The following is a 57,671-nucleotide window of genomic DNA, read 5'->3' as shown; positions in this document are numbered from 1 at the left end:
CAAGAGATGGAAAAAGTTCGCGGTTTCTCGCATCAGCGCCTTCGCGTTCGAGGTATGGCTGATACCGATCCTATAGGCCCAAATGATACTGAAGCTGAGCGTTCACGTAACCGCCGTGTAGAAATAAGTATTATGCAAGGTGAACCGACATATAGTGATGAAGTTCAGTCAGTTCAATAGGTTACTCTGCTAAATCGGTAAAACCATAGACGAGCTGAAAGGCTCGTCTTTTTTATGGGCTTTTCTCTTGCTGAAAATCTCGTGTATAATCTTGCGCCCTTAGAGGTTCGCTCATTGCTATCGACTGAAAAAACAACAGTGAAGTGTGACGTTACCTACATTGCCCCATTATATTGCGAATAGAACTATGAAATTTATTGTTAAGCCCCATCCGGAAATTTTTGTTAAAAGTGAATCAGTACGTAAGCGCTTCACAAAGATTTTAGAGTCAAATATTCGCAATATCGTTAAGCGTCGTACAGAGTCTGTCGCGGTTTTTAACCGTCGTGATCATATCGAAGTGACGTCACAAAGTGACCAGTACTACCAAGAAGTACTGGAAATTTTGACTCAGACTCCGGGTATTCAGCAAATTCTTGAAGTCCAGCAATCTGAATTTAAGGACATGCACGATATCTACGAACAGGTACTAGAGTTGAGCCGTCATAACATTGAAGGTAAAACCTTTGTTGTGCGTGCTAAACGTCGCGGTAAGCATGACTTTACTTCGATTGATCTTGAGCGTTACGTTGGTGGTGGTCTAAATCAAGCGGTTGAAAGTGCAAAAGTTCAGTTGAAGAACCCTGATGTGACAATCAACATTGAAATTGCTGATGAATTGCTCAACCAAGTTATCGCTCGCTATAAAGGCTTAGGTGGTTTCCCTCTAGGCACTCAAGAAGATGTGCTGAGTTTGATTTCCGGTGGTTTTGATTCAGGTGTCTCTAGCTACTTACACATCAAACGTGGCTCAAAAGTGCATTACTGCTTCTTTAACTTAGGTGGTCCAGCGCATGAAATCGGCGTAAAGCAAGTCGCTCATTATCTGTGGAATAAATACGGTTCTTCTGCGAAAGTACGTTTTATCTCTGTCGATTTTGAACCAGTTGTGGCTGAAATTTTAGAGAAAGTTGATGACGGCCAAATGGGCGTGGTGTTGAAACGTATGTTTATGCGTGCCGCCGGTATGATTGCTGATAAGCTGAATATAGAAGCATTAGTAACCGGTGAGGCATTAGGACAGGTATCTAGCCAAACGCTGACCAACTTACGCCATATTGATGGTGTTACCGATACGTTGATTTTGCGCCCACTGATTAACTGGGACAAAGAAGACATTATCAAAGTGGCGCGTGACATTGGTACGGAAGATTTCGCGAAAACCATGCCAGAATATTGCGGTGTTATCTCTAAGAACCCAACAATAAAAGCGGTGAAAGGCAAACTGGAAGCGGAAGAAGCGAAGTTTGATTTTTCTATCCTTGAGCAAGTGGTTTACGACGCTCGTCAAATGGATATTCGTGATATTGAAAAAGAGAGCCAAGAGCAAGCACCTGAAGTCGAGCAAGTAACGGCGGTTGAAGGTAATGCGGTGGTTTTGGATATTCGTAGCCCTGATGAAGAAGATGATAAGCCATTAGTTATCGAAGGTGTGGAAGTTAAGCATCTACCTTTCTACAAATTGGCGACTCAGTTTGGCGACTTAGATCAATCACAAACTTATTTATTGTACTGCGCTCGTGGTGTGATGAGCCGTTTGCAAGCGTTGTACTTAAAAGAACAAGGTTTTGATAACGTAAAAGTGTATCGTCCATAGCCGATCCTTTACTACGCAACACTGTAAACCGCTGGCGTTCTCGTTAGCGGTTTTTTTATGGGCGTTTTTTACGGACTTAGTTTGCTAGATTTAGCACATAAAAAAACACCGCCTAAAGGCGGTGCTAAAAAATTTGACAGACAGGTCAAAAAATAAATACAGGAAGTATTTGTTTTGCAACAGGGGATATCTGTACAAAACAGGATGGTAGAAATCTACCTAACTCGAAATACGAGTTTGCAAACACAACATCGCAACAATAAGCCAATTGATTCTAGAGAGAACCAAGCCGTTCAGGCCTTGCTGCGGGGTGAAATATAGAATTTCTCTGGCCGCTAGGCAATGGACAATTTATAATGTTTCAGATTAAAAAAACTAATCTAATTTTCGAGTGTATCTATGTCTAGAAGATTGCCACCATTAAACTCGCTGAAAGTGTTTGAAGCGGCGGCTCGCCAATTGAGTTTTACTCGAGCAGCAGAAGAGTTATTTGTAACACAAGCCGCAGTAAGTCATCAAATCAAAGCGTTAGAAGAATTTTTAGGTTTGAAACTGTTTCGTCGTCGAAACCGCTCTTTGCTATTAACAGAGGAAGGGCAAAGTTACTTTCTGGATATAAAAGATATTTTCACAGCATTAGCTGAAGCAACAGATAAAGTATTAGAACGTAGCGAAAAGGGAGCGTTAACTATTAGCTTACCTCCTAGCTTTGCTATTCAGTGGTTGGTGCCTCGTTTAGCTGACTTTAACCAGCAAGAGCCGGATATTGATGTGCGAATTAAAGCGGTTGATATGGATGAAGGTTCATTAACCGATGACGTTGATGTGGCGATTTATTATGGGCGAGGAAACTGGCCAGGTTTACGTGCCGATAAGTTATATCAAGAATTTTTAATTCCGCTTTGTTCACCTTCGCTGCTACTTGGGCCTAAACCATTAGAAACACTGGCTGATCTTTCTCGTCATACATTGCTGCACGACACTTCGCGCAAAGATTGGAAGCAGTTTACCAAAGAAAACAACCTTGATAGCGTCAATGTTAATCATGGTCCGATCTTCAGTCACTCGACGATGGTACTGCAAGCGGCGGCGCATGGACAAGGTATCGCACTAGGTAATAACGTGTTAGCGCAGCCAGAGCTTGATGCTGGGCGTCTAATTGCTCCGTTTGATGAAGTCTTAATGACCAAGAATGCTTTCTATGTTGTGTGCCATGAAAAACAAGCAGACATGGGAAGGATTGCTACTTTCCGTGATTGGATGTTGAAAAAAGCACGACGAGAGCAAGAGGAACTGCTCGATGAATAACGTCTTGCTCAACGGCCAAGCGGGATCCGTGCGCTTTTTATTTGCACATGGTGCGGGCGCTGGAATGGAGCATGCTTTTATGGAGGCGGTCGCACAAGGTCTTGCTAGTAAGGGTATCGAAGTTGTGCGCTTTAATTTCCCTTATATGGCAACGCGTGCGATGGATGGTAAAAAACGCCCACCGGATCGTGCGCCTAAGCTTTTGGCGGCATTTGAAGAAGTGATTGCTCACTATGCCGATAAGCCGCTCGTGATTGGTGGGAAGTCGATGGGTGGACGAATGGCCAGTTTGCTTGCGGATCATGAACAGATAGCGGCGGTGGCGTGTTTGGGCTTTCCCTTTCATCCACCGGGAAAAGCGGAAAAGTATAAGGGCGAACATCTTGCCACACTGACTAAGCCTTGTTTAATTTTACAAGGTGAGCGCGATACTTTTGGCAAAAAAGATGAGTTCAGTGATTTTCCGTTGTCTCCATCCGTGCAAGTCACATTTTTACCCGATGGTGATCACAGCTTCAAGCCACGTAAACGTTCAGGTTTTACCGAGCAAGGAAATATTGATTTAGCGGTCGAGCATTTAAGCCAATTCATAATGGAGGCTACTTATGCGCAGTAAGTTATTACTCACTATGGCGGGTGTTTTCGCGGGAACTGGGGTCGCTTTAGGGGCATTTGCCGCGCATGGTTTGAAGTCTCTGCTAGCACCGTATTTGATGGAAGTATTTGAAACGGGTGTGCAATACCAGTTTATTCATGCGCTGGCGATTTTAGCATGTGGGGTGTTATTGCAGTTTTCGATGGGCGATAAAGCTCAAAAATATTTTTTCATTGCGGCGATTTGCTTTATTATCGGCGTCCTTTGTTTTAGCGGCAGTCTTTACGCACTAGCGTTAACTGGTATTAAATGGTTTGGTCCTGTGACTCCCATCGGTGGCCTATTCTTCATGGTGGGGTGGGGACTGTTTAGCTATGCAGCACTAAATATGAAAGAGGTGAACCAGTGAAACACGTAATGCTCTATTGTCGTGCCGGCTTTGAAAAAGAGTGTGCCGGAGAGATCCAAGATAAAGCGACAAAATTAGAGGTTTTTGGTTTTCCTCGCTTAAAAAGTAATACTGGCTACGTACTGTTTGAGTGCTACCAGTCTGGTGATGCAGACAAACTGATTAAAGAGTTGGATTTCCAATCCTTGATCTTTGCTCGCCAAATGTTTGCGGTGGCAGCCGAATTTAGTGATTTACCTAAAGATGACCGTATCTCCCCAATTTTATCTCAATTAGCCGAGCTTGAAGATTTTCCTCGTTGTGGTGATATTCGCATTGAAACACCAGATACCAACGAAGCCAAAGAGCTGCTTAAGTTTTGCCGTAAATTTACCGTGCCGCTGCGCCAAGCGCTGCGTGGTAAAGGCATCCTTTACGCTAAAGAGTCGAGCAAAAAACCGGTATTGCATGTTTGCTTTATTCAGCCTGGGCACTGTTTTGTTGGCTATTCATACACCAATAATAGCTCACCATTCTTTATGGGCATTCCTCGTTTGAAATTCCCAGCCGATGCGCCGAGTCGCTCGACATTGAAATTGGAAGAGGCTTTCCATGTGTTTATTCCACGTGAAGAGTGGGATGAGCGTTTGGCATCAGGCATGTGGGCGGTTGATTTGGGTGCGTGTCCTGGTGGTTGGACTTATCAATTAGTTAAACGTTCTATGTTCGTCCATGCAATCGACAATGGTTTAATGGCCGAAAGTTTGATGGAAACGGGTCAAGTGAAGCACCATGCAGAGGATGGTTTTAAGTTTGAGCCACCACGTAAAAATGTGACTTGGATTGTGTGTGACATGATTGAAAAGCCAGCTCGTGTTGCGCATTTGATGGGACAGTGGATCATTAAAGGTTGGGCCAAAGAGGCCATCTTTAACCTAAAGCTGCCTATGAAAGGTCGCTATGATGAAGTGCTGCAAGATATCGAAAACCTGAAAGTCTTTTTGATTGAAAATGGCGTTAAATTCCGTATGCAAGCTAAGCATTTGTACCATGACCGTGAAGAAATAACGGTGCATGTGCAATGTTTATCAAACATTTCACCGCATTAATCGTTGCTGATAATGCCGTGAATAGTAAAACGCTCCAAGCAAGGAGCGTTTTTTAATCGTGATGATTTATTTTTTATCAGTTTGATATTATTGAGCAAGCATCAACGGTTATTCGGTATAAAACGGATATCTTGCAAGTTAAAGCCAAGTTCAATATCGGTTTTTAAGGTCGCGACTTGTTTACAAATACGTGCCATCTCAATGTGTTCATCAAATTTTTTGCGATATTTTTTCGCCAATTCATCACTGGCGTAAGCTTGTTCTATATCATCAAATTGAGTCAGTATTTCTTTGGCTGCTTTTGGCCCCACCCCAGGAATGCCGGGCACTTGGCTCGAACTCATTCCCGTTAACCCCCAATAATTGGTTAGTTGTTGCGGTTTTACCCCAAACTCTTGCTCAATAAAAGGCGCATCAAGCCAACGATGTTGGAAATAATCTCGAATTTGTAGTGTTGGTGACAGTAATTGACAGTAGCCTTTATCGGTCGAAATAATGGTGACCTTTTCTCCGTGACTGGCGACTTTGGTTGCTAGAGTCGCGACCAGATCATCGGCCTCATCGCCGTCAGACAGTAATGAATCAATCCCCAATTCCCACCAAGCCTGCTGAATCGACTCTAAACCAAGTTGTAGAGGCTCAGGCATTGGTTTTCTAGCTTCTTTGTAACTGGGAAGAATCTCGGCTCTCCAGCCTCTATCTTGTAGGTGATGATCAAATACCGCAATAATATGTGTTGGTTGAGCTTCGTTAATGATGCGATGCAGAGTGCGTGATGTGGTCTCGATCGTTCTTACTATATCGTTAGGATCAGGCTGAGCTGAGTGGACTCGACGGATCAAGTTGAGCGCATCAATAATGACAAGGTGTAAGGACATAGCAACAACAAAATAAGGGCATTGAGAGCCCTTATTGTAATGATATCGCTAGAGATTACTACCTTATCTCTATTAGCCTTGCCAACCTTGCGAAGCGATATCCCTTCCTACTTGAAACTACAGCGGGGTTGGCGACGTCCGCTCACCCCAATCACATAGTTTATCTATGCTCATTGGGTATGAGCTCACGGCCACCTACCTGTAACTTCAAGTGGTATGGCTATTTGTTAGCAGCAATTTTATAGCAAGGCTCGTAAGCACTACCTCCCGGCAGCTTCATGCGGTGCTGAGCAACAAAGTCTTTGAGCAGCAGGTCCATTTTTTTCATTAATTTGGTATCACCATCAATAGTGAAGGGGCCATGACGTTCGATTTCACGAATGCCTTCTGCTTTTACGTTGCCCGCAACAATTCCGGAGAATGCGCGGCGCAAGTTGGCTGCCAACACTTCTGGCTTTTGGTTAAGGTGCAAATCTAAATTAGCCATGCTGTCATGTGTCGGCTCAAAAGGAAGTTGGAACTCGGGTTCTATTTTAAGTGACCAGTTGAAGCTATAAGCATCACCGTTATCTTTACGATGCTGACGGACTTCCGGCATTGCTTGGCTCATAATTTGAGCGACTTTTTCTGGGTCATCAATCACAATTTGGTAGTGCTTACGAGCTTCATCGCCTAAGGTTTCTGCAATGAACTTATCGATGGAACTGAAATAAGCTTCGCTCTCTTTTGGCCCGGTCAACACGATAGGCATTGGTTGGCTGGCATTTTCTGGATGCATCATGATACCTAGAATATACAGCAGCTCTTCTGCGGTTCCTGCGCCGCCAGGAAATATAATGATGCCATGTGCTATCCGCACGAAAGCTTCCAAGCGTTTTTCGATATCCGGCATGATCACCAATTCATTCACGATTGGGTTCGGTGGCTCTGCGGCAATGATTGAGGGTTCGGTTAGCCCTAGGTAGCGCTGTTCTTTGTAACGTTGCTTAGCGTGACCAATCGCTGCACCTTTCATCGGACCTTCCATTGCTCCTGGCCCACAGCCAGTACAAATATTGAGTTCTCGTAACCCTAACTCATGGCCGACTTCACGTGTGTATTGGTATTCGGTAGGGTTAATCGAGTGACCTCCCCAACATACAACAAGGTTGGGAAGTGCTCCCGGAATCAGTGCTCCGGCATTACGTAAAATGCCAAACACTAAGTTGGTGATATGGATAGCATTAGTCAGATTTAGGCGCTGGCTATCTGCGAGATGCATATTGACGTACACAATATCTCGCAGCACCGAGAACAAGTGCTCTTGGATACCTTTAATAATTTGGCCATCCACGAAAGCATGCTCTGGTGGGTTAGCTAATTCTAGTTTAATCCCGCGCTCACGGCGCATTACTGTTACATCAAAAGATTTGTGTTTATCGAGAAGTTCTTTTGAGTTATCAGTGTGGCTGCCCGAGTTCAAAACCGCCAAAGTACAGTTGCGATAAAGTTGATAAAGCTCACTTGAAGCGGTTTTTTTAAGACGCTCAACTTCCAGTTGAGATAGCAGATCCATACTGCCTGCTGGGCTGACATGAGTGATCATATTGGCCTCCTGTTATAAGGATAAATAAATGTCCATGCTACGGCTAAAGTAGGTTTTTATTCCTATTCTGTTATCTGAGAATATGGGGATTGTTCGTTTGCTTAACCCAGAGCGATAGGACGTCATAACTGATTGAAATTACAGTATCAATCTAGTTCTTTTCATTATCGTTAGGAAACGTTGCTGCTAGAGTAATGTGACTTGACGCATGATTTGTGTGCGAGTTGGTTAAATAACGACCATTTAAAGCCGCTATTTGCTTTATTTCCAAATGACTTGATTAGGCCCCAAACGTTTCGCTTCTAATAGTGAGCGGTGAAGACGTTCGAGTACTTCTTCTGGTGTATCTGAATCTTTAAAGGAAGTACTTGCGGCCGAAAGAGTAATGGTGATGTTCTTTTCACGAAATTTGAAAGGCAGTTTAGCCACGTGTTTTTGAATATTCTGTACTAACTTAAAACAGTGATTATCATCATGTTCTGGAAGCAGAATAACAAACTCTTCTCCTGAAAAACGGGCCACGGTATCGGTGTCTGCAGTTTCTTTGGCGATGGTTCTTGCGATGATCTTTAGCGCCTTATCACCAGCGGTGTAACCAAAACTATCATTGATCGATTTAAATTTATCAATATCGACAATGACTACCCTAAAAGGATGTTGAGAGCGAATCCAGCGGCGATATTCCAGTTCTAGGCGATCATTAAATGCGGTTCGGTTGTAGACTTTCGTTAATGGGTCAAGCAGCATTCGTTGTGATTGATCTTCCAATCGACGTCGATAATCTTGCGTGAGCTCAAATAACGCCTCCATCTGATTTTTTCCGTAGCTTAAGCGTTCTATTAACGCTTGTTCACGCTGTTCGGCGTGAGTTAGCCTTTCGGAAAGAGACTCCATTTCACTTAAAATCGGCGACATTGAATTTTTTAGATTATCGATTGAGCTAGAATCTTTGAGCAATGACTGGCTTTGATTAATCAGACCGCTCAATTCGTTGTTCATATCCTGACGATGTTCAAAATAGTGCTGGCTTTGCTCGACGTTATGTTTGCTGCTTTTTAAGTGTTTAGACAAAGACGTGTTAACTTGCTCTAAGAATTTTTCCGAGGTTTTACGCTCAAAATTCGTACCTTCAATCACTAGCTTAAGGATCTCAAGGGTAAGCTCTAAGAGCGTCGGAGTTGAAACGCCAATCAGCAGTTTTGCGCGTATATCGACCAACAGTTCGCCTGACTCACCTTCAAAATCCAGTTCGGTGATCAAATGTTGCAGTTCATCCGATAGGCTTAATAACAGCTCTTTATCGGCGGCATTGTGCAGTTCACTGATGGCGGTGCTTGGGTTAGCGGTAATTATTTTGATGGCGCGTTCATAAATTTCAAGCAAATGCATTGCTTGATCGGCTTTTGGTTTTGGTAGAGCGTCTGAGAAACTGAGTAGATCACGCAAATCGCGCTTAATTTTCGCGGGCAGCCCGACAACGCGCAGTAAGGTTTCTCCGCTGTGCTTTATCTGGGAGTCTAAATGCGTACTCTGTTTTTCCGTAGCCAAGGTTTGTTGCTTCAACATGCGCTCCAATACAGCTAAGCGAGGAATGAGAGTGCTGACATCTTTCTGTTGCTCTAAAGCAGCTCGAAGGTCAGATAAATTACGATTTAACTGACTATCATCACCCTGACATGCCACACTTAAAGATGCGACGATCCGTTTTAGGACGGCTTGTTCTCGTTTAAACTTGAACGAAGTATCCCTTTGTGTCAAACGAACTTGTTCCAACTGAATTTTTAGTTGGTGTAATTGTGTTTGAATATCCTGTTCGAGAGCGCCCATGTACAACAAACTAAACTGCGAGGATCAATAATGATCCTATTAATTGATTTATCGATAATAACAAATTAATTGACCACGTCACTGCTTTAACGCATTGAATGTTTAGTAATTACCCATCTTTTAAGAGTTTTTTGATGCTCTCCTCATTCTTATAAGAAGAATGCACCTTAATTAACCCTTGGTTGATCGCATGTTTACAAGATTTTCGAATATTGCTGGAAGCAAAGCTTGCTGCCGGAGCGTTATCAATGGCTTTTAGGTAGACCCACTGACTAACACCTTCTTTCATACTCAATTCTCGAGCAACACTGGTTGCCATTAACAGGATATCCAGTAATTCTTTATCATTAATAGCCGTATAAGCTCTAGGTAAGAATGGGTAATCTGCGATCCCCATTCGAATAATACGATTCAATCGACGTTCTGGTTGAAATTCATTAATCCAGCCTTGGAGCTGTTTAAACGCGTTTTCTGGTGGTGTATTGCGATCAATATTGGGTTCAATATACAAAAGATTAGCATCACAAAAGTGATAGATACGAGCAGGGTCGGCTACTTTTGATTTTAAAAACTCACCAAATTGATGTTCCAGCTCTAACCCAACCGAGTAACCATGTTGCAAATACATATTGCGTAGGAAGGGCACATCAACCATCACAAAGCGCAGACGATCATTGAGAGGTTCGTGGATCAACTCTCCGATATGCCACTGTTCGAAATTGCGGCTGCTTTTTTGCAGTGAAGAAGGCAGTTTGGCATTAAGCATTCGTAGGTTACGCAGTCGTGAACGTGAATGGGTAAATAAATTGCTATTTAATTCATCGATCTCTTCATCTTGACGTTGGATGATGTAGCCTCGGCGCAGTAAAAATAGAAATAGCACCACTGAGAGCATAAAGAGTACAAAGGCAATTTTTTGGAATTTTCTGTATTCTTCTTGAGTTTGTAGCAGTGCTTTTTCTTGACCGACCAAATGCAAAGTTTGTTCGATGAACTCTTTTTGTTGGCGAAAGGCTTCTTCACTGATTTGATTGAGCTTTTCTTGGCGGATTTTCGATAAGGTGTTACCGCGTTTGATATTTTCTAGTGCTTTCGTGTACTGACCATTTTGCTCATAACCGAGAGACAGTAGTTGATATGCTTTTTCTTGAATATCAGCATCTTTAATTTTATTGCCGATCTCTAATGCTTGTTGCGCATTAGATAGCACCAACGATGCTTGATTTTGATGAAAAGCTAAGCCGGCATGCAGTAGTAAGGTGTGAGCTTTTAGTCGTGGTACATCAGAAATCGTCAGTAACTGCTCAGCGCGCGATAGGTATTGTTCGGTCAACGTAAAGTTGTACAAATTCAAGTAAGTGGCAGCCAGACTTATACGGACTTCGATAATTTTTTCCATATCATTGCGGCTATTTTCATGATCGATAACGTTAAAATAGTGAACCAGCGCTAAATTATATTTACTTTGTTGGTAGTAGATATCTCCCATGCGCTGTAAAACATCAGCCAGAACCGGTGAGTCTTTATAGTTATCATAAAAATCAGCAGCTTGAGATAAGTATGTAATCGCTTTATCAAGCACTTTTCGCTCAAAAAATAGTTGGGCGAGTCGGGTATTGGTTTTGGCAAGTAATGCGCTGGAGTTGCTTTCAATTGCGCTCCAGTAAGAGATCAACAGCTCTGACAGCGCAAGATTATAAAAACCATGATCAAGGTAGTGCCCGCCGACCACTAGGTGATACTCGATAATTGGTTTTGGAGACTGCAAAGTATCGACATAAGGTTTTAAGTCAGCGAACAGTTTATTGGCAAGTTCAATATCATAGGCTTTGGAGGCGATTTCAGCTCTGAGTAGGGTGATTTTATAGTCAATGCCTTTAGCCAGCTGGTCTGCGTTTTTTATTGAATCATACTTTGCTGTAATGCTTCTAAGGGCTTCACGTGCGGCGCTAGCATCACCACTGTTTTGCCAAATAAGGCGGGTCTTTAATATTTCTACGTCCAATTCAAGATAAGACAATTGATATTGTCGAGTCAGCAACTCGGCTTGATTGAGTGTTTGTATTGCAGCATTGAAGTTGCGCAGGTTAAATTCTGCCTGAGCCAAAATTTGTAAAGCATCGACCGTGCTGCCAGGTGTTCTTATTCTACTGTCGGTTTCGTCTCTGGAAATCGTTGACGGATTTTTTTCTGTTTTATCGGCCAATTTGCGCTGGTTTAGATACTGAGTAGTAAGGCTTTTGGCTTGATTGGGTGAAATGTCAACCAATCCATTGGCTTCATTAAGTGTCGGCGATGTGTAAATCGTCGCCTGAGTAGCCAATGGGAACAGAGCTACAAGCAAACTGAGTAAAAACGTCCAGCGCACGTTGTTCATCCTAGTGTTAATCCTTTTATTGGCGAGCCATGCGTTGGTTGTGTGCTGGCTTATCGTGTTGTGTTGAGCGATATGGGTTGATATCCAAACCGCCACGACGAGTATACCTGGCATATACGGTTAAACGGCTTGGCTTGCAGTAGTGCATGATATCGCTAAAAATCCGTTCAACACACTGTTCGTGGAACTCATTATGTTCACGAAATGAGACGATATAGCGTAGCAGAGCTTCACGATTGATTTGTTGACCCTGATACTGGATCTCCACGCTACCCCAGTCTGGTTGGTTGGTAATCAAGCAATTAGATTTTAATAAATGGCTATGCAGTGACTCTTCAACGATGTCACCTTGAGCTGAATCTTCAAGCAAGCTCGCATCAAAATCATAACTGCTGATTTCAATATCTTGGTCATCAATGCAGTCACCTAGCATACTGACAATCGCTTGTTCAGTATAGCGTTGTACTGGGTGCAGTGTGACGCTTACCGGTTCACCTGCGCAGTTGGATAAATCGTCAATCAAACGCTGTTGCACTTCTTCCCAAGTGCCAATTTTGGTTTGATTATAGCTGTTGAGATATAGCTTGAATGACTTTGATTCAATCAAATTGGCGCTCGTTGCTGGTATAGCCACATCACCAATCGCTACTTGAGGTAGCCCTTTATCATTGAGCCAAGAGAGCTCATACAAGGTCCAGATATCACAACCTTTAAAGGGTAGCGTATCTCCTAAAGCGAGATCGTTTCGGTTTAGGCTACGTGGTACTGGTTGCAATAGGCTTGGATCATATTGGTTGGCGTATTCGGTTTTTTTTCCGAGAGTTAACCCTGCTAACTCTTTCGCGTCTGAATATTTGCTCATACTTTTAAAGTCAATTCGATTAGAATAAGCGGAATTTTACGCAATCCTATGGTTTCTGTCATTAAACAAGACTGTAGAGCTCTAATAATGGAGAATTTCATGGCTCAAACTGCCGATCAAGCCTTACTCTCGTTTACTCAGCGTTATCTTGAAACCTACCAAAGCAAACATGGTGAGTTACCTCGTAGTGAGGAGTTGGTTGATTTTGATTCCCCTTGTGTTGCGGTTAAGCATGCCGATAGTGTGGCGTGGAAAGCGATTGTACGTGAACATCAAGCCGATTTTAGTAATGTTGAAGCCGCGATAGAACTGGCATTGCATAATGATATTAAAGCATTTTATGGTGTACAGTTTTGTGCTGATATGCAGGCGGCATGGCAAGGCAATGAGCTTGCGTTACTGCAAGTGTGGAGTGAGGATGACTTTGTACGCTTACAGGAAAATATTCTCGGGCATTTAGTGACTCAGCGCCGTTTAAAGCTAAAACCAACGATATTTATTGCAGCGACAGATGCCGAATTGGATGTGATCTCGATCTGCAACTTATCGGGTAATGTAATTCTAGAGCGGTTAGGAACTGACAAGCGTGATGTACTTGCTGAAAATATTGCTGAGTTTTTAGCCAACCTTGAGCCAGTGGTGTAACCATGTACGTCGTCGAATTACAGTTTGAATGTTTTGATAACACCACGGTCTCTGCAGTGGATAAAGCCATTAATGGATTGATGGATGCGCTTCGCTACAATGGACAAGTACTTGGCCGTGAGTTTCCTATCGTAATGGGCGATGGCGAGTTTTTTGTACGAGTTGTCTGCCCAGAGGAAGACAGTCTGCACCCTAAGTATCATTCTGATTTTGTTAAGGTGTGCTTGAATCGTTTAGCTGATGCCAGTTTACTTTCCCCCAAGGCTCGCTTGTTAGGGCGAGACTTAAATTCTGAGCAGGCGGCAGAAGAGGAGTCGCCTAGCTGGCAAATTCTTTATACCACTTATGTACATACCTGCTCGCCATTACGCAGTGGTGAAACACTGTTGCCTATTCCGTTGTACCGTAACCCTCCAACCTTAAATGGTGATCACAAAGCGGTGATCAAGTGGCAAACCGAGTGGCAAGCGTGTGATGAAATTCAAATGGCTGGTGGATGTAGAGCCGAGCACGCCGCTCTACATGAGATATGCGATACCGATAGTGTGTTGTTTATACGCGGTTGGGATCTTCGCGGTCGTATTGAATATTTAACGCAAATTCCTACTTATTATTATCAATATCGTGTTGGTGGTAAAAGCTTGGCTGATGAACAAGCGCGTAAGTGTCCAAAGTGTGGGGGCGAATGGTTATTAGATGAACCCGAGCACGATATCTTCCATTTCAAATGCGATGAGTGCCGCATAGTGTCTAATATGTCTTGGGATCATATTAAGTAGCCTGAGTGATTTTATTCGTCTATTAACAACCGTCAGATATGAAAAAGCCGATACATTGTGTATCGGCTTTGGTTTTTTTGCGCATAGAGCTTTCACTCATACTGCGATTACCAACCTTTAACGGCACCGCCAGCAAAGATTTGAGATGCAGCTTGGTATACTTCATCCGTCTGGTACGCTTTGACGAAATTAGTGACATTTTCTGCCTGTGCGTTATCTTCACGAGCCACAATTAAGTTCACATACGGTGACTCTTTATCTTCAACAAATACACCATCTTTTTCTGGCGTTAAGTTGATTGAGCTAGCGTAAGTAGTGTTGATAATTGATAGCGCTACATCATCCAGTGAACGGGGAAGTTGAGCTGCATCAAGTTCAATAATCGTGATGTTTTTTGGGTTGGCAACGATGTCACGCACTGTTGCTAGAAGACCAGCACCCTCACGCAAGGTGATCAGACCTTGTTGTTGCAGTAACAGTAAAGAGCGGCCAAGGTTTGTTGGGTCGTTCGGTACAGCAATGCGTGAGCCATCTTGAATTTCATCGACGGATTTAACTTGCTTTGAGTAACCAGCAATTGGGTAAACAAAAGTATTGCCTGCAATCGCCAATTTATAACCACGGTCAGTAATCTGTTGATCTAGATATGGTTTGTGTTGGAATGCGTTGATGTCGATAGAGCCATCATCTAAAGCAGCATTGGGTGTTACATAATCAGTAAATGTTACTAGCTCAACATCCAGGTTGTATTTTTCTTTGGCGACTTTAGCTGCAACTTCAGCAACTTGAGCTTCAGCACCAGCAATAACACCCACTCTGATTTTGCTGTTATCTACCGCTTTTTCACCACAGCCAGCAAGCACAAGTGCCGAAGCCGAGACGGCGATGGTAAGTAAACCCTTAAGGCTAAATTTCATAATTAACTCCTTGTTATAAAATGAATCTGTGTTTGTTTTTAGTATGATTTATCTGTGATCGACGCGGCGAACGAAAGTGTCACCGATCGACTGAATAATTTGCACGAGCACAATCAACATCACTACGGTGACTGCCATGATGCCAATATCGTAACGGTGGAAACCATAGCGAATAGCAACATCACCTAAGCCACCGCCGCCGACAGTACCGGCCATCGCTGAGTAGCTAACCAAAGTCACCAGTGTAATAGTGATAGAATTAACAATGGTTGGTAGCGCTTCAGGAAGCAATACTTTCCGAATGATCTGCATTGGTGTAGCGCCCATCGATTGCGCTGCCTCAACAAGGCCTGTAGGGACTTCCAGTAACGCACTTTCAATCAAGCGAGCGACAAATGGAATGGCGCCAATGGTGAGAGGAACAATTGCTGCGGTAGTACCAATAAAGGTGCCAACCAGTAATTTAGTAACAGGGATAATGGCAACCATCAACACTAGGAAAGGCACAGAGCGTCCGACATTCACAACCGCACCGAGAATGCTATTAAGTTTGGTGTTCTCTAGCAGTCCGCCTTTTTTACTGGTGTGTAAAATTACCCCTAGCGGAATACCGACAGCAAAACCAACAATCCCTGCAACGGCGACCATGTAAAGTGTTTGCCATGTCGCCATCAGTAGGAGATCGCCATTTAAGCTTAACCAATCTGTCACTGTATTAAAGGACATAACCAAGTACCTCTACTTTTACATTGTTTTCACGAAGAAACTCTAACGCAGCATTATCATCTGCTTCATTGCCAAATAACTCAGCGACCATCATGCCGAATTTTACGCCGCCTGCGTAATCTAAGTCTGAACTCAAAATGCTGACATCAATATTAAATTTGCGAGCAATTTGTGTCATCAATGGCGCATCAACGGTAGCTCCGGTGAACTCTAAACGAACTAAAGGATAACTGTTTGCGACACGAGTTGATTGCAAGCGTACTTGATAATCTTCAGGAATAGAAAGATCCAACGTTGAGCGAATAAATTGGTGCGCTAAGGTTGTTTTAGGGTGTGCGAAAATTTCACCCACAGTGCCTTTTTCTACCAACTCACCATCACCGATGATCGCCACTTCATGACAAATGCTTTTAACCACATCCATTTCATGGGTGATCAGCAATATAGTGATGTTTAGCGAACGGTTGATCTCTTTTAACAACTCTAAAATTGATTGGGTAGTCGCAGGGTCTAGAGCACTGGTCGCTTCATCGCACAATAGAACCTTAGGGTCTGAAGCCAGAGCGCGAGCAATAGCAACACGCTGTTTTTGACCACCACTAAGATTCGCTGGATAAGTATCCCGTTTATCAGCCAAACCTACTAATTGCAGTAACTCAGTCACTTTATTATCGATTGCTGATTTGTCTATTCCTGCAAGCTCTAGTGGTAGAGCGACATTGGCAAATACCGTTCGAGATGAAAGTAGATTGAAATGCTGGAAAATCATCCCGATGTTTCGACGAGCTTTACTCAATTCAGACTTACTTAATTTAGTGAGATCAACACCGTCAACAATCACAGAGCCAGTTGTTGGGGCTTCTAACATGTTAACGCAACGGATCAGTGTACTTTTCCCCGCACCCGAAGAACCGATAACACCAAAAATAGTGCCTTGCTTAATGTGAAGATTGATATCTTTCAACGCATTAATTTGTTTAGTGCCTTGATAGAACACCTTATTGACTTGACTAATTTGAATCATGGGAAAACCTGTGCAGGGATAACAGAATAAAATCTTGAACTCTATCTCACTTTGTAGACGATGCTATGGCTTAATTTGATTTAAGTCAATAGATATTTTTACGTCTAGACGTCTAAATGGTTGTAGCGGTTAAACCATAAAGTAATTAGGTAGTGATGAAAGAAATAAAGCGTGCAATAATTGTTGCAGATTCCCGAAATGAGAGAGTAATTTTGGCTAAACCAGCAGTGTTTTTAGATCGCGATGGCGTGATCAACGTGGACCATGGTTATGTGCATGATGAACATGACTTCGAGTTTATTGATGGTGTGTTTGAAGCAACGAAGAAGTTACAAGACATGGGCTATATGTTGGTCTTAGTTACAAACCAATCAGGCATTGCGCGTGGTAAATTCAGCGAAGATCGTTTCTTGTCGTTGACGCAATGGATGGATTGGAACTTTGTTGATCACGGGGTTGAATTTGACGGCTTTTATTACTGTCCTCACCATGCAGAACATGGTCAAGGTAAGTACAAAGAAGATTGCGACTGCCGTAAGCCAAAACCCGGTATGTTTATCTCTGCGCGAGACTTTCTCAAGATTGATATGGAGAAGTCTGTGATGGTGGGCGATAAAGCGGAAGATATGATGGCTGCAGAAGCCGCAGGCGTTGGTACCAAGATTTTAGTACGAACCGGAAAACCAGTAACTGAACAAGGCGAAGCATTAGCCTCGGTTGTACTTGATAGTATCCGAGAGGTTCCAGCTTTTTTGGCTAAGTAGCTAATGAAGGTCACTGTGTGGCCTTTTTTATTGGAGTTGATATGAAGAATGGCTTATTTGTATTTTTATCGGCAACATTATTATTAGCGGGGTGTTCACAAACGTTGACAGGTAGTGATGCTCCTTTGTTGCAGCATTATCAATGTGCTGCTGGTGGCTCGTTTGATGTTTCTTACCCGGATCAACAATCAGCGCTTTTACGGGTCGGTGGCAAACAATACACTCTGCTTCAAGTTCCTGCTGCATCGGGTGTTAAATATGTACTTGATGATAAAAGCAATCCTCAATCGGTAATGCTGCATACCAAAGGTGATGGAGCGACCCTCGAATTGAGTTCTACGTTTTATAAAGCGTGTAAAATTCAATAATTTTCTCTAATACGGTTGTGCTAACGCCGTTTTATCTTCTTCATTTAATAGGTCAGCATGAGCAGAAAACTCACTATTTTGGATATCGCAAAGCTTTCTGGTGTTGGTAAGTCAACGGTGTCTCGGGTTCTTACCAACGATCCTAAAGTGAAACCGGAAACCAGAGCTAAAGTAGAACGTGTGATTCAAGATTCTGGTTATGTCCCATCAAAGTCTGCTCAATTGATGCGCGGTGGCAGCCAGAAAGTTATCGGGGTCATTATCTCTCGTCTTGATTCTCCATCAGAGAACCGAGTTGTCGGCAACATTTTGCAATCACTTTATCAACATGGCTATGATGTAGTGATCATGGAAAGCCAATTCGATCGTTATAAAACCAATGAGCATCTTGAAGTACTGCGAAAACGCAATGTCGATGGGGTGATTGTTTTTGGGTTTACCGATCTCGATGTTGATCAATTAAGTCTATGGACCTCACGGGCAGTGGTTATCTCTATGGATACGGAATGTGTATCATCAATAAACTATGATAACGATGCAATCATTCAAGGTGCGTTGAGACATTTAAGCGAGCAGGGTATTGAGAATATTGCCTACATTGGGGTGGATCCTAGTGATAAAACCACGGGCAGTTTACGACTAGAATCTTATCTGAAATGGTGTCAACTCAACGGCCATTCTCCACATTATCGTACTGGTCGTTTACATCATGAAAGTGCCTACCAACTTGTTGATGAGGTGCTTTGTGCTGAAACTCAAGCCATTGTTTGTGCGAGTGATACTTTAGCTCTTGGGGTTATCAAGCGTCTTCAAGAGTTGGGACGCGATGACATCACAGTGACGGGAGTTGGCGGTAATGAACTGTTGTCATTCCTATTTCCTAATGTTTACAGTATCGATCCAGGTTACAGCCAAGCTGGTAAAAAAGCGGCTAATCTTCTGGTTTCTCAATTAAACGGTGAAACCAATTGTGTGCGTATCACACAATTACCTTTGATCAAGTAACTTATTCTTTAATCATGTGAATTAAAATTACTCTGTGATCACATTCAATTTATGGGACTGTTCCCATTTTGGTCTTTTATTATTTATGCCAATATTTCCGCATTGGTGGGAATGTTCCCACTAAAGAGAACAATAAACAAAATTCCAATATAGGGTGGACAAGGGTATGGCCAAAATAGCGAAGCAAGATGTTGCTCGTATTATCGAGCTGGTGGGTGGAAAAGAGAATATTGCGAGTGTGAGTCACTGTTTGACTCGTTTGCGCTTTGTATTGAATGATACGGATAAAGCAGACCCAAAAGGGCTTGAGGCAATGAGCCTCGTCAAGGGCTGCTTCACTAATGCCGGTCAGTTTCAAGTGGTTATTGGGACTGAAGTAGATGATGTGTATGCGGTTTTAATCGAGTTAGCCGGTAAAGATGCATCATCCAAAGATGAAGCGAAGCAAGCTGCTCGTCAGAATATGAACTTTTTAGAGCGTGGGATCTCACACCTTGCTGAAATTTTTGTTCCCCTGCTTCCTGCAATTATCACCGGTGGTTTGATCCTCGGTTTTCGTAATGTCATTGGTGACATTCGAATGTTCGATGGTAAAACTCTAGTCGAGATCAGCCAGTTTTGGGCCACTGTCCACTCTTTCTTATGGCTGATTGGCGAGGCTATTTTCTTCTTCCTACCTGTCGGTGTGTGTTGGTCGACGGTCAAGAAACTGGGGGGGACGCCAATTTTAGGTATTACGCTTGGTGTGACGTTGGTCTCTCCTCAATTGATGAATGCCTATTTAATCGGTAAGCAAGTACCAGAGGTATGGGACTTCGGGTTATTTGTTATTGAAAAAGTAGGTTATCAGGCACAAGTTATTCCTGCGATGTTGGCTGGTGTGGCATTGGCCTTTATTGAAACCAATTTGAAACGAATTGTTCCTGCTTATTTATATCTGGTGGTGGTGCCATTTGTATCGATCATTCTATCGGTGATTTTAGCGCACGCATTGATCGGGCCATTTGGTCGTGTATTGGGTAATGGCGTAGCCTTTGCGGCTAAAGCGGCAATGACCGGTGATTTTGCTGTAATCGGTTCAATGGTTTTTGGCTTCTTATACGCACCACTGGTGATTACCGGGATTCACCATACAACCAACGCCGTTGACCTACAGTTAATGCAAGAATTAGGTGGAACACCGATTTGGCCATTGATTGCACTGTCAAATATTGCACAAGCTTCTGCTGTAGTGGGCATCATTATCATCAGTAAAAAGCACGGCGAGCGTGATATTTCCGTTCCTGCCGCTATTTCTGCTTATCTTGGTGTCACTGAGCCTGCGATGTATGGGATCAACTTGAAGTATAAATTTCCGATGTTGAGCGCAATGATTGGTAGCGCTGTCGCGGCGGCTATTTGTGGTAGCGCAGGTGTGATGGCAAATGGTATCGGTGTTGGTGGATTGCCAGGCATTCTCTCTATTCAGCCACAATATTGGGGTATCTATGCAGTCGCTATGCTAGTGGCGATGATCATCCCTGCATTTTTGACGCTTTTCCTTTATAAACGCGCGCAAATGAAAGGCGAATTGGAACCTGTAGCAGCATAATTTTTTATGAGCAACGGCATTTGTTGTTGTTCATTGTCATTTTTGTAAGTGAGTTTGTTTGATGACAATTATTAATTCTTCAATGAATATCGATGCTAATTGGTGGAAAACGGCCACCATTTATCAAATTTATCCTAAAAGCTTTTGTGATAGTGGAAGTAAAGGTACGGGAGATATCCGAGGAATTATCTCTAAGCTCGATTATCTGCAAACCTTGGGCATTGATGCGATTTGGTTAACCCCAATCTACTCATCACCAATGGTAGATAACGGCTATGATATTTCTGACTACTATGATGTGAATCCAGAGTTTGGCTGCATGCAAGACTTTGATGATCTGCTCGCGCAAGCCCATCAAAAAGGTATCCGTATTATTATGGATATTGTGGTTAACCATACCTCTACTGCACATGCGTGGTTTCAGTCGGCTTTGGGGGATAAATCGAGCCCTTATCGAGATTACTATATTTGGAAAGACCCAATCGATGGTGATGTACCCAATAATTGGCAATCGAAATTCGGTGGCAGTGCTTGGGCATTAGATGACGTGACCGGTCAATACTACCTGCATTTATTTGCCAAAGAGCAAGCTGATCTCAATTGGGAAAACCCCAAAGTGCGCGACGAAGTTAAACAGGTCATTGATTTTTGGGCGAAGAAGGGCGTCGATGGCTTTCGCCTCGATGTAATTAACCTTATCTCTAAACAGCAAGATTTCCCAAGTGATGACTGCGGTGATGGTCGTCGTTTTTATACTGATGGGCCGCGAGTTCACGAATATCTACAAGAGATAAGCCAAGCCGTGTTCCAGCAATACGGTAGCGTCACGGTTGGCGAAATGTCGTCGACGACCTTAGAGCATTGCCAGCAATATTCACGTTTAGACGGCAAAGAGTTATCGATGGTCTTTAACTTTCATCATTTGAAAGTGGATTATTCAAATGGTGATAAATGGACCAATGCTCCTTTTGATTTTTTACAGCTTAAGCGGATCTTTAACCATTGGCAGGTAGGGTTAAATGGCAAAGGGTGGGGCGCGTTATTTTGGTGTAATCATGACCAACCACGCATTGTTAGCCGTTTGGGAGATAGCAAACATTACCGAGTCGAATCAGCAAAAATGCTCGCGGCTTCAGTGCATATGATGCAAGGAACACCTTATGTTTACCAAGGTGAAGAAATTGGTATGACGAACCCCGGCTACACTTCCATTTCCCAGTACCAAGATGTCGAGAGTACCAACATGTATGACATCATGGTGCATCAAAAAGGTGTTAGTCATGACGATATGATCGCTATTTTGGCGCAGAAATCGCGTGATAACTCACGAACGCCGATGCAGTGGAATGGCAAAGCGTTTGCTGGCTTTAGCTCCGTAAAACCGTGGCTAGAAGTGGCTGAGAACTACCGACAAGTTAATGCAGAGCGTGCATTAGAAGATAAACATTCGGTGTTTTATTTCTACCAACGTTTAATTGCTCTGCGAAAAGAGATTCCGGTGATCACCAGCGGTGATTATGTCGATTTACTCCCAGAACACCCCGCGATTTTCGCGTATAAGCGCCAGGACAAGAAACAAGCACTTATCTGCATTAACAATTATTACGACCGAGAAGAAGAGTGTGTACTGCCAGTAGAATTACCACTCGAAAAAGCGAAATATTTGCTTGGTAATTACAGCAGATTCAATTCATCGAAAGTGCTTGCACATCAAATATTGCGACCTTATGAAACTCGAATCATCTTGGTTGATTTTTAATCCTGATTGAGTCTTTTCCCTCTAGGACCAATCTTTCAGGCTTCAAGTTTAATGACTTGAAGCCTTTTTTGTCGCCTATATTCTATGAAATACAGCAATAAAAAAAAGCCTGCTCAATGAGCAGGCTTTGATAGATGGTGGAGGGGGACGGATTCGAACCATCGAAGGCGGAGCCGGCAGATTTACAGTCTGCTCCCTTTGGCCACTCGGGAACCCCTCCTGGGTGTTTTCCTATTCTAAAAATAGGCTTAATTGAAGTTTTCCCAACGATTCAATCAAGGTTTCTCTCACGAGAGAATATGGTGGAGGGGGACGGATTCGAACCATCGAAGGCGGAGCCGGCAGATTTACAGTCTGCTCCCTTTGGCCACTCGGGAACCCCTCCAGGGTGTTTTCCTATTCTAAAAATAGGCTCAATTGAAGTTTTCCCAACGATTCAATTAAGGTTTCTCTTACGAGAGAATATGGTGGAGGGGGACGGATTCGAACCATCGAAGGCGGAGCCGGCAGATTTACAGTCTGCTCCCTTTGGCCACTCGGGAACCCCTCCAGGGGTTTTTCCTATTCTAAAAATAGGCTCAACTGAAGTTTTCCCAACGATTCAATTGAGGTTTTCTCTTACGAGAAGAATATGGTGGAGGGGGACGGATTCGAACCATCGAAGGCGGAGCCGGCAGATTTACAGTCTGCTCCCTTTGGCCACTCGGGAACCCCTCCAGGGGTATTTTTTATGCTCTTAAAGCATACTTAAACAACGTTTTCCCAACGCATTGCTCAAGTGCGGAGCGCATCATAGCAAACTCGCTCTTTGTGTAAAGACTTTTTCTTATGATTTCGAATCGAATGCTGCCTTTTTGGACAAAGAAGCGCGTAATGAGTGATTTTAGCAACAGAAAGCTATCTAAAACAGCATATGTGCTGTGTGTTGAATACTCAAATCATGATGTAGATAGCACTTATTTGATCAGATTTACACTCCTTGACGTTTGAATACCGTATAAGTCGTTACAATACCCTCAGTCTCTAACTATTGAATAAAAACATGAAAAATACGTCCGTTCTCTCATTGATTATTATCGCTTTGTTGGCTGCACCTCAAACTGCATTGGCAGCGCAAGCACCTAAGAAAGCACAAGCGGTCGCTGTCGTTACCGAACAAGTGGCGACTCATCAAGTGTCTCAATCACTATCTTTAATTGGTAAGTTACAAGCCGAGCAGTCGGTGATCATCTCGTCTGAAGTGTCAGGTAAGGTTGATAGTATTGCGATTAAAGCGAACCAAGAGGTCAAAAAAGGTCAGCTATTAATCCAATTGAATGATGACAAAGCGAAAGCCGCGGTTTCAGAAGCGAAAGCGTATTTGAAAGATGAACAGCGTAAGCTCAAAGAGTTTGAACGCCTTGTTTCTCGCAATGCCATTACACAAACGGAAATTGACGCTCAAAAAGCGAGTGTGGAAATTGCTCAAGCGCGGCTCGATGCTGCCAATGCCAATTTAAAAGACTTACATATTGAGGCTCCTTTTAGTGGCACCGTCGGGTTTGTGGATTTCAGTTTGGGTAAAATGGTCAGTGCCGGAACAGAATTAATTACCTTGGATAACCTTTCCATTATGCAGCTCGATATTTTGGTACCTGAACGTTATTTGTCGATGATTCATAAAAATATGCAGGTAACAGCTAAAAGTAATGCATGGCCAGATAAAACCTTTGAAGGCAAAGTGGTTGGTGTGGATTCAAGAATCAACAGTGAAACATTGAATTTACGCGTTCGAATCCACTTTGCAAATCAAGATCGTCAACTTAAACCTGGCATGCTTTTGTCTGCAAAATTGGATTTCCCTGCTATCGAAGCACCGATCATTCCGGTACAAGCTCTCGAATACTCGGGTACTAAGCGCTACGTCTACGTTGTTGATCAAGAGAATAAAGCGCAACGTACAGAAGTGTGGTTAGGGGCACGTATTGAAAACCAAGTGGTGATTGATAAAGGCTTACAGATTGGCGATAAAATTGTTGTACAAGGTATTGTTAACATGCGTAATGGGGTCAGCGTGATGGAAGTTAATACCGATGGCACGCCAGTAGCGAAAGGTGACAAATAATGTGGTTGTCTGATGTTTCTGTAAAACGCCCCGTTGCTGCTGTTGTGTTAAGTTTGTTGCTGTGTGTGTTTGGTATCGTTTCATTCTCCAAGCTCTCGGTACGAGAAATGCCGGATATTGAAAGCCCCGTGGTTTCTATCAGTACCCGTTATGAAGGTGCATCGGCCACCATCATTGAAAGCCAAATTACCTCGGTACTTGAAGATCAATTAGCAGGTATTAGCGGCATTGATGAGATTGAGTCGACGACGCGCAATGGTATGTCTCGCATTACTGTAACGTTTGAGCTGGGATATGATCTCAATACTGGTGTCAGCGATATTCGTGATGCGGTCGCAAGGGCGCAACGTTCACTACCCGATGAAGCCGATGATCCTACCGTCTATAAGAATAATGGTTCAGGTGAAGCGTCTTTATACATCAACCTTAGTTCTTCAGAAATGGATCGTACTCAGCTAACCGACTATATAGAACGAGTATTGATTGACCGTTTCAGTTTGATTTCGGGCGTGAGCTCGGTTGATGTGTCTGGTGGTTTGTATAAAGTGATGTACGTTAAGCTCAAGCCTGAACTGATGGCTGGTCGTGGCGTGACGACTTCCGATATATCGAGTGCACTGCGCAGTGAGAATATTGAAAGCCCAGGGGGGGAAGTTCGTAATGATTCGACGGTGATGTCAGTCAGAACCGCTCGCTCTTACAAAACCGCGCAAGACTTTGAGTACTTAGTTGTTAAGCGTTCCAGTGATAATACTCCTATCTATCTAAAAGATGTGGCGGATGTGTTTATTGGTGCCGAGAACGAAAACTCCACTTTCAAAAGTGATGGTGTGGTGAACGTGAGTATGGGGATTGTGGCTCAGTCTGATGCGAACCCTTTAGAGGTTGCTCAGCGTGTCCACAAAGAAGTGGATGATATTCAGCAGTTTTTACCCAAAGGTACTCGTCTCGCGATCGATTACGATTCAACTGTTTTTATTGAGCGTTCAATATCTGAGGTTTATAGCACGCTTTTTATTACCGGTGGCTTGGTTATCCTCGTGCTCTATATTTTTATTGGGCAAGTCCGCGCGACCTTAATTCCAGCGGTGACTGTACCAGTTTCACTTATTTCTTCTTTTATTGCGGCATACTACTTTGGTTTCTCAATCAACTTGATAACCTTGATGGCGTTGATTTTATCGATTGGTTTGGTAGTTGATGATGCGATCGTGGTAGTCGAAAATATCTTCCACCATATCGAAAATGGTGAAAAACCTCTGTTAGCAGCCTATAAAGGGACTCGTGAAGTAGGGTTTGCCGTTATTGCGACAACATTAGTATTAGTGATGGTGTTCTTGCCTATTTCGTTTATGGACGGAATGGTTGGATTACTCTTCACCGAATTTTCGGTATTGCTTGCGATGTCGGTTATTTTCTCGTCGCTGATTGCTTTGACATTAACACCTGTGTTGGGCAGTAAGATTCTAAAAGTAAACGTAAAACCAAATCGTTTTAACCAATTTGTTGATCGTCTTTTCGGGCACTTAGAAGGTGGCTATAAATCCGCATTACGTGTGGCGATAAATTGGAAATGGGTCGCCCCAATTGTGATTTTGGCTTGTATTGGCGGCAGTTATGTCTTAATGCAAAAAGTACCATCGCAGTTAACTCCGTCAGAAGACCGTGGTGTTATTTTTGCTTTTGTACGTGGAGCGGATGCGACCAGTTATAACCGAATGTCTGCCAATATGGATTTGGTTGAAGAGCGTTTAATGCCGCTGCTTGGTCAAGGTTTTTTAAAATCTTTCAGTATTCAATCTCCCGCCTTTGGTGGTAATGCTGGTGACCAAACGGGTTTTGTGATCATGATTTTGGATGATTGGGATCAGCGCAGTCTGACAGCGCAGCAAGCACTAGGTGAGGTGAGAAAATCACTGGCTGGTATCCCAGACGTGCGTGTTTTTCCATTTATGCCTGGTTTCCGAGGTGGTTCGAGCGAACCTGTTCAATTTGTGCTGGGTGGGTCAGATTACCCAGAGCTTAAAAAATGGGCTGAGTTGTTAGAAGTCGAAGCCGAAAATTCGCCTTATATGGAAGGCGCGGATACTAATTACTCCGAGAAAACACCAGAGCTTGTGGTAACGGTTGATAAACAGCGTGCGGCCGAGTTAGGTATTAGTGTTGCTGATATTTCCGATACCTTGGAAGTGATGCTCGGAGGTAAAAATGAAACTACCTTTGTTGAGCGTGGTGAAGAGTATGACGTCTATTTACGTGGTGATGAAAATAGTTTTAATAATGCCTCGGATCTAAGTCAAATATACATGCGAACGGCATCGGGTGAATTGGTCACCTTAGATGCTGTTACTAAAATAGAAGAAGTCGCATCATCCATTCGTCTTGCGCACTACAACAAGCAGAAGTCGGTCACGATAACCGCTAACTTATTAGACGGTTATACGCTAGGTGAGGCACTAGATTTCCTCGATCAAAAAGCAGTAGAAATACTACCAAGTGATATTTCAATTAGTTATTCGGGAGAATCCAAAGACTATAAAGAGAATCAATCGAGCGTTGCCATTGTCTTTGCACTGGCATTGCTGGTGGCTTACTTAGTGCTAGCAGCGCAGTTTGAAAGCTTTATTAACCCTTTGGTTGTGATGCTAACCGTTCCGATGGGGGTATTTGGTGGTTTTCTTGGCCTGTTCATTATGAACCAAGGTATGAATATCTATAGTCAAATTGGGATGATCATGCTGATTGGTATGGTCACTAAAAACGGAATATTGATTGTGGAGTTTGCTAACCAACTGCGTGATAAAGGGGTAGAGTTTGAAAAAGCGATCATCGATGCATCTGCACGTCGTTTAAGACCGATTATGATGACTGCTTTTACTACTTTAGCAGGTTCTATTCCTTTAATTATCTCTACTGGTGCTGGCTATGAAAGCCGAGTTGCTGTCGGGACAGTTATTCTATTTGGAATGGGTTTCGCTACTTTAGTGACACTGTTTGTGATACCAGCAATGTACCGATTGATCTCCGCATCGACCCAGTCACCTGGCCATGTTGAAGCTGAGTTGAATAAAGAACTTTCTCAAGATATCAAAACAAGAAGTATCCACTAATAAATATGTTGAGCCTGTATAACGCAGGCTCTTTTTTTGTCTTTAAAATGGTTAATGATTACAACTTTCGACATTCTATTTTCAGCGCAGTAATTCTATAGCTTTCGCTAATATACCTGTAACTATAATCGACATTTCAACTAGTTGATGATTGTGTAAATAATCCATCAAAATAATGAAATGACTATTCTGAAATACATCCTTGGTTTAATTAAAGGTAGGCTCATTTTTGAGACACCCATTTATTGCCATCTTGAGATACTCTACTCATCGCTTTCAAACATAAACCAATAGTGACACATTGAAGTGAATGCATCAGTAAACATCATGGACAATAAAAGACGCTCTATTCTCATAGTATGCATGGGTAATATATGCCGTTCTCCCCTTGCTGAAGCTGTTTTACGCCAAAAAGCGCAACAATGCGGAATCGATTTAACCGTAGAGAGTGCTGGTACAGTTAACTTCCAAGTTGGCAAAGCACCTGATCCTAAAGCTGTTTTCGTCGCAAATCAGCGAGGCTTGGTTATGTCTGGTATGCGAGCTCGACAAATCTGCGTCGAGGATTTCGAGAAATTTGATTTCATCTTTGCCAGTGATAAAGCAAACCTAGCGGATCTTGTTGATATTTGCCCGGCAGAATATCGATACAAACTTTCCCTCTTTTTAGCGCATAGCCATATTGGTGTCACCGAAATTCCAGATCCTTATCAAGGAAATGTTCGTAAGTTTGAGCAAGTTCTTGAACTTATAGATAGCGGGGCTCAAGACATCATTGAGTATATTTCCAAGTACGATCAATTCAAGGAAAGTGAGATGCGGCTTTGTGTAACAACATAGCGGATTTTATATTTCAGATAATATTTTTACTCCCCAACATATAAAGCAGTAGCGGCTTTACAAAATGAATTACTTTCCATGCAGAGCGTATGGGAATAGGTTTTTTTGCGCCTTATATAAGGCCAGTTTATTAAAAATAATGGGTTTAAAGACGCAGTCTAGAGGCGACATCTAGTGGCGGTAGCGTGCTTAAAATCACCATCAATCAGTTGGGTTTACAAAGAAGTGGCATTGAACCTGGTTCTAAAATGTCTCTTGGCTTTAATTATAGGAAATAGAGAAAGTGAAAAAAATTCTAATTGCATTTGGTACAAGACCTGAAGCGATCAAAATGGCGCCATTGGTCCATCAGTTAAAGCAAGATGAGCGTTTTGAAACAAAAGTTTGTGTCACGGGGCAGCACAGAGAAATGCTTGATCAGGTGCTCGATTTATTTGAAGTCACGCCAGATTTTGACCTCAATATTATGGAACCAGGTCAGACGCTAACCACAGTTACCACCAAAATTTTAGTCGGTATGGAAGGTGTGCTAAAAGAGTTTCAACCGGATGTAGTGTTGGTTCACGGTGATACAGCGACAACTTTTGCTACATCACTAGCCAGTTATTATCAACAAATTGCGGTTGGGCATGTTGAAGCGGGTTTGCGTACCGGAAATATTTATTCTCCTTGGCCAGAAGAAGCAAATCGAAAATTAACAGGCTCGTTAACTCAATATCACTTTGCACCGACAGAAACGTCAAAACAAAACCTATTAGATGAAAATTACGCTGACGAGAATATCTATATCACAGGTAATACCGTCATCGATGCACTGTTTATGATTAGAAATAAAATTCACAGTGAAGCCGATCTCAAAGCAACGTTGGAACACCATTTTCCAATGCTGGATAAAGAGAAAAAATTGATCCTCGTGACAGGCCACCGTCGTGAAAGTTTTGGTGATGGTTTTGAACGTATTTGTGAAGCATTGCTTACAACTGCGAAGAAGCATCCAGATAGCCAAATTCTCTATCCTGTACATCTTAACCCTAATGTTCAAGAACCAGTGAATCGTCTATTACGTGGTGTCGACAATATATTCTTAATCGAACCGCAACAGTATCTACCATTTGTTTACTTGATGGACCGAGCTCACATCATCCTAACCGACTCCGGCGGCATTCAAGAAGAAGCACCATCACTAGGTAAACCGGTACTTGTGATGCGAGATACTACCGAAAGACCAGAAGCAGTGAGCGCAGGTACGGTTAAATTGGTGGGAACCAATACTCAGCTGATTTGCGATGAATTGAGTAAGTTGCTCTCAGATCAAGATGCTTACCAATTGATGAGTCAAGCACATAATCCATACGGTGATGGCCAAGCCTGTCAGCGTATTGCAGACGTTTTAGCACTATAAAGATTTAAGGAAATAAGATGTTTAATAAAGTATCAGTAATTGGTCTAGGTTATATCGGTTTACCAACGGCTGCCGTCATTGCTTCTCGTGGTATTGAAGTTATTGGTGTTGACGTTAATCAACATGCGGTTGATACCATCAACAAAGGTGAAATCCACATCGTTGAACCCGATCTAGATATCGTGGTTCGCAGTGCGGTCATGACCGGCAAACTAAAAGCAACCACAACACCAGAGCCAGCCGATGCATTTATGGTGGCGGTTCCAACCCCATTCAAAGGGGATAATCACGAACCTGATCTTAGCTATATTGAAGCCGCAGCAAAAGCGATTGCACCTGTGATCGAAAAAGGCAACTTAGTGGTACTTGAAAGTACTTCTCCAGTTGGTGCTACGGAAAAACTTTCCGCTTGGTTAGCAGAAGCACGTCCTGATTTAACCTTCCCACAGCATAAAGGCGATGCGGCCGATATCAAAATTGCGCACTGTCCAGAACGTGTATTGCCAGGTTATGTCTTACAAGAATTAGTGAGTAATGACCGTGTCATTGGTGGGATGAGCAAATCGTGTAGCGAAAAAGCGATGTCACTGTATAAGACGTTCGTCAAAGGCGAGTGTATTGTCACCAATTCACGTACAGCAGAAATGGCCAAGCTAACAGAAAACTCATTCCGCGATGTTAATATTGCCTTTGCTAACGAGCTGTCTTTGATTAGTGAGAAATTAAAAATCAATGTGTGGGAATTGATTAAACTGGCTAATCGCCACCCTCGAGTGAACATTTTGAACCCTGGACCGGGTGTAGGTGGTCACTGTATCGCTGTTGACCCGTGGTTTATTGTTAACAGCTGTCCGGAAGAAGCAAAACTGATCGCGGCAGCAAGACATGTTAATGATGGCAAACCACACTGGGTTATTGACCAAGTTAAACAGGCCGCAGACCAATTTAAAAAACCGGTTATTGCATGTTTAGGTCTTGCTTTCAAAGCAGATATTGATGATTTACGTGAAAGCCCAGCATTAGATATTACAACTCACCTAGCGCAGGATGATATTGGTCAAATTCTTGCGGTAGAGCCAAACATTCATTCATTACCAAACAAACTAGCAGAAAACGGTGTCGAACTTGTATCACTAGAGCAAGCGCTAGAATTAGCAAACATCGTTGTAGTATTAGTTGATCACAGAGATTTTAAAGAAGCGGATAAAACAGCATTTGCGAAAAAAGTAGTGATTGATACAAGAGGTGTGGTTGCTTGAGTTCAGCATTCGATCTAATTAAGGCTGATCTGTATCGTCATACAGGGAAGTTGTCGACGGGGTTACTCATCAAGAACATGATGTTTAACCCTGGCTTTAAGTATATGTTTTGGTTCCGATTATGCCGAAGTAAGAATTATCTCCTACGTTCATTTGCTAGGCTAATGCATAAAAATCTATCCATTAGATACCAAATACAAATACCGAAAGAAACCAATGTTGGCCCTGGGTTATACCTAGGGCATGGTACTGGGATAATTATTAACAGTACGGCAAAAATTGGTGCTAATTGCAATTTGAGTCCTTTTACTGTGGTTGGTTCTAATCACAGTAAAGCGGCAACGATTGGCGATAATGTTTACATAGGTCCTCACGTTACTATCGTTGAATCAGTGCATATTGCCAATGGTGTTGAAATCGGCGCAGGCTGTGTGGTGGTAAAAGATATACCGGAATATGGCGTTGTTGTCGGTAATCCAGGCCGAGTACTCAATCAAGGAAGTGTTTGCCGTTATATACAAAACCCATATCTGAAAAAGGAAGGATGATGAGGAAAATATTGCTTGTCGTTCCTCTCAGCACGGTTAAATGGGGGAATGAGAATACTGGTGGTGTCGATAGTGTTTGCCAACAAATTGTCCGTTTCTTGGCTGAAAATCCCCCTGATGGCTATATTTATGAAATACTTGCCATCAAGGTTGGAGTCTCAGATGTTGAACTTTTTAAAAAACAAAAGTTGCATGAACGCGTTACATTAACCTTTATTCCTAACAAAGGTAAAGTTCACGGGGTTAAGCTTCCTGGATTTCTTTTCCAAAATTATCATTTAAATAAAATCTGCAAGCGATTCAAGCCGGATATCGTCCATAGCCATCTATTGAGTTTACCTCTGTATCTACAAGCGGGAATCAAATCTGTAGTAACACTTCATTCATATGGAAAAATCGCAAGAACTCCAAGAGGGAAAATGAATGATATCTTGTTTGAACATATACTCCCACGTAGAACATTGCATTTAGCTAATAAGATCACATGTGTTGGTGATATTCTTTGCGATGCAATAAGAGAAATATATCCAAATAAAATAATAAAAATCGGTAATCCTATTGATGATGCGTTTTTTAACGGTTGTAATGACAGGGGGGTAAACAATTCAACTCTCCGGTTAGTGACGTGCTCAATTATCACGCCGAGGAAACAAATTGACAAAATGATAGAGCTTATGAGCGAATTATCTAAACATATAGATATAGAGCTTATTGTCATTGGACCCGGTGGAAGTGCATATTTAGCTGAATTGAAGCGTAAAGCCTCCGATTTGATGATTGATAATAAAATTCATTGGTTAGGTTCTATGTCACAACCTGAAATTTTTGAACAGTATAAAAAGTCTGATGCTGCCATTTTTTTATCTAAAGAAGAAACTTTTGGATTAGCACCGTTAGAAATGTTAGCTACAGGTCTCCCCCTCATTTCTACCAGAGTCGGTATTTTAGATGAACAATATGCATTTTTTAAAGAAAGCGGCGTATTGTTTGTAGATCTAGAAAATGCCACTAATTTTGTAAAAGACTGCTTGGGTTTTTTAAATAAACCACATGAAATTGACCGAGAATTATTGGCTAATCGATTTTCTGCAAATAGCATTGTTCAGCAGTATCAGAATGTGTATCGGGAGTTAGAAAGGTGATCAATAAACTTTTCAAGTACGCACCTGTACAACTATTCTCAGCACTAAGTTTATTTGTCCTGATTTCAATTCAAACTCGTTTTTTAACCCCTAAAGAGTATGGCTTATTAGCCATGCTGCTTGTTTTCTCCGAAGGTGCTAGATCCGTACTAATACAGTGGGTAAATAGCTGCCTAATCAGATTTTATTCAACTTCTGATGCGGATATTAAGCCCTGCTTTCAATCTCAAACCACCCGGTGGCTAATTTATAATTTACTAATATCTAGTGTCGTTATCGCTGGTTGTATGCTGGTGTTTTCTAATTTTTCTTGGGCCAATTTCTCTGCAATTTATGCATTACTCATCAGTAAAAGTATTTATATGTATCTAATCGAGTGTGCCAGAGTTGAAGAGCGAGTGTCGCTATACCGTCGAACAGTATTCTTGCAGGCAATGCTGGTTATGATCACTAGTTTTGTTATTCTAAATTGGCATGCACACATCTTGTCTGCAATTTTTGCATTAGTGTTGAGTTATTTTATCTCAATTATTATCGCTGGTTATAGTGGAAAATTTACTCTTAAATTAGATAAACCGATGCGTAAGGAAGTGCTTAATTATGGTATTCCTTTCATGGTCTCAGGTCTACTCGGCATTTTAGCGTCTCGAAGTGATAGAGTATTGGTAGCCACTCTTGCTAATTTAGAGCAAGCCGGCCTATATGCCGCTATTGCAAATTTACTGCTAGGTATCATGGCGCTTGTTTTTATGATTGTTGCACTACCATTATTTCCAGAGTTAACTAAAGTTGTTGATGATAAAGAGAAGCTCTACCAACAGCATCGCTATTATGGTGGTGTGTTATGCGCCTTAAGTCTACCTGCAACCATTGGAATTTGCTTACTTGCTTCTTCATTTGTGGAAGTGTTTTTGGGTAAATCCTATCATGTAATGGATTTGAAAATATTCTACCTTTTAGCGTTTTCAGCTTGGTTTTTAAATATTAGAGGTCATTTTTTAGATCATGGTTTTCAATTTATATTGAAAACAAAATGGATGCCACTTTTGACATTCTGTACTTTGGTCACTCAAATGGTGCTCTCGTTCATCCTTATTCCCCAATATGGTGCCTTAGGTGCGGCAGGGAGTTTAGCTATAGCATTTTTTATCGGTGCAATATGCAGTCTTTGTATGGGAACATTCTTAGGCTACCGTTATCCATTACCTCAATGTTTACTCCAAACAGTCATTGCATCTAGTATTATGTCATTAAGTATTTTTTGTGCTAAGTACTATGTGGCTGAATTTATTCCAGTAGTTAAATTGTTATTACTCGTTGCTGTTGGTTGTTTATCATATACTGGTGCTCATATCGTACTGAATAGCTTTTCTGTTCGAGGTCATTTCAATGATTGGAGAAGAAAACGTGCGAAGTGTTAATACCTATGTGCCTATTTTAATAGCGATCATAGCTTCTGTTTTTTTAGGTAGCTACCTTCTTGAGAACTTAGGGATTAATTATGTTTCGGATGGTGGTTCTGCGCTACTTAAAATACATTTGTATACATATATTATTTTCGGTATGTTTACTGTTTTAGCAATGAAATTTGGACCAACATGGTTTTGTGAACGACTTGGTTCATTTAATAAAATATGGTGGATTGCTATATTTTCTTTATCATTTGTCATTATATACGGATATTTCAGGCATGGAACGTCTGGAATGGCATACTTGATCAATACTTTTCTTGCTCCAATGTTGTTTATTCCTTTGCTTTCTAGCCTAGATGATTTTCAAAAAGATAAAGTTATTAATCTGATTTCATATTTGATATTGCTTAATTCAGTGATCGCAATTTTTGAATATTTAACAAGTTCTCGTGTTGTTGATGTTGACTTTCAGGCATTTTCATTCTTTCGTTCGAGTGCTCTGCTTACTCATCCACTTAATAATGCATTGATTACGGCTAGCTTAGGGTTGTTAATATTTAAACGGACTTTATTACCTGGTTTTCTTTACATATTGATTACTCTATTAGGTTTATTCGCTTTTGGTGGGAGAGCAGCGTTAGTTATATTCTCATGTATGTTTATTTTGTATTGCATTCCAAGTGGTTGGAAGTTTATAACGACAGGGGTTAGAGGTGATAAAAGAAAGATAGCGTTATTTATGTTTTTAGGATATTTCGCTTTTATGTTCTTTGTCTTTATCATCGTTGGTTCCGGTATTACTGAAAGAATTATGTCTAAACTTTATATTGATGGAAGCGCATCAGCGCGTATCGATGTATTTTTCCTTTTTGATCAATTGACAGTGTCGGAATGGATTTTTGGTGCTAGTCACCGATTACTAGAGTCCATAGAGTTATATATAGGCATAAATGTTATTGAAAATTACTTTATAGGTTGGATTTTTACATTTGGTCTAATGGGGACGATTCCTTTATCAATATGTGTCTTTTTAACACTATATTATTTTGCTAAAAATGGAGATGTAGCATCTAGACTTGTTGTTGTTACATTTATGATTGTCGGTCTTACAAATAATTCATTAACAACGAAGACTCCAGTTCTACTCTTACTTTTTAGTGTGTTGTATTTGAACTCTGTTAGAAAAACACAGGTTAATACTTATTAATAATCAAAATATCAGGAGCTAGACTTTTAATGCCTAATGCTATCTTTTTCTATCGAATTTCTAGGTGGCTCTATCTTAAGAAAGTTCCATTTTTACCAAAGCTACTTCAACTCGTTATATTCATATTATACAACTCGAAAGTTCCACCAGATGCAGATATTGGTAAAGGATCGTTTCTAGTCGTAAAAGGTGTTGCTGTTGTTATTATTAATGGCGCAAAAATCGGCAAGCGCTGTCGGATAGGTATTGGCTGTAGAGTCGTTGGAAAAGGTCCATATAAAAAGGTTCCAGTTATCGGAAATGATGTTTTCTTAGGTCCAGGATGTGTAATTGTTGGGCCCGTGATTATTGAAGATAATGTGGTCGTTGCGCCTAACTCTGTTGTCACAAAAAGTGTACCGAAGGGTTCTATTGTTGCTGGTGTTCCAGCCAAAATCATTGGCAATGTATCTAATTTAGATTATGACATTTTGAAGAATGAGAGCTATTTAGATGACAATGCACCTTTTATGAACTAATTTGAGGTTGTGAGATTATGTTTTTAAGTAAAATATATAGAAATTCCCCTTTATTAATTCAGAACCTTCTTCTTAGTTACCGGGCTATTATTAGGAAGTTTATTAGAGAAAATGGACATCAACAGTCATTAACTCGAGAATTATTACAGCATGATTATAATAATGATCTTTTGAAACGATATAGCGAACTTCAATTGGAATTAGCGTTAAAAAATGCATTGAAAGCTAAGTTTTATAAAGATCGTGTAAAAACCATTTCAGAAAGTGAAGGGTTAGCACATTTTCCAATGATTAATAAAAATGAAGTTAGAAATTGTGCTGAAGATTTTATTAATTCCACAGAAAAAACGACACCGATTAAAGGTGCCACCAGTGGGACGACTGGTACACCTTTGTCAATTAGTCAAAATATGGAATCCGTGATTCGTGAGCAAGCTTTTGTTGCAAGGCATCTTCAGTGGGCCGGATATAAAAAAGGTGACAAACGTGCTTGGATTCGTGGTGATATGATCGTGCCAATGGAGCAAAAAGGAGCCCCTTTTTGGCGTTATTCATGGTTTGAAAATATGATCATGTTATCTTCATTTCATATGACTCAACAAGCTTTACCGCTATACATCAAGGCAATGGTTGATTTTGGAGTAGACATAATTCAAGCCTATCCATCGTCGATTGTTGCTTTGGCTAAATATTTAGAGTCTAAGAATGAATATTATCCTTCCAATATTAAATCAGTGATTACATCATCAGAATCTTTGTCTGATGATGACCGTAAAGTCATTGAGGAACGATTTAAATGCAAAGTGTTCGATTGGTATGGACTTTTTGAAAGGGTTGCTGCAATTGCTAATTGTGAGCATGGTCGTTACCACGTTCTCACCGATTACTCGCAGGTTGAATTTTTAGATGCAGGAAATGGTACTCATGAAATTGTTGGCACTAATTTCAATAATAGCTACTTTCCTCTAGTTAGATACAAAACTGGTGACCATGTCGTACTGTCTGACGAGAAGCAGTGTCCATGTGGGAGATTCTATCCAATAATTAAACGAATTGAAGGCCGAGTTGGTGATTATTTACTTGGCGAAGATGGACAAAAAATACATATCCTGAATCACATACCGAAAGGGATTGATGGTTTATTAGCTTGTCAATTTGTTCAACACAAGGCCCAAGAAGTTGAAGTTTGGACAGTTAGAGACGAATCAATATTTGGCACTTTGCAAGAGAACCAATTGATTAGCAACACCAAAGAGCGCTTAGGTGAAAGAATGAACATCATCGTAAAATATGTTGATGCATTGCCTAGAACAAAAAATGGGAAAATTAGACAAGCGATATGTAATGTCAAGGATGTGAAGTGAAACAAAAAATAAATTTAACCGTAGCGACGGATCTAAATGGCCAAGGTGGGATTGCAACGGTCTTAAATGTATACAAAGAATCTGGTTTCTTTGCTAATAACAACGTCAAATTAATTTCAACACATTCTACTAAAAATAGATTCGGAAAAATTGGGGCATTTGCATTATTCCTATTAGCAACGATAAAGTTGATCTCATATTTTATATTTTACGATATTGGTCTAGTTCACATCCATATGGCTTCCAGAGGCAGTTATCAGCGCAAGTCTCTTCTTATTAGGATAGCTAAAGCTTTTAAAGCTAAAGTTATATTACATTTACATGGTGCTGAATTTAGAGACTTTTATGCCAATGAATGTGATGAACGCAAACAAGCTCATATCAGACATACTTTTGAAATTTGTGATGTCGTTATTGTCTTATCAACACACTGGCTTGCCTGGGCAAGTGAAGCGTTAAGCAAAAGTGACCATGTAAAAGTTCTTTACAATGCAGTTCCATCTCTTCGGTTACAGCGTTCGAATGCCCAACCAGGAGTCATAGCTTTTTTAGGTAGAGTTGGGCCTCGTAAAGGTGCATTGGATCTTCTTCATGCCTTTAAAATAGTTAAAGAGGTTTGCCCTCATGCGTTGCTGAAAATAGCTGGTGATGGAAATATCGCAGAATATAAGCAGGAAGCGAAAACGTTGGGTATTGATGATTCTGTAGAGTTTCTAGGTTGGATAAGTGGCCCTGGGAAAATGGAGCTGCTAGAAATAACTGATGTTTATTGCTTACCGAGTTATAACGAAGGATTTCCTATGGGGATCTTGGAAGCGATGTCCGCTGAAATTGCTGTAGTATCAAGTTATGCTGGCGGTATTCCAGATGCCATTACAAACAATATTGATGGCTTGTTGGTTGAGGCCGGTGATATTTATAACTTATCTCAAGCTTTAATATCTCTTATTAATAATCGACATATTAATCGCCAATTCGTCATTTCAGCTAAGAGTAAATTCGAAGATAGATTTTCAATAAAAGCAATTATTCCCCAGCTACAAAATATTTATAAAGAAGTATTGGATACAGAGTAATGAAAAAAATAGCGGAGATACAAAATATCATTTTTGAGCAAGCTAAGTCTCATCAGTTTGCGGGGTACGATCCATTTGATGGTTTAAATTCACGTTGGTTTAACACATTTCCATCACTTCGCGACTCTTTGATAGGCCTTTGTTGGATTCAATTTTTTAAACGTTCTCCTATTAATATGCGTCCGATTCTAGGTGTACCTGAAGGGCGTAATCCTAAAGGAGTTGCTCTATTTATTCTGGGTATGTTGGAGCAATATAAGGTAACGGGAGATAAAGCATTATTGATTGAAGCCGAATCACTTGCTAACTGGTTAGTGACTCAGTGTTGTGACAAAGCACAATGGGGCACCGCTTGCTGGGGCTACCATTTTGATTGGAAAGCGAGAGCTTTTTTTGTACCTAAAGGTAAACCTAATGTCATTACGACTATCTATGTCAGTCGTGCTCTTTATGATTTGGGGACTCATTTAGGACGTCAATACTTAATGGATATCGCGTTAAGCAGTGCAGATTTCATCGTTAATCATTTATACACAAAGCTGGAAGCGAGACAGTTTTTTGCTTACATCCCTGGAGAGATGGCATTTGTTCATAATGCCAGTTTGTGGGGAGCTGCCTGGGTTGCATTTGTTGCTAGTAAAACTGGCAATGAATATTATGCCGAGCTTGCGTTAAAAGTAGCATCTCAAAGTGTCAAAGAACAGGCTTCTAATGGTAGTTGGGTTTATGGTGATAGGCATCATCATCAATTTATTGATGGGTTCCATACTGGGTATAATCTTGAAGCACTCTATGAAATTAAAAAATCTTTAGATACAAATATATTTGATAGCGCTATAGAATTAGGGCTTACATATTATAAAAATAATTTTTTCGAGTCGGATGGTACTGCTAAGTATTATGATAATAACCGCTATCCACTAGATCCACACTCAGTGGCACAAGGCATTATTACGCTACTCAAAGTTGGAAAAAAGAAAGAAGATAAGGAATTAGCTGGAAAAATCATTAATAAAGCAATTGATGACTTATATATTGAAAGTAAACAGCATTTTCTTTATCAAAAAACTCAACGTTTCGAAAATAAAATAAATTATATCCGTTGGACGCAGGCATGGATGTACTACTCATTTTCTCTTTATCTAAAGGAACTCAGTGGTGATTAGAGACTTTAAAATAGATAATGCGAAGGGAATTGGTATTTTATTGGTTGTTTTCGGTCATTGTTTGTGGGTGAGTGAAGATATACTAACGTTGATTTACTCCTTTCATATGCCATTGTTTTTCATGATATCTGGCTTTCTTTCGATTAATTCATTGACGACGTATAAAAAAATATTGAGTAGATTGTTTTTGCCCTTTATCTTTTTCTACTTGGTGTCTTACTTGTCATGGTTGCCTTTAAACCTCTTTGGTAACGGTGGTGCATCACAAGTAGATTGGTACTTGCCTCTCAAAGAGTTGCTCTTGTTACAACGTGATAAATTGCAGATCAATGGTGTGCTATGGTTTTTCCCTGCGTTAATTGTAGTGTCAGTTGTTGATTGCTGTTTTAAAGATAAACGCTATGATTGGTTAGGAGTAGCTATCTTTCTACTTCTTACATTGATTATTTCAATTTATGATCTAGATGAGGTTAGTCTGTATTGGTGCTTAGATGTATCAGTCGTATCAGGGCTATACTTCTTTATAGGAAGAGTTATAAAAAGGAAGAATGTTTTAGATGCTTCAATATTTATGGGGAGCTCAAAATACACTTTATTGATCGTTGCATCTTTGTTTTTTATTTTTTTGAGTATGCTGAATTCAAAAGTAGACATTAGATCATTAATTTTTGGCGAGCACCTTTCACTTTTTCTAATCAATGCATTATTGGGTTCTCTGATTACATACTTAATATCTTGTATTATAGGGAATTCAAAAACCTTACAGTTTTTATCTATTGCATCTATTACAATATTCCCATTGCATTTAATTGTATTAAGATTTCTTCATGCTTTCGAAAAGGTCTTTTTTCGAAATTCATCATTTGAATTTTTTTTACCGTTAATAAATACATTGGTTGCGATATTGATTTGTAGTGTTATTCATGTTTTTTTAAATAAATATTTTGGTTTTTTATTAGGAAGAGGTTATGGAAAGCGAGTTACTAAATAAATCGATTAAGTTCTTAGACACACCGATGCATGTACTGACCATGAACGAAACCGTCGATATTATTAAGCGTAGGATTTTTAGTAAACAGTTTACACAGCATGTGGTCGTCAATGTGGCAAAAATCGTTAATATGCGCAGTGATGTTGAGCTTAATCGTTCAGTTACCGAGTGTGATATTGTTAATATTGATGGCATGGGGGTTGTTTGGGGAGCAAAATTCTTAGGATTTGATGTTAAAGAGCGTGTTGCTGGCGTTGACCTTTTCTATGAATTGAATGCAATGGCTGAACAAGAGAAATTCTCAGTATTTTATTTAGGAGCACAGCAGGAAGTCGTTGAAAAAACATCGACGATTATGCAGCACAAGCATCCTAATTTATTGATTGCGGGCCATAACCATGGTTACTTTTGGGATGATGAGCAGGCTCTGGTCGAGAAAATTAAAGCATCCGGTGCCAAATTGTTGTTTGTAGCAATTACTTCTCCAAAAAAAGAAAATTTCATTAATAAATGGAGAGATGAATTGGGTGTCGATTTTGTCATGGGAGTCGGTGGTACTTTCGATGTGGTTGCTGGTAAGGTGAATCGCGCACCAAAATGGATGCAAAATGCAGGATTGGAGTGGTTATATCGGGTTATCCAAGAGCCTCGTAGGATGTGGAAAAGATACTTAATCACAAACAGTAAATTTGCTTGGCTTTTGCTAAAAGCTAAAATGAAGTGATTTTTATTACATTTTACGCTTGCTTAGAATTGTCATTTTCTATGCTGATTTTAAATAATAACTTTTATCTTAATTTCACCCAATTCAACTAAACTTTACAACCACCTTTTATTGTGATCATGGTCTCAATTTTATGAGATTTAATGTAACAAAAGAAACTTGTTGATAAATTTTTTTAAATGAATGTCTCAATCTTATTCGAATATTGAATGATAAATATCCGACTGATAGGCTCTTTCTCGATGAAGTACGGAATTTTCTATCAATCACTTATGGTGCAAAAATGAACAAATTATCTTTTTCTCTATTGGTTGGCTGTTTAATGCTGGCAACCCCTTTTTCAACTGTATCTGCTAGTGAAACGACTACTGCTGATATAGAAAAAATAGCTACGTCTATCGAATTATCTACACAGCAATTGACCGAAGTCGGTGGCTATATTGTCGCTGATGTGACTGTAAAAAACGCTGGTACTGATGCTGCAGACTTAAAATATTGGATTTCAGTAAAAGGTCCTAAAGGTCTTGTTTTTCCAGCAAAAGCTGTTGTACAAGTCAATAGTTCTGAATTTGAAGCTGATTCTGTAGAAAGCGGCTCTGCTTTAAAATTACGTCGTGGCATTTGGGTTCGTGATTATATGGACAATGGTTTGTATACTGTGTCGATTGAAGGTGTTAACACTGAAACAGGCCAAATTTTCAAAGAAACAACCCAGTTTGCCAAAGGTGTCGATCTTTTAAACGCTGCAAACTTGGATGGATTAACTCTAAATACGGCATTAGCGTTCGAAACTTCTGTTCCTAGTGATGGCGGATATATTCCATTATTCGTAGAAATAGATAATGCACGTGACTTCGCTGCTAACGTTGAATTTTGGATTACTGCCGAAGGTCCCGCAGGTTTGAACATTCCAGTACAATCTCGAGTTTTTCTAGATATCAATGCGGGAGATTCATATACTAAATCTCGCGGATTCAAATTTGATGCTAGTTACCCTGCTGGTGAATATAATTTTATTGCTCAAATGTATGATACGGCTACTGGCAAACGCGTTGAACGCTCAATTATTGTTGTGAAAGAATAACTATTATTTAGTTAATAAATTAAGGCCGACTCTATTGATATAGTCGGCCTTAGTTATTTTCAGCCAAACTCTATAGTGGATGATTCTCTTCAATATCTATTTTTTTTGTTTTAGGATCGATGGATATAAATGTTGTTCTATCTTCCAAGCGATATTGATTATTCTTGATAGTTACGTTAGAAAAGGATAATTCGTTGTTTTGAGTTAACGTTCGTATTATAGAACGGTATTTACTCTCGTTAACGTTATCAAATTTAATGTTTTGAAACATGTTGTTGGTTATCGATATGTTTCTTATCGGATCTACCGAATTCTCTGTATTGACGAAACTTTGTAATCGAATTCCTTGCTCTGAACCATCAAATACATTGTCATTAATACGAATGTCACCCCATTTAACGTTTTTTTCTGCTCTTGTATTTGGATATACATTGATTAGGAATCCATTTATATTTTTCACTTTATTTTTTTCAAATAAAACATCCGAATAATAACTCAACTCAACGGCTGTTCCATTTATATTTTGAAATGTATTGTTTAGAATTTTCGCATTAGAGACTTCTGTTCTTGAAGATAACTTTAATGTACAGCCATTAAAGTTGTTACCTTTAAATAGTATATTTTTACTCCCCCCTAACTGTGTACCCGCAGTGGCTTGTGTCGTTGTTACTTGCCCACAATTCTCAAAAGTATTTTGCATAACGGTTATGTTATTTGAAGTGACTGCATACATTTCTTCATCTGCACTCGTTGTTAGCCGTAAAGCTGCATCTCCAAAATATCGAAAATGGCTATTTACGATGTAGCTATTTGCCGTGCTTGCAAGGTAGAGCCCTTGCTCTCCCCAAACTGGTTCAATGTCGCCATTATTCAACCCATTAAAAGTAAGGTTATTGACCCATAATCCGTCGGTATACTTTACATAGAATAAGTACTCTCCAGAAAATGGGGTACATTTGCTCAGTTCTGGTTTACCGATCCCTATGATTGATACGTCTTTCTTATTTAGCAAACTGATTGTATTGCATAGTAGGTAGTGACCATCGGGTACGATTAAAGTATCGCCATCTTGTAATGTTGATAGAGCGTCTTGAAACGCATCGCTGTCATCTTTTTGATCATTCGCGATTGCCCCAAACTGTGTTACTGAGTAAATATTTACCAGTGGTTCCATTGCTGTTGGGTAGCTTAAGGATACCGATAGTAGAACTATTGCTTTCATGAAATTTAAGTCCCTTATTCATATCATGGAATATAACTAGAGTATCACTACTTCAGGTTCTCTATTGATTGTGATTAAGATTCTAGATAAAAAACTATGTAGTCTATCTTATATATGAGACGTCTCATAAATGAGTCGTTAAATCAGGGTCTTTGAGTTGATCCGATCCTTTCCGCTATTGATAATCCACTCGCACTATTAATGAAGCAAGGGACAACCGTAACTAGGTTGTCCTACTAATAAAATAAATCGAGTCAAATTTATATTGGTTTGACAAAGAATAATATAAATAGCAGAGGGATGCTTTCCCATGACATCAAAATATTTTGCATTTGCTATCGGCATTTTGTCGTTGAGCAGCTCTGTGGTTCATGCCACAACGACAGATATAGCGGATATCTCTACACAGTTAAAATGGTCTTGGAACGGAAGTTCTTTTAAACCTGAATCAGTACAGGTGATGATGACTCCTGTAGTGGCCCAGCTTAACGATGATAATGGCGATGGTAAAATCGATAATGGCGATGTTGCTGATATTATCATGGTGACCTTCGAAGGTAATAAGTATGCAAATGGTGGACTTGTCCGAGCTTTAAGTGGTGTTGATGGTTCAGAATTATGGACTTACGCTAATGGTGGCGTTATTGCCGAAGCAAGAAATTCACCTGCAGTAGCCGATTTAGATGGTGACGGCGTAGTCGAGATTGTTACTACCACTGCTGTTAGTCAATACATCAATGTGTTAGACAACACTGGTAATATTAAGAAGCAAATTTTAAAAGCAGAAACTGGCTGGCGCTCTATCGGCGAAATATCGTTAGCAGATCTAGACGGTGATTCATCAATAGAAATTTTATCTGCCGATGGTGTATACAACTACGATACCGGATTGTTATTTAGCCATTCATGGGCACCATCTTCTATCAGTGGTGACTTTGATGGTGACCAAGTTCAAGAAGTATTTTCTGGGGGTGCACTTTATCAAAGTAGTGGTGCTTTAGATTGGCAATATCAAGCCAATGATATGGTTTGGTTTTCATCGTTAGTAAATCTCGATAGTGATGACAGCCCTGAAGTTGTGGTTTCAGTACCGGCTTCATATTCTAATGCTGCCAACAGTTCTTTCGCTGTTTTGGAACATGATGGGTCAACTAAATGGGAAATTAATAACTTGTCGAACCCTGGTGGTGGCGTGCAGGCTGTTGCAAATTTCTTAGGTGCAGATTCTCCTCAAGTACCGCAAGTGTCGAGCCAATCAAAAGTTTTTGGTTATACGCATCATAAGCAATCTTCTACCATTGCTTTTACTTCGGATAGCCAGCTTTGGGTGCGTTCTGGCGCGGCGATCGATGCGGTTGGTAGTGATGCAAACTCTTTAGTGGGTGGGCATGGTGGTCATTTAAACAACCCTGTTGATCTTTCTAAAGTGAAATCTATCGATATTACTTCAGGTCGATACTGGTGGGGTGGCCATCATATTTTAGCGCTAGATTTTAATTTTGTTGATGGCACGAGCACTACAATGGGCTCGAAACATTATGCGTTTTATAAGAAAACGGAACGTTTAATCGTTCCTGAAAACTCAAGCATCAAGGGACTAAAAGCTTGGACTGCTGGTTGGTTAATTGGTGGTTTGCAATTTGAGTTTGCATCAAATACTACTAGCAATGAAGTAAAAGGCATTGTCTATGCGGGCTATGCTGCCGTTGATATGTACAATCAGAACGGTGAGCTAGTTTGGTCATCGCCGAATGATGATATGAACAGCGGCAAAATCGGTGTATCAGCATACGACTTTGATAATGACGGAATTGATGAGGTTTTAGTTCAAGACATCCAAAGAGTCCGCATCCTTGACGGACGTACTGGTAAAGAGCTTGCCGTTATCGCTAATTCTACTAACACATTATGGGAGTACCCAATTGTTGTTGACCTAGCGGGCGATGACAATGCAGAACTGATTGTTGTGGCGAATGATTATAATAAAGCTACTGCGATCAACCACGGTGTTTATGTTTATGAATCGGCAGATTCTAGTAAGCCTTGGAAGAATGCAACACGAATTTGGAATCAACACTCATTCCATATTTCTAATGTAAACCAAGATGGAACAATGCCTACCAGCGCAGAGCCAAGTTGGTTGACTCATAATACTTATCGTTCTAGTACGCTCAGAGGTGCCACAAGCTTACAATCACCAATTTTTGGCTATGAATTAGGTCAGGCTACACAACACACAGTCAAGAATGATGGTGAGTTGTTTGTTCGTTCTGGTCTGGCGATAGATGCGGTAGGCACATCGTTGGATAACCTTGCGGGTGGTAACGGGGGCGCGCTAAGAAGAGCGGTTGATCTTCGTCAAGTCAAAGCTATTGAAGTGACTTGGGGAGCTTACTATTGGGGTGGTAACCATATCGTTGCGTTGAAGTTTACGTATGCAAATGGGTATTCTGTCACAATGGGGTCAAAGAACTACGCATCAAGTAAAACAACTGACACATTCCACATTCCACAGGGTAAAACTATTAAGCAAGTTAATGTTTGGAGCCAAGGGTGGTTGGTTGAAGGGTTACAGTTTGAACTGAATTAATAGTCAAAATTTTTATTGTTGATAAAAGCCCCAGTTGATCTGGGGCTTTCTTTTTATCGATGTTATTTTCTGAGCACGCCCTAGTATTACGTTTTATGTTCTTTACGATCTACCCTATTTGGAATTGAGTTCGCCCAATGGCCCATCAGTAAGCAAAGTAGAAAATATAAAGTGTTAGCTGGTGCTTGAAGTGGAAAATCAACACTCATATGAATCGTCATACCAATAATAGCCATCAACGATGACAAGCCAATCCCACGCATCAATTTACTGCGACGATTCTTAAATGCGTGGAAGGCTTGTTTGCCAGAGACTAAAATCATCAACAATAAGATGGTTGAGGCAACAAAACCATATTCAAATACAAATTGGATATAATCATTATGGGCATGATCATAAAACAGCTTTACATCACCTTGGTTATAGGCAGGAAACGTTGAATAAAATGTGCCTGCCCCATATCCCGTCAGTGGACGTTCTTGGATAGCAACGAGTGAATATCTGATAACATCATCTCGTGACTCACTTTCTAAGCTAGTTTCAACGAGGCGTTGCTTCACTTTTTCTAAACCAAACCAATTGCTTACAATAAAAGTATCAATAAGAAATAAGCTGATTATTAATACATATACACTTCTAGGTTTTGGTTTGTAGAAGAATAAAAGCAAAATGGATCCCAATGTCAATGCTATAAAAAAGGCAATATTGCCCATTCTTGAACGCGTTAGTACTAATGCAATAACCATAATAACAAGGCCTAAACGAACGAAAGCTTTATCCGAAAGTAATACGGCAAAAAACTGTTTTATCATGTTTCGTAATCCCGTTTTGTTTGAATCACTTAACTGGGCAATGAGAAGGCCAAAGCCAATACAAAGATTGAGCATAAGAAAGTTGGCTAAGTGGTTGTGATAAACAAAGCTCCCTGAAGCTCGAGTGCCCAAAGGTAGATTGAATATGGGCGAATGCTCTAGGTGGAGTAAAAGTACTACACCAGCATAAAAGCCTTGGCATATACCACTGGCCACCATGACGGTAGCTAGTAATTTCAGCTTGTTACGCGTATCGATTAATACAGATGCAACTAAGCATAACTGTAGATAGTGAAGAGACTTTAGTGCGGAGACAAAAACCAAGCCGGAATCTTGAGTCAGATTGAGTGACTGTATGCTTTGAATTAAAGACCAGAGCGTTATTGCCATGATCGGCATAATCACCCATTTGGTTCTTTTGAGCGACGTTTTCCAATGTTCAGGTGAATAAATACAGAGGCATAAGATAAGTAACAAAGCGCCCCATACTTCATTGAATGACCACGCGATAGGGCGATTACTGCCTAGAGGTATAGGAAGCCAAAAGACAAAAATTAAAAATAAAGGGAATGTTATCTTTTCAATTAGGCGCATGTTATTGATATCGAATAGAGAAGGGCAGGAATAGTTATATTCCTGCCCTTGGATAAAAAAGAGATGACGAAAGTTTTAATTAAGTGATGCAGTACCGCCACCGCTACCACTGCCAGTACCTAAGGTTGTGGTGTTTCCTGGTGTTGTCGTTACTGGAGGTGGAGTACCCGGTAGGGTTGATGGGGTACCTGCTGCTGTCGGTTCGGTAATGGTTGCCGGATCGGCTCCGCCAGATAAGGCTGCAATAATGACATCCGTTGATTGCATCGTTTCTGTTCCGATAACGGCATCAACAATCGCTTGAGCTGACTCTGGCGATTGACTTACTGCAAGTTGGACAACCTCTGAACGTAGGTTTGCTGGAGCGTTTTTTACTAGAATTGCAGTGAGCTCAGCAACTTGATCGCTTGGAATATTGGCAAAAACAGCATTGAAAATATCTAAGGATAGCTCTGGGTGTAAAGTAGAGGCGACATCTGCCATCTCTAAAATCATATTGGGACATAACTTCATTAAAGCTTGTAACGAAGTAACTGCACTGTCTGCTTGAGCTAAGCTAGCTTTAATTGTGTCCATTGCGATTTCATGATTTTTATATAACGAACAGCTCGCTTCTGTTGCTGCATATACATTTGAGCTACCCACTAAGGCTGCAAAAGTAGTCCATAATATCCATAGTTTTTTTTTCATTTTAGATTCCTGAAGAGCCTACAATTATCGTCGTGAAATTATAAGTTAAGTCGGTAACTAGGTGATATCACTCTAGCGATAAATAACTGAATTATTCTCATTTTTAAGGCATATTAATGACTGGTATGGCACGAATTGGTGAATGATTTTCTCTTGGTTTTCATTGATTGATATTTATCTGTTAAGTAGACCATAACTGCAGCAATAAATATACCGAGTAAACTTGAGCCTAGATCGAATAATGAAAAGGTTCTAGTGTCGGAAAATATCTGCAAACTTTCATCAATCATGCAGCATACAGAGACGATCGAAATAGCCAAGTAAATACTGTTTTTTATTTCCAGCGAGGCCGAAATTACTCTTATCAAAATAAGGGTTAGCAACAGTGCAAAGGTAAAATGTAGATAGATGTCTCCGCCAATAAAATTTTCCAACAGCAGTGGGATTTCTACATGGTAATGAAACGTTTTTAACAGTGATAACGCAACTGTGCAAAGCGAAAGGATAGTAAACATTGCAAAGGTAACAGGGCGCTGAATAATGTAATGTTTTAAGCTGAGATTCACTTTAACACCTTTTTACAGAGATTGACTTTGCCATCATACCCTCTTGGGTTGTAGATAATAGCGGCACAAGCAAATTTCAATAGTCCGCTTGATTGTAGATAACGGTACATCTCTCCTTGGCTTTTGGGATGGGTTAGTGCCCTTGCAATATGTTCAATGATTATGGATCTTCGTTGAGGCGTGAATTGCTGCCAGTTTTCGAGTCCCACTTGTGCAATCTTGCTATTGACGGTTGGGATAAATGGTCCATATTGATTAGCATTGTCAAAATACAAGTTAATATTTTCCCCTTGCAATTGCGTTTCTACAGACAACAAGTCGGCCCAGGTATCAGGCCAGTTTTGTCTTAGCGATGCACTTTTCAAGTAGGCTTTTTTCGCTTGTTGCAGAATGCCTATTTGGTCTTCTGTTGTGCTCAAATAGGCTTCCCATTCTAATGTTTTACCTAACAAATTGTAATAATGAGGGTGACTCGAATGGTAGTCGATAGCCTCTAATATAGTTTGTTTGGTTTCATTAATCACATTAGGTGTGACATCTTGAGGGTGTTTTACCCAACGTTCGATATTTTTTTCTGTCACAACAGCGTAGATAGAAGCTGAACCGAAACAGAAGGCCAGATATAGAGTAACTAATGCACAAAGCCCAACACTCCATTGAAGTATTGGGGCTGTGATTATATTTTTATTTACGAAGGCTACCATTATGGTTTTTCAGCACCGTAATACGAGTGGTACTGCTGATATCCGCTATAATGAGATGCTTTTTTGATGTTTAATTTATTTAAGACCACGCCATCAATTCTCGCGCCTTGCTGAGTCAGTCGTCCAACCACATCACGAACTATTTTCGTGCGAGTCTGTGCTGCATTGATAACCAGGATCGTTGAATCAACATATTGAGATAGCATGAATGCATCACTTACAGCAAGACATGGGGGAGTATCGATAACTATTCGAGTGTAGCTTGTCTTTAATTCTTCCAGCAAGGATACAAATCGCGATGATGAGAGTAATTCCAACGGATTGTCCGTCAGTACCCCTGCGGTCAGGATGTCTAATCCTGATTCTTCATCAGTATGAATACAGTCATCCAAGGTATGAGTACCTGTCAGCAGGTTGGTTATTCCTGGCTGGGAACCTGAAACTCCGAAGCGATGGGCTACCGATGGCTTGCGTAAGTCACAATCAATAAGCAGTGTTTTTTCCATTTGTGATAATGAAAAAGCAAGGTTAATGCTTGAGGTTGTCTTCCCTTCTTCAGGCAGCGATGACGTGACCATTACGACATGGTGATCTTTGTTGGTGTTAGCCAGTAAATAACCAGTTCGAATGGTCCTAATCGCTTCCGTTAACTCTCTGTGGTTACTATCAAAGTAGGCCCTTGGCTTTAATTGGCCGCGAGTCTTTATCGCTGGAACAATACCCAATAAACTGAGCGATAATAGTTTCTCAACCTGTTTAATATCGACAAATGTATCGTTAACCGCATCAGCAATGAAGGCCACCACGCAAGCAAAACCAAAAGAAGCAATGAAAGCCAAGATTACGATTAACTTTCTATTCGGCTTGCTAGGAGCAAGTGGTGGATTAGCAAAGTCAGTAAATCGGGCAATCGTTGCATTAAAATCGCTTGATGCACTGGTCTCTTTTTGGCGACTTAAGAATAAGTCAAATAGCTCGCGGTTGGTTTGAACCTCACGTTTTAATTCTGAATATTTGGCATTTTTTACGGTTAGAGTTTGAAAATCTAATTTTCTTTTCTCCAATTCCTTATGTAAAGAACGCTCAGCTTGCTTGGCTGCTTGCAATTCGTTGCTAATACCATTCAACAGCTGTTTAAGTTCTGAATTTAAGTTACGTTTGACCGAGTTTAGTTCGGCTTGAGCCGATTTTAATTTCGGGTGTTTTGGGCCGTAACGTTTTGACAGTTCAGACACTTTTCTTTCTGCTTGTACTTCAGCCAGTTTTACATCTCTGATCGTTGGGTGATTCGAGATTTCAGGAATCGAGGCGAGAGATGATAAATCATCCTTGCGGCTATAAGTTTGTGCGACGAGGTAAAGTGTTTCTGCGGCCACGCGGCGATCGCGAGTTTTATTCAGTTGAGAGGTTAGTTCTTCAAGCTCTTGCGAAGCTAACCCCTCAACGCCTTGAATATCAACTAATCCTTCTGCTTTAAGAAAGTCTTGCAACTGAGCTTCAGACACTCTGAGTTTTTCACGCAGTTCACCCATACGACTGTTCAGCCAACTATTTGCTTTTAATTCAACTTCAAGTTTAGCTTCAATGTGACTATCCATAAAAACTCGGCCAATTTCGTTAGCAATTTGAGCTGATAATTTAGGGTCTTTACTGGTATAAAAGATAGTAACAAGCTGAGTTTTTCGTATAGGGCTAATTTCGAGCCCTCGTTTAAATTTAGCTAAAACTAAGCGGCTGTTACGATAGTTTTGCTCTTCTTCTGAAGCTTCTACTGGCTCTTTTTTAAAAGCTTTAAGAGCCGGAAACCATTCAAAAATACTCGCCAAACTAAGGGTTGGTTTTTTTTGTGCGGAAGGATCAAATTCCGGATGCTGGGAAAGATTTAGTCGGTTGATAACTTCTTCTGCAATTCGGTCAGATTTTAGAATTTCAATTTGAGTTAAGTAATACTCTTGGCTCTTGGTATCTAAGCCATAGACATCTTCTATTGATACGGCTTTCGCCTGCTTAGATTCAATGAGCAATGACGCTCTAGCTGTATACTGTGAAGGGATCGACAATACTATGAGTACTGCGATCGCGGTCACCATGATAGAGAAAAGCAAAATACGCCATTTATAGTTGAGCAGAATATTAAAGTACTGACGAATATCAATGACCTCATCTGAGTTCAATTGACGATTATTTATAGAGTTTTCCATACAACTACATTACCTAAAAAAAGCTTTCTTCAATGGTGAGAATGTCACCTGGCTGAATTTTATGAAGCAAAGTTACCTTGACCGGCTTGGCACTAGGGTCATCACTTGACGATACATATATATTGGTCTTTGAGGCTCGCTCGGTAAAACCGCCAGCAATTGTAATGGCTTTATTCACGGTGAGACCAGGGTGGTATGGATAGCTCCCGGACTTATCAACTTCACCATTGATAAAATAGGGGCGATACTCGATCACACTGACAAATACATTCGGGTTAACGAGATAATCTTCAAGTAAACCATCGTGTATAGCGGTTTTCACCTCTTCAATGGTTTTTCCTTTTAGCTTAATTCTGCCCAAAAAAGGATAGTCGATGTTACCACTGTCACTGACACGGGTTTCCATAGACAGCTCTGGCTCGTCATAAACCTGGATCTTAATCTGGTCGCCGACACCGAGTTTGTATAGGTTCTCATTGGCCAATGTTGACAAAGAGAAACAGCTTAAAATAATGGCTAAGAAGTACTTCATTATAAGTTACATCACACCTTCAATAGCAAAGTAGTAAATATTTTGATCATAGCTAAATTGGTTGATGTTTGAATCTTTTGATTCAAGACCATAACCAAGCTTGAACGTTAACCAACGACGAAAATCATAATTAAAGGATAACGTTACATTGGTTGTATCATCTTTACGTGATGAGCCTGTGTAATCTTCGCTGAGTAATGAGACGTCAGCTTTAGTTGAGATGATCTTACTCCAATTGTGTGACCAATTAATATCGTAGATTTTTGTATCAATAGCATCACCCACACCGTCAGGGTCTGTTGAACGACGGTTTGTTTTAAGTTGTACAGCAGAATAAGATTTAATGAGATAAGTCAGATCGATATCCCATGAAAATGAATCAAAATCCTCTCTTTCTGCTGAATCAAAGTTTTTATGTTGTGCACCAATTTTCGCATTGCCTCGCAATTTACCCGTTGCATCCCAGGATGTACCGACATAAGCAAAGTAATGTTTGCTGTCTCTTTGGGTCGAATTAGGAGCAACAAGATCATAGTTTCTGTCGTTGGCAATAAATTGGATCAATAGCGATGTTTTAGGTAAGGCTTTGTAGTAAAAGGCGGTGTTGAAACGAAGTTCATCCCAGTCTTGATACTGTGTTCTATTCTTATTATTTTTGTAATCTAAATTATCCCAACCAATATTGGTTTCCACTCTACCTTTTGCTTCTATACCACCATAACCGTAACCAAGGTTAAGGTTATTGCTGTTGTATTTGTTGTACAGCAGATCCAGGGTTTCATCGTTATCACCGCGGCTTTCATGAGTTAATGCTAATGAATAATTTAGGTTTAATCGGTGCTTAGAATTAAGCTCCCAATCGCTAGATAAATCAAAAAAGTGATCGGTGAAATCATCTTTACTTGAACTGAAAAAATCACCTCTTTGAAGCCTATAAGCGATGATATGCTTTTGTCCAACAGGTTCAAAAGCAACGGTCACACCAGGTTCCAATACTAAATAATGAGAACTTTCGAGGTCATTATCAGCTTTTGCTAGGTTGTCGTTATAGCCCGTTGATGCGTTCAAAAAAGGTATAATTGCAATCCCAGAATCTGTAACGATAGGATTGGGTTCTGGTTTTGCGTAAGCCATGGTAGCTGTTAAAAATGTCAGGCTAAAGAAAGCAGCCTTTTTAAAATTATAATTTTTCATGTGAATGCACTGAGTCCATTTTTTAGTAAGCGTTTTTGCCGACAAATCCTTTAAATACGGTTAGGAATACAATTTTGATATCCAACCATAAAGACCAACGGTGTATATAGTCCAAATCGAATTGAACCCGTTTTTCCATTTTATCCACAGTATCTGTCTCTCCACGCCAGCCGTTGATCTGAGCCCATCCGGTAATCCCAGGTTTGACTTTGTGTCGCAACATGTATCGATTGACTATGGTTCGATATTCTTCGTTGTGCGCAACTGCATGCGGACGAGGACCAACTATCGACATTCTTCCTTGAAGAACATTAATGAATTGTGGAAGTTCATCTAGCGAGGTTTTACGAATAAAAGCACCAAACGGTGTTACTCGGGGATCATTCTTGGTGGCTTGCGTGACTTTATTGCCATTATCCATCGCTCGCATGCTTCTAAACTTCCATACTTTTATGGGTTTACCATCGAGCCCATAACGCAGTTGTTTAAAGATAATGGGACCAGGTGAGCTGAGTTTAACTCCAATGGCAACGGCAATAAGAACAGGGCTTATTAACGTCAAAATAATACTGCTGAGCACCAGATCTTCAAACCGTTTTAGCCAGGTAACCAAACCATTAAAAGGCGTATCGAAAATACTAAAAGCATTAACTTCGCCGATGGTGTACCAGCGAGAATGAAGTAAATTAAAGGTAAAGAAGTCTGGGACGATATAGGTATTAACAGTGCTATCTGAAAACGCTTCTAAAATGGTGCTGATTCTCTGCTGAGCTTGCATTGGCAAAGCAATATATACATTTTTTACTTTGCCATCTTTCGCCAATGCTAATGCATCATTAACTTTGCCTAAAACAGGAATATCTCCATCTAAACGGGCTGTTTCTCTATCATCATAAAATCCGGTCATCTTTATCCCTAATTCAGGATTCTTAATTAGATTTTTTGATAACTCCAAACCTTGGGGTGTCATGCCTATGATGACGGCTTTGGTGGTATGGAACCCTTGTTTGTGTAAATAGTAAATGACGGCGAATGCTAACGAACGCCACACAATCAGCAATATGAATGATCCGACAAACCAAAATCCTAAAATTAAACGAGAAAATTCATTACCAGTTTTAGTGAAGTAGCCAACTAATGTCAGACAACCAACAGTAGCCGCCCAACAAAAAGAGGTGTGTAAAGCTAAATCTCGAAGTTTAGCTGTGCGCCATCCACTATAAATACCTAAGCTTTCAGCAATAAAGGAATAAAAAAGTACTCCTAAAAGACTCACTGAGACGTATGACATAGTGACAATATGTGAGTGAAACTTTAGCGTAATATACATGGTGATCAGTATTACTAGGCAATCTATCAAACGATAGAAAAATTTACCTTGATAGTTAGTAATACGGATCCTTCCTTTTTCACCCATAACAGGAGCTCCTACAAGCAACTTAATTAAAGCCAGAAATAATAATTATGTTAAGTGGAGCATTCTCATATTAAGCGTGTATGACTTCAACCTGTCCTAGTGCTTCAAAAATAAGACACTATGCATATTATTTGGTTTTTCGTTCTGTAAAAGGTGAGGTGATGATTTAAATAACAAAAAACTAGTACTTAAGTTTATTTTTTATTGATTTTGTTATTATTAATAATGATGAAGGAGGATTGCTTTATATCTAGTTTGAAGTTTATGTAATATTAGTGCTTTCTAATTTCGTGTTACTTAATAAAGCGTGATTTTTAATCAACTTGAAGTTTTATAAAGAAAAGGAGTACGTTATTTGCTGAATGTAATTACCTTCAAAGAAGGAAAAGGCTTCAAACCTTTTCCTAGATCAATTACCCATAAGTAACGCTATAACGTGTTGGTTTATGGTTCATCGCTAACACTAGGTTTAGTGCAACCGCTCCCAGTACAGAGATAGCAATAGTAGTCGGTGAGACGAAAAAGAAAGAGGCAAACAAGATAGCGCAGTCAATAGTCAACTGGCTCTTACCAACTGAGATACCGAATTTATCTTGGATAAATAAGCAAAGAACATTGAAGCCGCCAAGGCTCGAACGGTGGCGAAATAAAATAAGCATGCCTAATCCCATTAATAGTCCGCCCGCTATTGCGCAATAGATGTCATTGACACTATCAAGAGAAATAACCAGATACAGATGGTCGGCAAAAATAGAAACTAACGCACCGGAAACCGCGCTATTTATTGCAAAGCGTTTGCCAAAGCGTTGCCATGCGAGAAGATAAAACGGACTGTTGGCAATGAAATACAAGATTCCAAAAGAAGCTGGGACAAACTGGCTTAATAACAGTGCTAAGCCAGTAGTGCCGCCTGTCAGTAAATGAGCCGACTGCAAAAAGAAGATACCTTGTGCGACTAGAAATGTACCCGTTAAAATGGCAATCCAATCTTCTTTGCGTGTGTGTTTTTCCATCAAAAATAAATTTAAATAGTCCAAAGTGGCATGCATAGTAAAGAAAAGTCGATCTTTTCGGTAGCTAGAGAGCAAAAATTGAGGTAAACCTATGTAATTGCCGTTTTACAGGGTGTAAAGCCAAAAGTTGACGTTTGCTGGTTATCATGAAAAATCGAGCACGTAACATGAGAAACCTCGTTAGTCATTATGAGAAAACTGCATAATAATTTCTGCAATTTGTTCTTTATGACCCAGATCAAATTATGTAGAATGTGCGCCATATTACGGTGACGAAAACGTTTGCTTTTGGTCGTTGTGTGGTTTTTTTGAAACATTCAGTCAAATCTGAGTCAGGAGATACAGATGCTTAAGCGTGATATGAACATCGCAGATTACGATGCGGACTTGTTCGCAGCTATTCAAGAAGAAACTCTTCGTCAGGAAGAACACATCGAACTTATCGCTTCAGAAAACTACACAAGCCCACGTGTAATGGAAGCTCAAGGTTCTCAGCTAACCAATAAATATGCAGAAGGTTATCCTGGCAAGCGTTACTACGGTGGTTGCGAGTTCGTTGATAAAGTGGAAACGTTAGCGATCGAACGTGCATGTGAATTGTTCGGCGCTGAATACGCAAACGTACAGCCTCACTCTGGTTCTCAAGCGAATAACGCGGTTTACATGGCACTGCTTAATGCTGGTGATACCGTTTTAGGTATGAGCTTGGCTCACGGTGGTCACTTAACACACGGTTCTCCGGTAAACTTCTCTGGTAAGCTTTACAACATTATTCCTTACGGTATCGATGAGAATGGCCAGATCGATTATGAAGAAATGGAAGCATTAGCGGTTGAGCATAAGCCAAAAATGATCATCGGTGGTTTTTCTGCTTACTCACAAATTTGTGATTGGAAACGCATGCGCGAAATCGCGGATAAAGTTGATGCTTACCTTTTTGTTGATATGGCGCACGTTGCAGGCCTAATTGCAGCGGGTGTTTATCCTAACCCAGTACCATATGCACATGTCGTAACGACAACCACGCATAAAACGCTTGCGGGTCCTCGCGGTGGTTTAATTCTTTCAAATGCGGGTGAAGATCTGTACAAGAAATTAAATTCAGCAGTATTTCCAGGTGGTCAAGGTGGCCCATTGATGCACGTTATCGCTGGTAAAGCGGTTGCATTCAAAGAAGCGTTGGAACCTGAATTTAAAGAGTACCAAACACGTGTTGTGGCTAACGCAAAAGCGATGGTAGCGGAGTTTCTTGCTCGTGGTTACAACATTGTATCAGGTTCAACGGAAAACCATCTTTTCCTTGTTGATTTGATTGATAAAGATATCACAGGTAAAGATGCAGATGCTGCGTTAGGTGCTGCCAACATTACAGTCAACAAAAACTCAGTGCCAAATGATCCTCGTAGCCCATTCGTAACATCGGGTATCCGTGTTGGTTCTCCTTCAATTACTCGTCGTGGTTTCACCGAAGCGGATGCAAAAGCGTTAGCTGGTTGGATGTGTGACATCCTTGATAACATGGGCGATGAGTCTGTTATTGAAGCGACTAAAGCGAAAGTACTTGAGATTTGTAAGCGTCTGCCTGTTTACGCGTAAATTTGTTTAGTGCTAAAAGCAAAAGCTCCCAAATGATGGGAGCTTTTTTATTGTCATCCCTAAACCACCGCCTTGGGCGGTGGTGATTGAACCTTGGGGCTATTGCCCGAATGAGTGCCCATGCTAGAAGTAAACCTCTTATTCACCATAAGTAAGAGGAAACTAAAAACATGGGCGATTATAGAAGTTCATCACATGTATATTGGCGTTGCAAATACCACATAGTTTGGACACCGAAATACAGATTTAAGATCTTGAAAGGGAATGTAG

General features: G+C 40.6%; 50 protein-coding genes and 4 tRNA genes (2 of these 54 running past the window's edge). 32 read left to right on the top strand and 22 right to left on the bottom strand.

The genetic code is table 11. The features are described from left to right. From MCT08_RS11580 to rlmM, 6 genes are all read left to right on the top strand, one after another. Positions 1-180, top strand: the 3' portion of a protein-coding gene (locus tag MCT08_RS11580; protein ID WP_053310327.1) for a flagellar motor protein MotB. 768 nt of this gene lie to the left of the window's left edge; the window shows 180 of its 948 coding nt (coding positions 769-948); its start codon lies off the left edge, out of view; the stop codon is at positions 178-180. Positions 181-367: 187 nt separating this feature from the next. Continuing rightward, positions 368-1,816, top strand: a complete 1,449-nt coding sequence (gene thiI, locus MCT08_RS11575) for a tRNA uracil 4-sulfurtransferase ThiI (RefSeq protein ID WP_053310326.1) — start codon at positions 368-370, stop codon at positions 1,814-1,816. 399 nt (positions 1,817-2,215) lie between these two features. Beyond that, positions 2,216-3,124: a transcriptional regulator GcvA gene (locus MCT08_RS11570; RefSeq protein ID WP_053310325.1), complete on the top strand. Its 909-nt coding sequence runs from the start codon at positions 2,216-2,218 to the stop codon at positions 3,122-3,124. Further along, positions 3,117-3,740 (top strand): alpha/beta family hydrolase, encoded by a 624-nt coding sequence (locus MCT08_RS11565; protein ID WP_274678453.1) that lies wholly within the window; start codon positions 3,117-3,119, stop codon positions 3,738-3,740. The genes MCT08_RS11570 and MCT08_RS11565 overlap by 8 nt, the downstream gene beginning before the upstream one ends. Beyond that, complete coding sequence (locus MCT08_RS11560) at positions 3,730-4,128, top strand: DUF423 domain-containing protein (RefSeq protein ID WP_274672893.1); 399 nt, start codon at positions 3,730-3,732, stop codon at positions 4,126-4,128. The genes MCT08_RS11565 and MCT08_RS11560 overlap by 11 nt, the downstream gene beginning before the upstream one ends. Next, positions 4,125-5,216, top strand: a complete 1,092-nt coding sequence (gene rlmM / locus MCT08_RS11555) for a 23S rRNA (cytidine(2498)-2'-O)-methyltransferase RlmM (protein ID WP_053310322.1) — start codon at positions 4,125-4,127, stop codon at positions 5,214-5,216. The genes MCT08_RS11560 and rlmM overlap by 4 nt, the downstream gene beginning before the upstream one ends. Before the next feature lie 101 nt (positions 5,217-5,317). Here rlmM and xni read toward each other — a convergent pair whose 3' ends face one another. From xni to queF, 5 genes are all read right to left on the bottom strand, one after another. Next, positions 5,318-6,094, bottom strand: a complete 777-nt coding sequence (gene xni, locus MCT08_RS11550) for a flap endonuclease Xni (protein WP_274678452.1) — start codon at positions 6,092-6,094, stop codon at positions 5,318-5,320. Between the two features lie 220 nt (positions 6,095-6,314). Next, a complete protein-coding gene (ppnN, locus tag MCT08_RS11545; protein ID WP_168522982.1) occupies positions 6,315-7,679 on the bottom strand; it encodes a nucleotide 5'-monophosphate nucleosidase PpnN in 1,365 nt (454 codons plus the stop codon). Positions 7,680-7,940: 261 nt separating this feature from the next. Next, positions 7,941-9,506, bottom strand: a complete 1,566-nt coding sequence (locus MCT08_RS11540; protein WP_168522980.1) for a GGDEF domain-containing protein — start codon at positions 9,504-9,506, stop codon at positions 7,941-7,943. 109 nt (positions 9,507-9,615) lie between these two features. Continuing rightward, positions 9,616-11,883, bottom strand: coding sequence for a tetratricopeptide repeat protein (locus tag MCT08_RS11535; RefSeq protein ID WP_274678451.1), 2,268 nt, complete (start codon positions 11,881-11,883; stop codon positions 9,616-9,618). Positions 11,884-11,899: 16 nt separating this feature from the next. Further along, a complete protein-coding gene (gene queF / locus MCT08_RS11530; protein WP_053310317.1) occupies positions 11,900-12,745 on the bottom strand; it encodes an NADPH-dependent 7-cyano-7-deazaguanine reductase QueF in 846 nt (281 codons plus the stop codon). Between the two features lie 99 nt (positions 12,746-12,844). Between queF and syd the strand changes: the two genes are divergently transcribed. Continuing rightward, positions 12,845-13,390: a SecY-interacting protein gene (syd, locus tag MCT08_RS11525; protein ID WP_261915738.1), complete on the top strand. Its 546-nt coding sequence runs from the start codon at positions 12,845-12,847 to the stop codon at positions 13,388-13,390. 2 nt (positions 13,391-13,392) lie between these two features. Next, positions 13,393-14,169 (top strand): Zn-ribbon-containing protein, encoded by a 777-nt coding sequence (locus MCT08_RS11520; RefSeq protein ID WP_168522972.1) that lies wholly within the window; start codon positions 13,393-13,395, stop codon positions 14,167-14,169. 107 nt (positions 14,170-14,276) lie between these two features. Here MCT08_RS11520 and MCT08_RS11515 read toward each other — a convergent pair whose 3' ends face one another. From MCT08_RS11515 to metN, 3 genes are read right to left on the bottom strand one after another with little or no spacing between them, the layout of a single operon-like run. Beyond that, positions 14,277-15,086: a MetQ/NlpA family lipoprotein gene (locus MCT08_RS11515; protein ID WP_274678450.1), complete on the bottom strand. Its 810-nt coding sequence runs from the start codon at positions 15,084-15,086 to the stop codon at positions 14,277-14,279. 48 nt (positions 15,087-15,134) lie between these two features. Beyond that, positions 15,135-15,812 (bottom strand): methionine ABC transporter permease, encoded by a 678-nt coding sequence (locus tag MCT08_RS11510; RefSeq protein WP_053310313.1) that lies wholly within the window; start codon positions 15,810-15,812, stop codon positions 15,135-15,137. Continuing rightward, on the bottom strand, positions 15,802-16,836 hold the full coding sequence (metN, locus tag MCT08_RS11505) for a methionine ABC transporter ATP-binding protein MetN (protein WP_274672900.1): 1,035 nt from the start codon (positions 16,834-16,836) through the stop codon (positions 15,802-15,804). The genes MCT08_RS11510 and metN overlap by 11 nt, the downstream gene beginning before the upstream one ends. A gap of 212 nt (positions 16,837-17,048) precedes the next feature. Between metN and gmhB the strand changes: the two genes are divergently transcribed. The 5 genes from gmhB (at position 17,049) to treC (ending at position 22,323) form a co-directional block, all read left to right on the top strand. Continuing rightward, the gene (gene gmhB, locus MCT08_RS11500) at positions 17,049-17,600 is read left to right on the top strand and encodes a D-glycero-beta-D-manno-heptose 1,7-bisphosphate 7-phosphatase (protein WP_053310459.1); all 552 of its coding nucleotides are present in this window, start codon (positions 17,049-17,051) and stop codon (positions 17,598-17,600) included. Positions 17,601-17,641: 41 nt separating this feature from the next. Then, positions 17,642-17,968: an MliC family protein gene (locus tag MCT08_RS11495; RefSeq protein ID WP_274678449.1), complete on the top strand. Its 327-nt coding sequence runs from the start codon at positions 17,642-17,644 to the stop codon at positions 17,966-17,968. Positions 17,969-18,025: 57 nt separating this feature from the next. After that, positions 18,026-18,973 carry a trehalose operon repressor TreR gene (treR, locus tag MCT08_RS11490; RefSeq protein ID WP_274678448.1) on the top strand — a complete coding sequence of 316 codons (948 nt, stop codon included), beginning with the start codon at positions 18,026-18,028 and terminating at the stop codon, positions 18,971-18,973. Between the two features lie 166 nt (positions 18,974-19,139). Continuing rightward, a complete protein-coding gene (treB, locus tag MCT08_RS11485; RefSeq protein ID WP_274676784.1) occupies positions 19,140-20,564 on the top strand; it encodes a PTS trehalose transporter subunit IIBC in 1,425 nt (474 codons plus the stop codon). A gap of 61 nt (positions 20,565-20,625) precedes the next feature. Beyond that, the gene (gene treC, locus MCT08_RS11480) at positions 20,626-22,323 is read left to right on the top strand and encodes an alpha,alpha-phosphotrehalase (RefSeq protein WP_274678447.1); all 1,698 of its coding nucleotides are present in this window, start codon (positions 20,626-20,628) and stop codon (positions 22,321-22,323) included. 135 nt (positions 22,324-22,458) lie between these two features. Here treC and MCT08_RS11475 read toward each other — a convergent pair. The 4 genes from MCT08_RS11475 to MCT08_RS11460 all read right to left on the bottom strand — a co-directional run bounded on the left by MCT08_RS11475 (position 22,459) and on the right by MCT08_RS11460 (position 23,040). Continuing rightward, positions 22,459-22,543, bottom strand: a tRNA-Tyr gene (locus MCT08_RS11475). Positions 22,544-22,623: 80 nt separating this feature from the next. Further along, positions 22,624-22,708: transfer RNA gene (locus MCT08_RS11470), tRNA-Tyr, on the bottom strand. An 80-nt stretch (positions 22,709-22,788) separates the two neighbouring features. Beyond that, positions 22,789-22,873: transfer RNA gene (locus tag MCT08_RS11465), tRNA-Tyr, on the bottom strand. Between the two features lie 82 nt (positions 22,874-22,955). After that, positions 22,956-23,040 (bottom strand) — tRNA-Tyr (locus MCT08_RS11460). Positions 23,041-23,365: 325 nt separating this feature from the next. On the opposite strand from MCT08_RS11460, the gene MCT08_RS11455 reads away from it, so the two are divergent. From MCT08_RS11455 to MCT08_RS11380, 16 genes are all read left to right on the top strand, one after another. Next, the gene (locus MCT08_RS11455) at positions 23,366-24,427 is read left to right on the top strand and encodes an efflux RND transporter periplasmic adaptor subunit (RefSeq protein ID WP_274678446.1); all 1,062 of its coding nucleotides are present in this window, start codon (positions 23,366-23,368) and stop codon (positions 24,425-24,427) included. Continuing rightward, positions 24,427-27,537: a vibriobactin export RND transporter permease subunit VexH gene (gene vexH / locus MCT08_RS11450; protein ID WP_274678445.1), complete on the top strand. Its 3,111-nt coding sequence runs from the start codon at positions 24,427-24,429 to the stop codon at positions 27,535-27,537. Before MCT08_RS11455 ends, vexH begins: the two co-directional genes overlap by 1 nt. A gap of 327 nt (positions 27,538-27,864) precedes the next feature. Beyond that, positions 27,865-28,377 (top strand): low molecular weight protein-tyrosine-phosphatase, encoded by a 513-nt coding sequence (locus MCT08_RS11445; RefSeq protein WP_053310305.1) that lies wholly within the window; start codon positions 27,865-27,867, stop codon positions 28,375-28,377. Between the two features lie 283 nt (positions 28,378-28,660). Continuing rightward, on the top strand, positions 28,661-29,779 hold the full coding sequence (gene wecB / locus MCT08_RS11440) for a non-hydrolyzing UDP-N-acetylglucosamine 2-epimerase (RefSeq protein ID WP_080996335.1): 1,119 nt from the start codon (positions 28,661-28,663) through the stop codon (positions 29,777-29,779). A gap of 17 nt (positions 29,780-29,796) precedes the next feature. Further along, positions 29,797-31,038 (top strand): UDP-N-acetyl-D-mannosamine dehydrogenase VpsB, encoded by a 1,242-nt coding sequence (vpsB, locus tag MCT08_RS11435; RefSeq protein WP_053310303.1) that lies wholly within the window; start codon positions 29,797-29,799, stop codon positions 31,036-31,038. Next, positions 31,035-31,586 (top strand): serine O-acetyltransferase, encoded by a 552-nt coding sequence (locus MCT08_RS11430; protein ID WP_261917100.1) that lies wholly within the window; start codon positions 31,035-31,037, stop codon positions 31,584-31,586. Before vpsB ends, MCT08_RS11430 begins: the two co-directional genes overlap by 4 nt. Continuing rightward, complete coding sequence (locus MCT08_RS11425) at positions 31,583-32,728, top strand: VpsD family glycosyltransferase (RefSeq protein ID WP_274678443.1); 1,146 nt, start codon at positions 31,583-31,585, stop codon at positions 32,726-32,728. The genes MCT08_RS11430 and MCT08_RS11425 overlap by 4 nt, the downstream gene beginning before the upstream one ends. Beyond that, a complete protein-coding gene (locus MCT08_RS11420; protein ID WP_274678442.1) occupies positions 32,725-34,149 on the top strand; it encodes a lipopolysaccharide biosynthesis protein in 1,425 nt (474 codons plus the stop codon). Before MCT08_RS11425 ends, MCT08_RS11420 begins: the two co-directional genes overlap by 4 nt. Beyond that, positions 34,118-35,347: a VpsF family polysaccharide biosynthesis protein gene (locus MCT08_RS11415; protein WP_216835519.1), complete on the top strand. Its 1,230-nt coding sequence runs from the start codon at positions 34,118-34,120 to the stop codon at positions 35,345-35,347. The genes MCT08_RS11420 and MCT08_RS11415 overlap by 32 nt, the downstream gene beginning before the upstream one ends. A 29-nt stretch (positions 35,348-35,376) precedes the next feature. Further along, positions 35,377-35,865, top strand: a complete 489-nt coding sequence (locus tag MCT08_RS11410) for a serine O-acetyltransferase (protein WP_053310299.1) — start codon at positions 35,377-35,379, stop codon at positions 35,863-35,865. A 17-nt stretch (positions 35,866-35,882) separates the two neighbouring features. Further along, positions 35,883-37,229, top strand: a complete 1,347-nt coding sequence (locus MCT08_RS11405; RefSeq protein ID WP_274678441.1) for a phenylacetate--CoA ligase family protein — start codon at positions 35,883-35,885, stop codon at positions 37,227-37,229. Next, a complete protein-coding gene (locus MCT08_RS11400) occupies positions 37,226-38,305 on the top strand; it encodes a glycosyltransferase family 4 protein (protein WP_274678440.1) in 1,080 nt (359 codons plus the stop codon). The genes MCT08_RS11405 and MCT08_RS11400 overlap by 4 nt, the downstream gene beginning before the upstream one ends. Beyond that, entirely contained in the window at positions 38,305-39,471 is a 1,167-nt protein-coding gene (locus tag MCT08_RS11395; protein WP_274678439.1) for an aspartate-semialdehyde dehydrogenase, read from the top strand. Before MCT08_RS11400 ends, MCT08_RS11395 begins: the two co-directional genes overlap by 1 nt. Beyond that, on the top strand, positions 39,461-40,462 hold the full coding sequence (locus MCT08_RS11390) for an acyltransferase family protein (RefSeq protein WP_080996334.1): 1,002 nt from the start codon (positions 39,461-39,463) through the stop codon (positions 40,460-40,462). The genes MCT08_RS11395 and MCT08_RS11390 overlap by 11 nt, the downstream gene beginning before the upstream one ends. Beyond that, the gene (locus tag MCT08_RS11385) at positions 40,440-41,186 is read left to right on the top strand and encodes a WecB/TagA/CpsF family glycosyltransferase (protein WP_053310294.1); all 747 of its coding nucleotides are present in this window, start codon (positions 40,440-40,442) and stop codon (positions 41,184-41,186) included. Before MCT08_RS11390 ends, MCT08_RS11385 begins: the two co-directional genes overlap by 23 nt. A 283-nt stretch (positions 41,187-41,469) precedes the next feature. Beyond that, entirely contained in the window at positions 41,470-42,270 is an 801-nt protein-coding gene (locus MCT08_RS11380) for an RbmA family biofilm matrix protein (protein ID WP_274678438.1), read from the top strand. A 70-nt stretch (positions 42,271-42,340) separates the two neighbouring features. Here MCT08_RS11380 and MCT08_RS11375 read toward each other — a convergent pair whose 3' ends face one another. After that, a complete protein-coding gene (locus MCT08_RS11375) occupies positions 42,341-43,492 on the bottom strand; it encodes a right-handed parallel beta-helix repeat-containing protein (RefSeq protein ID WP_274678437.1) in 1,152 nt (383 codons plus the stop codon). A gap of 310 nt (positions 43,493-43,802) precedes the next feature. Between MCT08_RS11375 and MCT08_RS11370 the strand changes: the two genes are divergently transcribed. Further along, a complete protein-coding gene (locus MCT08_RS11370; protein ID WP_274678436.1) occupies positions 43,803-46,082 on the top strand; it encodes a beta-prism lectin domain-containing protein in 2,280 nt (759 codons plus the stop codon). A gap of 86 nt (positions 46,083-46,168) precedes the next feature. Here the strand turns inward: MCT08_RS11370 and MCT08_RS11365 are convergent, their stop codons facing one another. The 9 genes from MCT08_RS11365 to MCT08_RS11325 all read right to left on the bottom strand — a co-directional run bounded on the left by MCT08_RS11365 (position 46,169) and on the right by MCT08_RS11325 (position 55,805). After that, entirely contained in the window at positions 46,169-47,488 is a 1,320-nt protein-coding gene (locus MCT08_RS11365; RefSeq protein WP_274678435.1) for an O-antigen ligase family protein, read from the bottom strand. A 75-nt stretch (positions 47,489-47,563) separates the two neighbouring features. Next, positions 47,564-48,178 carry a hypothetical protein gene (locus tag MCT08_RS11360; RefSeq protein ID WP_274678434.1) on the bottom strand — a complete coding sequence of 205 codons (615 nt, stop codon included), beginning with the start codon at positions 48,176-48,178 and terminating at the stop codon, positions 47,564-47,566. A gap of 113 nt (positions 48,179-48,291) precedes the next feature. Then, complete coding sequence (locus tag MCT08_RS11355) at positions 48,292-48,744, bottom strand: VanZ family protein (RefSeq protein WP_274678433.1); 453 nt, start codon at positions 48,742-48,744, stop codon at positions 48,292-48,294. Continuing rightward, positions 48,741-49,448, bottom strand: a complete 708-nt coding sequence (locus MCT08_RS11350; protein ID WP_274678432.1) for a VpsP family polysaccharide biosynthesis protein — start codon at positions 49,446-49,448, stop codon at positions 48,741-48,743. The genes MCT08_RS11355 and MCT08_RS11350 overlap by 4 nt, the downstream gene beginning before the upstream one ends. Then, complete coding sequence (gene vpsO, locus MCT08_RS11345; protein WP_274672323.1) at positions 49,448-51,649, bottom strand: exopolysaccharide regulatory tyrosine autokinase VpsO; 2,202 nt, start codon at positions 51,647-51,649, stop codon at positions 49,448-49,450. The genes MCT08_RS11350 and vpsO overlap by 1 nt, the downstream gene beginning before the upstream one ends. 13 nt (positions 51,650-51,662) lie before the next feature. After that, positions 51,663-52,181 carry an exopolysaccharide export protein VpsN gene (gene vpsN, locus MCT08_RS11340; RefSeq protein ID WP_053310286.1) on the bottom strand — a complete coding sequence of 173 codons (519 nt, stop codon included), beginning with the start codon at positions 52,179-52,181 and terminating at the stop codon, positions 51,663-51,665. A gap of 6 nt (positions 52,182-52,187) precedes the next feature. Beyond that, a complete protein-coding gene (locus MCT08_RS11335) occupies positions 52,188-53,375 on the bottom strand; it encodes an outer membrane beta-barrel protein (RefSeq protein WP_425609332.1) in 1,188 nt (395 codons plus the stop codon). Between the two features lie 22 nt (positions 53,376-53,397). Further along, positions 53,398-54,792: an exopolysaccharide biosynthesis glycosyltransferase VpsL gene (vpsL, locus tag MCT08_RS11330; RefSeq protein WP_172532742.1), complete on the bottom strand. Its 1,395-nt coding sequence runs from the start codon at positions 54,790-54,792 to the stop codon at positions 53,398-53,400. Between the two features lie 413 nt (positions 54,793-55,205). Further along, positions 55,206-55,805, bottom strand: a complete 600-nt coding sequence (locus tag MCT08_RS11325; protein ID WP_053310456.1) for a YitT family protein — start codon at positions 55,803-55,805, stop codon at positions 55,206-55,208. A gap of 345 nt (positions 55,806-56,150) precedes the next feature. On the opposite strand from MCT08_RS11325, the gene glyA reads away from it, so the two are divergent. Together glyA and tnpA are read left to right on the top strand one after the other, a co-directional pair. Beyond that, the gene (glyA, locus tag MCT08_RS11320; RefSeq protein ID WP_274678431.1) at positions 56,151-57,401 is read left to right on the top strand and encodes a serine hydroxymethyltransferase; all 1,251 of its coding nucleotides are present in this window, start codon (positions 56,151-56,153) and stop codon (positions 57,399-57,401) included. A 170-nt stretch (positions 57,402-57,571) separates the two neighbouring features. Beyond that, positions 57,572-57,671 carry the 5' portion of an IS200/IS605 family transposase gene (gene tnpA, locus MCT08_RS11315; protein ID WP_168521467.1) on the top strand. It continues 338 nt past the right edge of the window, so only the first 100 of its 438 coding nucleotides appear in the window; the start codon lies at positions 57,572-57,574; its stop codon lies beyond the right edge, outside the window.

The sequence above is a fragment of the Vibrio aestuarianus genome, from assembly GCF_028858425.1.
In the GTDB taxonomy this organism is placed as follows: Bacteria; Pseudomonadota; Gammaproteobacteria; order Enterobacterales; family Vibrionaceae; genus Vibrio; species Vibrio aestuarianus.
This window is presented reverse-complemented; position numbering and strand designations above follow the sequence as displayed.

Coding starts and splice junctions, on each gene's coding strand:
- thiI (WP_053310326.1), top strand. CDS start 368: ATGAAATTTATTGTTAAGCCCCATCCGGAAATTTTTGTTAAAAGTGAA.
- MCT08_RS11570 (WP_053310325.1), top strand. CDS start 2,216: ATGTCTAGAAGATTGCCACCATTAAACTCGCTGAAAGTGTTTGAAGCG.
- MCT08_RS11565 (WP_274678453.1), top strand. CDS start 3,117: ATGAATAACGTCTTGCTCAACGGCCAAGCGGGATCCGTGCGCTTTTTA.
- MCT08_RS11560 (WP_274672893.1), top strand. CDS start 3,730: ATGCGCAGTAAGTTATTACTCACTATGGCGGGTGTTTTCGCGGGAACT.
- xni (WP_274678452.1), bottom strand. CDS start 6,094: ATGTCCTTACACCTTGTCATTATTGATGCGCTCAACTTGATCCGTCGA.
- ppnN (WP_168522982.1), bottom strand. CDS start 7,679: ATGATCACTCATGTCAGCCCAGCAGGCAGTATGGATCTGCTATCTCAA.
- MCT08_RS11540 (WP_168522980.1), bottom strand. CDS start 9,506: ATGGGCGCTCTCGAACAGGATATTCAAACACAATTACACCAACTAAAA.
- MCT08_RS11535 (WP_274678451.1), bottom strand. CDS start 11,883: ATGAACAACGTGCGCTGGACGTTTTTACTCAGTTTGCTTGTAGCTCTG.
- queF (WP_053310317.1), bottom strand. CDS start 12,745: ATGAGCAAATATTCAGACGCGAAAGAGTTAGCAGGGTTAACTCTCGGA.
- syd (WP_261915738.1), top strand. CDS start 12,845: ATGGCTCAAACTGCCGATCAAGCCTTACTCTCGTTTACTCAGCGTTAT.
- MCT08_RS11520 (WP_168522972.1), top strand. CDS start 13,393: ATGTACGTCGTCGAATTACAGTTTGAATGTTTTGATAACACCACGGTC.
- MCT08_RS11515 (WP_274678450.1), bottom strand. CDS start 15,086: ATGAAATTTAGCCTTAAGGGTTTACTTACCATCGCCGTCTCGGCTTCG.
- MCT08_RS11510 (WP_053310313.1), bottom strand. CDS start 15,812: ATGTCCTTTAATACAGTGACAGATTGGTTAAGCTTAAATGGCGATCTC.
- metN (WP_274672900.1), bottom strand. CDS start 16,836: ATGATTCAAATTAGTCAAGTCAATAAGGTGTTCTATCAAGGCACTAAA.
- MCT08_RS11495 (WP_274678449.1), top strand. CDS start 17,642: ATGAAGAATGGCTTATTTGTATTTTTATCGGCAACATTATTATTAGCG.
- treR (WP_274678448.1), top strand. CDS start 18,026: ATGAGCAGAAAACTCACTATTTTGGATATCGCAAAGCTTTCTGGTGTT.
- treB (WP_274676784.1), top strand. CDS start 19,140: ATGGCCAAAATAGCGAAGCAAGATGTTGCTCGTATTATCGAGCTGGTG.
- treC (WP_274678447.1), top strand. CDS start 20,626: ATGACAATTATTAATTCTTCAATGAATATCGATGCTAATTGGTGGAAA.
- MCT08_RS11455 (WP_274678446.1), top strand. CDS start 23,366: ATGAAAAATACGTCCGTTCTCTCATTGATTATTATCGCTTTGTTGGCT.
- vexH (WP_274678445.1), top strand. CDS start 24,427: ATGTGGTTGTCTGATGTTTCTGTAAAACGCCCCGTTGCTGCTGTTGTG.
- MCT08_RS11445 (WP_053310305.1), top strand. CDS start 27,865: ATGGACAATAAAAGACGCTCTATTCTCATAGTATGCATGGGTAATATA.
- vpsB (WP_053310303.1), top strand. CDS start 29,797: ATGTTTAATAAAGTATCAGTAATTGGTCTAGGTTATATCGGTTTACCA.
- MCT08_RS11425 (WP_274678443.1), top strand. CDS start 31,583: ATGATGAGGAAAATATTGCTTGTCGTTCCTCTCAGCACGGTTAAATGG.
- MCT08_RS11415 (WP_216835519.1), top strand. CDS start 34,118: ATGATTGGAGAAGAAAACGTGCGAAGTGTTAATACCTATGTGCCTATT.
- MCT08_RS11410 (WP_053310299.1), top strand. CDS start 35,377: ATGCCTAATGCTATCTTTTTCTATCGAATTTCTAGGTGGCTCTATCTT.
- MCT08_RS11405 (WP_274678441.1), top strand. CDS start 35,883: ATGTTTTTAAGTAAAATATATAGAAATTCCCCTTTATTAATTCAGAAC.
- MCT08_RS11395 (WP_274678439.1), top strand. CDS start 38,305: ATGAAAAAAATAGCGGAGATACAAAATATCATTTTTGAGCAAGCTAAG.
- MCT08_RS11385 (WP_053310294.1), top strand. CDS start 40,440: ATGGAAAGCGAGTTACTAAATAAATCGATTAAGTTCTTAGACACACCG.
- MCT08_RS11380 (WP_274678438.1), top strand. CDS start 41,470: ATGAACAAATTATCTTTTTCTCTATTGGTTGGCTGTTTAATGCTGGCA.
- MCT08_RS11375 (WP_274678437.1), bottom strand. CDS start 43,492: ATGAAAGCAATAGTTCTACTATCGGTATCCTTAAGCTACCCAACAGCA.
- MCT08_RS11370 (WP_274678436.1), top strand. CDS start 43,803: ATGACATCAAAATATTTTGCATTTGCTATCGGCATTTTGTCGTTGAGC.
- MCT08_RS11365 (WP_274678435.1), bottom strand. CDS start 47,488: ATGCGCCTAATTGAAAAGATAACATTCCCTTTATTTTTAATTTTTGTC.
- MCT08_RS11360 (WP_274678434.1), bottom strand. CDS start 48,178: ATGAAAAAAAAACTATGGATATTATGGACTACTTTTGCAGCCTTAGTG.
- MCT08_RS11350 (WP_274678432.1), bottom strand. CDS start 49,448: ATGGTAGCCTTCGTAAATAAAAATATAATCACAGCCCCAATACTTCAA.
- vpsO (WP_274672323.1), bottom strand. CDS start 51,649: ATGGAAAACTCTATAAATAATCGTCAATTGAACTCAGATGAGGTCATT.
- vpsN (WP_053310286.1), bottom strand. CDS start 52,181: ATGAAGTACTTCTTAGCCATTATTTTAAGCTGTTTCTCTTTGTCAACA.
- MCT08_RS11335 (WP_425609332.1), bottom strand. CDS start 53,375: ATGAAAAATTATAATTTTAAAAAGGCTGCTTTCTTTAGCCTGACATTT.
- vpsL (WP_172532742.1), bottom strand. CDS start 54,792: ATGGGTGAAAAAGGAAGGATCCGTATTACTAACTATCAAGGTAAATTT.
- MCT08_RS11325 (WP_053310456.1), bottom strand. CDS start 55,805: ATGGAAAAACACACACGCAAAGAAGATTGGATTGCCATTTTAACGGGT.
- glyA (WP_274678431.1), top strand. CDS start 56,151: ATGCTTAAGCGTGATATGAACATCGCAGATTACGATGCGGACTTGTTC.